The sequence below is a fragment of the Ignisphaera sp. genome, assembly GCA_038735125.1.
In the GTDB taxonomy this organism is placed as follows: domain Archaea; phylum Thermoproteota; class Thermoprotei_A; order Sulfolobales; family Ignisphaeraceae; genus Ignisphaera.
In genome coordinates, this window is sequence record JAVYNU010000010.1 from 1 (window position 1) to 57,671 (window position 57,671).

Here is a 57,671-nt window from a genome sequence, read left to right on the forward strand (position 1 = left end):
ACTTCACAAAGCTGGCTGAAGATCTTGGCCACGCAAGTATAAAGGGTCTCAACCCGTACGACGTCTTTAAGGTTGAGATTAAGCCTCCGATTGGTGCTGCTCTAACTGTTGAGAGGACTGTTCCAGCATCTCTAGCGTATGAAATAATAGATCTTGGCTAGTCTTAGGAAAGGCTGTTGATGTGATTAGCTTGAAATTTGAAAATAAAAATATTTTTTTATCCTTAAACACCTCTTCTGGTTTATCTTCTTCAGATTCTTCTCTAATTATCATATTTTTGAGTCTATAGGCTTCATTGTTGTGGGCATTGTCATGCTCTACCTCTCCACTTTTCAAAGCGATGTATTGTTTTATGTGTTTATTGGCTTGGCTGTTGCGTGTCTTGCCATAGGTTTTCACATACTCTTCGCCCTAATACTACACCTAGCTAGGTCTAGGCGTAGATAGGCTCTGTTCACAGATTCCAGACGCCTAGAAGCCCTAGTGCTAGGCCTGCTATTGCTGATGCGATGATGAGTATTATTGGATCTACATCGAATATTGTGATTAATGCAAATACTGCTATGGCTATCACTGTTGTTGCTACTGTTGAGATTGGTTGTAGCCCCTTGTATATGCCTCTAACAACTGTTAGCAGGGCTGCTGTGAAGAGGCCTATCACAGCTGCTCTAATCCCGTTCAAGACGCTTCTAACAATATAGTTTTGGTAAAACCTCTGTAGCGCCATGGCTATGGCGAGTATTGTTAGGAATGCTGGTAGTATCACAGCTATTGTTGCTATGAGAGAGCCTATCGGGCCACAAGTTTTGTAGCCTATATATGTAGCGGCGTTAACCGCTACTGGCCCTGGGGTCGACTCTGCTATTGCAACAAGGTCTAGGAACTCCTCTTCGGAGAGCCACTGGTTGCGTACAACAACCTCGTATCTGAGAATGGGGATCATCGCCTGCCCACCGCCAAACATAACAGCGCCGATTTTCAAAAATGTTATGAAGAGTGTCAATAGTGTTGCTTCGCCCAAGTCGATCCACCAGTCGATTGCAGTGGCTTGCCCAAAGCTTATCTGCTTTTATGCGGCAGTAGCTTGCTATTCGATCTGTCAACACTGTTTTTATAGTCTGGATAGCTAGTGTCTATTTATCGATCAGCGGTCTGTGGCATGGGTGTTTGCAGAGTCTGTGGAAAGTCTTCTAAGACTGTCAGCAGCGTTCTTGGTGTTTGCGTAGATTGTTTGAGGTCTAGAGCTGGGGAGGCACTGCCCATTGCAATGTCTGTTCACAAGTCGTATAGAATTGGTCTTGGGCTTCCCCTTGAGGCTCCGAAGAGCTATGAAGGTGCTAAATGCGGTTTTTGTGTAAACGAATGCATCGTACCCTTGAATGGGGCTGGCTTTTGCGGTGTTTGGACAAACAAAAGCGGTTTTCTACAGCCTGTCGAGGGTTTTGGCAAGGGGGTTCTGCACTACTATCTAGATCCTCTGCCAACAAACTGTGTTGCAACACCTGTTTGCCCTGCTTACACAGGTGCTGGCTACCCCAAGTACGCTGTTCGCAATGGTGTTGAGCACGGCTTTTACAACCTAGCTGTCTTCTTTGCTGGCTGCAACCTGGACTGCGTGTTTTGCCAGAATTGGGAGCATAAAAACATTGTTGTGGATGGTGCTCAGAGAGCGAGGTTTAGAGTGTCTGAGGAGGAGCTGTTCGAAGCGGCCATGGCGAGCAGGGTCACATGCATATGCTACTTTGGAGGGGATCCAGGACCCCACGCTGTATATGCTCTAAAGGTCTCTAGAAAGATTGTTGAAGAGGCTAGGAGAAGAGGTGCTGTAAAGAGGGTTTGCTGGGAGACGAACGGACTCGAAAACCCGCCTATAATGAGAGAAATGGCTAGGCTGAGTCTTGAGAGTGGGGGTATTGTCAAAATAGATTGGAAGGCTTGGACACCATCTGTCTACCAAGCCCTTACAGGTGTGGATGGCAAAAAAGCTGTTGATAGGATAAAAGAGAATGTGAAAATTGTCAGTGAAATGGCTAAGAAGAGGAGGGAGATACCGCTCTTGGTAATAAGCGTTCTCCTAGTCCCGGGATACATAGACGAGGTCGAGATAAGAGGAATAGCAGAGTATATAGCGTCTATAGACCCTGAAACCCCTGTGATATTCCTAGCCTTCCACCCAGACCACCTACTAAAAGACCTCCCACCAACAAGCATATCACATGCCAAAAAAGCAATCGAAATAGCCCATGAAGCAGGCTTGAAAAGAGTTTACATAGGAAATGAGTGGCTACTTGGAAACTACTACTAGTTCTCCACAAGAGAAGACCTAGCTTACCAAGCGTAGATCAAGTTGTATCCAAGTTCTTTGCAACTTACATTTGAAAAAGGTGTTTGGCTTAGAATATGCAACTATATTTGCTGGCGCCATCAAATTTTAAAATTTGTATTTTTGTGTGCTATGTTTGTATTTAGGTGCTTTGCATGAGCTATGCTGAGACAGATCTTGATATGGATTTGAGGTTTTCTAGGCTTGTTGTAAAAGTTGAAGAAGCTTCTGTAAGCGTTTGGCGTGGAGATAATCTTTTGCATAGGGTTGACGATGTTGCTAGACTCGATGTTGTTTGCGGCATTAGTATCTGCAGGCTTGTTGCTGTTACACGTGGTGGTGATAGGGTCGATGTTGTCTATTTTACTAGGAGAAAGGAGGAGGAGTTTAAGAGATTTGCAGACTCTTTCAACAAGGGGGCTAAGTTTGTTGTTGAGAGGGAGAGGGTTGAGAAGCCATCTGTAGGAACCTTGAAGTGGCTTTGGAGCATTCTAAGCAAATATAAAAAGGCTTTGGTGATAGGCGTAGCTACATCGATTCTCTTAACGGTCGTAGGGCTTTTACCGCCATATCTAATGAAGATCCTCATAGACAGTGTTTTACTGGCTTCAAACCCCTCTATAGCGCTGTTCATAGCGATTATACTAACGCTTATTGCAACCCATATTACTATAGCTATTACAACAACTTACCGCGGCCTCACACTCAGCAAACTAGGATACAAAGTTACTGTAGATCTTTCAGAGACCTTGTACCGCCACGTAATGAGCCTTGACTTGCCACAGATCGAGGCTATTGGTGTGGGTAGATTAACCTCAAGGATAGTTAATGATGTTAATAGCCTTAATTGGCTTCTTGTATGGGCTGTTCCAGCAGTCATTTCAAATAGCTTTAATATTGTTGCTGTTGGAAGCATCATGTTCTATATGGATGCTAGACTAGCTCTATTCATACTATTGCCAACACCAATAATAGCTCTGCTGGTTCTTCACTATAGGAAGAGATCTAGGTTTCTATGGCATGCAAATTGGCGTAGAAACTCAGAGCTCTACTCCAAAATCTATGAAACAATTCCTAATTATCTCATCGTAAAGTCTTTTGTGAAAGAAGAGAATGAAGCGCAAGAATTTAGATTTCTTCTTGACAGAGTCTATGAAAGCAATGTTTCAATAGCTAAGCTAAACAATCTGACATGGCCCCTCCTAGGCTTTGTCTTAAATATTGCCACTGTCGGGATATGGTGGTTCGGCGGACTACAAGTGCTTAGCAAAAGAATAGAGCTTGGAACAATAACAGCTTTCATATCATATGCATCTCAGTTCTATGGTATTGTAAACAACTTGAGCAACCTTATACCAGCTATGCAACAGTCTCTCGTCTCTGCAGAGAGAATAAGAGAGTTGCTATCACTATCACCTACACTAAGAAGTGGGAAAGGACTCTGCATAGACAGGATAGAGAGTATAACGTTTAAGGATGTAACTTTTGGCTACGACCCAAGAACGCCAGTTCTAAAGGACATCAACTTGGCTATTAGAAAGGACGAGAAAATAGCAATAGTTGGTAGAAGCGGGTCTGGAAAAACAACAATTGTAAAACTCTTGCTCAGATACTTCGACCCTGAAGAAGGGAGAATAACAGTAAACGACTATGATATTAGAGACATTGATCCAAAATGCCTAAGGAGTAAAGTGGCTTATGTTCCTCAAGAAGTTGTTCTCTTCGACACAACAGTTGGCTACAATGTTGCTTATGGTGCAAAAGAGTATAATCCAATAGAAATTGTGAGAGCATGCAAAATAGCAATGATACACGATGAAATAGTTAAAATGCCATTTGCGTACGATACTCAGCTAGGGGAAAGAGGCTCTCAGATATCAGGTGGGCAGAGGCAAAGACTTGCAATAGCTAGAGCAATACTGCTAAACCCAAGTCTATACTTATTCGACGAAGCTACATCGAATCTTGATGTTATAAACGAGAGAGAGATATTCATGGCCATAATGAATGTGACAAAGGATAAGACATCCATATTCATAACACACAACGTTTTTGAGGTTATATTAGCAGACAAGGTTATTGTGCTAGAAAATGGCTCTATAGTCGAAGAAGGAGATCCCATAACATTGCTACTAAACAAGAATTCCAAACTGTACAACATGTTTAAGGACCAGCTAATAGGAGGTGATGTGAAAGAGATTCTAACACTAGTCGATATGACTAAGAAGGAGATGGAGAAGAAATCGCTGGAGATGAACATAGTTAAAGCTGAAGAAGTTAAGATTCTCCCATCAAATAAGTCAAAGGCGAAGGTAGATGTGATTTATAAAGGTAATTTATATAGAGACTTGACGCCCAAGTTGCTATTCCCAATAACAGCAAGACACGTAGTAGGGCTCTATACAGATGATCAGAAAGAGATCCTTATAATCGATGATTATAGGAAACTTGATAAAGAATCTTTAGAAGTATTAGAAAAGGCCATCGAGTTTAATAACAAGATTTTCAAGGTTAGGAGGATTAGAAGAGTGGATTTCAAAGGAGATTATCTACTGTGGGAGCTGGAAACAAATAGTGGTCTAACAACTATTGAGACTTATGGGAGGAGAAGTATAATGATATTCAGAGATAAGATAATTATGAGGGATAGGCATGACAATCTCTTCGAGGCTTTACTAAGCGACTTAGATGAGAAGAGCTTAAAGATAGTTAGAGATATGTTGTAATGAATTGCAAATACATCATCAAAATAGGAATGCTATGACAAGAACACTTATTGCCATGAGTAGTTGGGCAAGAACAGTTTTTCTGCTGTATATTGGTTTGGGCATGTAGCTAAACTGTTTCAAGTATACCCCCTCTGTAAATTGGTCAACAATTTCATCGCCTCTCACAAAGAGCATTGCCAGGGTTTTCCAAGAACTCTCCCCTTTTAGCCCATGTACATAGAGCATTTCGCTAGATTCCTTTAGAATCTGTGACGATATTCTCCAGAAGTATCCGATGGCTAGCGAAAATGTTTTTGATATTCTGTATGATAGGTGACACAGCTCGGATATGTTGATATTCTGCATCAAAGAGAATACTATGATAGATCCTATCTCAGCTCTTATAAAAACATCTAAGAAGGGTGTTAGCGATATAATTCCTCTGTTGATCCATGTGTATAGAAGGTTTGTGAGCCCCATCCAAGTGGCAGGTATAGAAGATACTAGTGCAGAGTATAGTAGTGAGCTCCCTATGCCAAACACCATATAGAACGCTATCAGCATTGAGAATATGAATATCGATGCCGATGGGCTGTGCACAACAATGTATAGTGAGAGCACTGCAAACACAAGATGTAATATTGTTGATCCTCTCCTAGCGTCTGTAAAACCATAGAGGAAGAGGGATCTCAGCACCAAGAGAACTAGTTTCGAGAACGCTTTTGAGATGCTCATGGCTAGACCACCAAAGTTTTTGTTGCTATATACCCCAGCTCCTCACCATGGCTAGCAACAACAATTGCAGAGCCTCTTTGCTGTAGCATTGTCAAAAGCTTTATTACTGCAATAGAGTTCCAAGGGTCTAGACCAACAGTTGGCTCATCTATGAGAAGAGCCTTTGGCTGCCTGATGAATGCAGATGCTATTGCAAGTCTCCTTCTCTCCCCGCTGCTAAGAAATGCTATTGGCGTGTTTAAAGCATCTTCTAACCCAGCAATCCTTGCAATTTCCTTGTTCCACCCAATCTCATCGCCTGCTGTCGGATTGGATATGTAGTGCAGAGGATTTTCAGAAACTAGTTGAACACCTCTAACAAATCTTTTTACACTACCCCTACTCGGTTTTAAAATGCCTGCCAAGATTTTCAACAATGTTGATTTTCCTCTTCCAGAGCCTCCCCTAACCCAGATCAAGTCCCCTGAGAAAACATCGAATGAAATGCCCTTTAGTATATACTCTTTAGAGTCGGGATACTTAAACCATATGTTGTCGACCTCTATAACCTTTTCTGTGTCAGCATCAAATCTTTCAATATTTTTTATTGTGTATTCCAAAGCCTTGAAATCTTCATAGATTGGGGTCTCCATGGGATCGTCAAACATTGTTGCAATACCTTTCTCTATATATAGAATCTTGTTGGCGATTCCACGCCAAGAAAATATGTCATGATCGACAACAACTATTGTTTCGCCATACTCTGAAGCAAGTTTAACTGCCTCCACGACCTGGCGCCTAGATTCTCTATCTAGATAAGAGGTTATTTCGTCTATCAGAATTATCTTTGCTTTTGAAGCCAAAGCCTCTAAAAAAGCTATTCTCTGAGCCTCGCCAGCACTCAAATTTATTGATGAGTCAAAGAGCTTGTGGCTAACGCCAAGCCTCTTAGCCATTTCCTCAACAGCTTTAGCATCTATGTCTATGCTCTTAAAGAGTATATCCATAGCTGGATAAGGAAATGATATTGAGTACCAAGGCTCTTGAGGTACATAGTAAAAATATTTTGAAGCCTCATAAGTATTGGAGATCTTATTTCCGTAGACAGATACAGATCCGGATAAAGACAGTCCATACAGCTCTCTTGCAATGCCTATTAAGCTCCTCAAAAGAGTTGTTTTCCCAGATCCAGATCTACCGGTAACTAACAGTATTTCTCCACTGCTAAGAGAGAAATTTACATTTCTTAAAATTTCTTTTGTAGAGGAGTATACAGAGAGGTTTCTAACCTCTAGAGCCTTTAGCTCTCTCAATAAATTGCACCAATGGGTAGGACAATATTATGCCAGCTACAAACTGCCCTATGTTAACAGGTATCTCAAATATCGCGGCTTGGGCCTCTCTGTGAAGTATGATCGGATTTGAGACAAAGTACTCGTATAGAAAATACCCTGTGACCATTATTAATCCGCCAACAGCCATTGATATGACGTATGGTTTTCCCCATATGGCTATGGATAGTACTGCAACTATTATAAATACCACGGCTATAACTATCCATGCAATAGATGGTAAAACTATCCTAAGGTTTGGTATTGGTATAGAGAGTCCAAAGAGTGTTGTTGGAGTCCACGAGAACTCTACTCCAACACCACCACCAAAAGACAATTCTGTAACAATAACAATAATTGCTAGGGTAGCTGCAAGAACAATTGCAAGAACTCTAATGATGTTGAGAACAGCTTTTCCATGGGGCTTTGAGCGAAGCCAATTCAAAAGCTTTGAAACGATGAACCCCTCCGAGAACTTTATGACAAATGTTGCTGGTGCGAAGTACCAGTAGCCAAGAGCCAGATCTGCTAATGCAGGCCCTAGGCCAGAGGATATGGCTGTTACAAGTGGTGGTGCTATAAACGCAATTGTATATATGGCTGCTTCACCTAAGTTGAAGTAGCCGCCTGTTGCGGGAGTCTCTACAGTTAGCAGGACTGTGGCTACAAAGGTTATTATTGTATAGACAACTACTCTAATAACATCCTTTATTCCAACGCCTGCCAAATTTTGCGCACCTTCACCAGTTTTTAGCCATGTTGCTATACAGAATATAATAAGCTTTAATCGAAATATATAATCGAAGTATCTAGTAAGAGAATTTATGTGAGAGAGTGATTATAAGGTAATATACACGATTAGAAGTCGGCTGTGAAGCACTATGAAATCTATTCACAGACTAAAAGATTTTGTCGCATATTCATCGACCATCGCCTCCCCAATAATCACCATAGCAAAACTTGGTGCAGTAAAAGCCCCTGTATCTAGTGCTCTTATCGATTTTCTGAATTCAGAGCCTATGGAAAAAGCGCTAGCATATCTCATATTCAACTCCATAACAAGCACATTTTTTGTGTTGTTTATTGTGACAACAGCTCTAGTGAGAAGAGTGGGTAGAAACGCTGTTAAGGTTTAACTTGATAAAAGTTTAATAATCTTCTAAGAGGTGGCTAATTTGTGTTGAGTGATTTTTGTGCCAAAGGTCATTGCTATAGCAAATTACAAGGGTGGTGTTGGAAAAACCACACTTGCTAGTGTTGTTGCAGCAACGCTTTCTGAGAGGTTTAATAGAAAGGTTCTTGTTGTTGATGCCGATCCCCAGGCAAATATAACAGAGGTTTTTATCCCACCTACAAGCTTTGAGAAGCTTCTAGGGTATTCCAAGATGCAGCAAAAGGTGTTCTCAATCGAGTGGATTGCTGGGTCTGGAGAGCCTGTAGTCTATAGGGTTAGCGATAATCTAGCGATTATACCATCGAAGCCTGAGTACATAGGTCTAGTTAAATATGTTATAGTGCCTGCTGAAAGGGTCTACAGCCTTAGGAGCGATGTTGATCAGAGGCTTTCAGAATTTGATTACATAGTCTTGGATCTTCCGCCACAGATGTATGGTTTGATAGGGCCTCTGATAAAAATGGCTGATGCCCTGATATCCCCTGTGACAAAGACTAGCTTTGCTTTGACAGCTCTATACTATCTGATTAGAGATGTTAGGGGCTCTCCACCAAATGATAAACCACCTTTTGTTGGGGCTGTCTTGACTAGATTTAGAACTATTGAGAAGATAAATATCGATGTTTATAGAAGGAGGACTAAAAGGGTTGTGGAAGAGGCTTACTCCTCCTATGGAATGAAGTGGGAGCTTGATGGCAAGATACCTTCACCTGTATTCGAAAACGTGTTTTTTGCACATCCAAAATTGGCTGATATAAGGGCTCTGCCATTTGACCCTAGCGAGAATGTTAGGCTTTTAAGGGTTTTGAGGGGGAAGGTGAAGTACTCACCGAGTATACTATTATTTGTGGAGCCTCTTGTCAAGGAGGTTGAGGAGAGGGTTGAAATAGCCCTAAAAACGCTACTGTAGTGTATTTCCAAATGAGTTTAGATATGCAATCTCCTTGAGATCCTTCCTAGGCTTTGGAGATGGCGATTCTGCTGGATACCCAACTGCAAGCATTGAAACCGGTATATAGTTAGCTGGCAAGTTAAGTATTTTCTGAATATCTTCAACATTTCTAAGCGTTTGCAGCCACACAGTTCCAAGACCATATGCATGCGCAGCCAGCATTATGTACATTGTCGCATTTGCACAGTCAACATGATAAGAATCGGGCGAAACATCCCTATTACATGCTACTACTATACCCATTGGCGCCTCCTCTAATGGATACGTCCATCGATGGATCTTTGCGAGTTTACTCTTGATCTCAGAATCGGAAACGACAATGAATATCCATGGCTGTCTATTTCCAGCACTTGGAGCATACCTAGCAACATCTAGAATCCTCTTCACAACATCTAGAGGAACAGGATCCTTCTTAAACCTCCTTATACTTCTTCTCGTCAGCAAAAACTTTATAAGAGTTTCCGTCTCTGACATTATAACCACCAATACTATCTGCTAAAGCCTAGAAATAAAAGCTTATGTTTAGCCAAATATATTCAGAGAAGAATAGGTGTAGGTTGTTTTGAAAAAGAAAAGTGTTTTTGCATCTGCTGACGGTGTTAGAATAGCCACTGAAATAGATAGTGTTGAGAGAACAGCTTTCTATAACATTTACGGGTTGGATGTTTGCACGTCTAAGTACAGAATGATAAGACTTCTAGATCTTCTGAATAGTCTTAGAGCATATATAGCATTGTATAAAACGCCTAGTAGAAGATTCGATAGTGGCTGTGTCACGATCTTGAGCGAGGACTCTGTTGGCTGGGAAATTGTGAAAAAACTCTGCAAAGAGAAGGGGCTTGAGAGTGATGAGGAGTGTGTTCAACATGTTCTAGACATAGTAACACAGCTTATACGTGATATAGTATCTTTTCAGTGGATAGAAATTGGCTCAGATAAGTGAGGGCCTATGGATCCTCTGGTCTCGCTGGCCATACAGACAATTATAGTGACACCCTCTGGCGCTCTAAGCCCTGGCCCTCTAACAGTGGCAACAATGTCTATTGGTGCAAAAAGTGGTTGGAGAGGTGGTGCCTTAGTGGCTTTTGGGCATATGCTGTTTGAGCTTCCATACGTTGTTCTACTCACTGCAATGTTTAGCAAAGTGGAAGAGGTTCTCTCAAGCTCTGTAGGCGGAGTTATAGCGGTTAGCGGAACAATAATAATACTGTATTTTGCGTACATGCTACTAAGAGACTCCATAAAAGGCTTTAAGATGGGCAATAGCCAAAAGCGTGACTATGGCAACCCGATTGTCGTTGGCTTTCTCTTCACAGCTCTAAACATATTCTTCTTGATGTGGTGGATAAGCATAGGAATGTCGCTTATCTCATCCATAGCCTCTCTAGGACTCTCATCGATTCTCGTTATGTATCCTGCCCACGTCTGGATGGACTTCCTTTGGCTGGCTACAGTAGCTGAGGCCACTAGAAGAGGGTCTAGATTCCTTGGCGAAAAAGGCTATAGAGCTTTGCTGGGAGCCTTCGGCATTCTACTAATACTGTTCTCCTTCAACATCATTATGAAGAGGTTTCTTGGAATGGGAATAATGCCCTAAACACTTATAACCTCTCTCAAGACTCGCTAAATACTGACAACAGGTGATGAACGTTTGTGGAGCTTGAGGAAACACATGTAACACCATGGGAAGCAGAGGCCTTTGTAGATTATGACAAGCTTGTAAAGATATTTGGGGCAAAGCCTCTAACAGATAAAGAGGCTTCTATGCTAGCAGAGGTTGCTGGGGAAACCCATTCAATGGTGAGGAGAAGAGTCTTCTACTCTCATAGAGATTTTGACATCTTTCTAGAGGTCTTTAAATCTGGGAAAAGATGTGCTCTGTACACAGGTAGAGGACCTTCTGGGCACACCCACCTTGGGCATATACTGCCATGGATTTTCACAAAATGGCTACAGGATAGACTTGGTCTAGAGCTTTTCTTCCAGATGACTGACGATGAGAAATACTGGCATGGGGACTTGGGCTCTCTAGAGGAGTTCAACAGTCTTGCATATGAGAATATACTGGATCTAGCTGCTCTAGGGCTTGACCCGGCAAAGACTCATGTGATAATAGACTCGGAAGACATCGGGTTTCTCTACCCCATTGCAATAAGAGTTGCAAAGAAAATAACCTATTCAACGCAGAGAGCTACATTCGGATTTACAGACTCTACGAATATTGGAATGATATTCTATCCAGTTCTCCAAATGTCTGTAGCGTTTTTGCCAACGGAGCTTTACCAAGAGCATGTAATGGTCTTGATCCCTGCTGGGATAGACCAAGACCCCTACTGGAGAATTGCAAGAGATATTGCACCATCCCTAAACTATCCAAAGCCAACACAAATACACAACAAGCTTCTTCCAGGTCTTGGAATAGGCGGCAAGATGTCGTCTTCAAAGCCAGAGACAGCTGTATACACCACAGACCCACCTGAAATAGCGATGCAAAAAATTATGAGGTCCTATACAGGAGGTCAGCCAACAGCAGAGCTGCAGAGGAAATATGGTGGCAATCCAGATGCCTGTCCAGTCTACAAAATGTATGAAATGTTATTTGAAGATGATGACAAGAAACTCTTGGAGAGATACCATGCATGCAAAACTGGTGCACTACTCTGTGGAGAGTGTAAAAAAGAGCTGGCAGAGAGGGTGGCAAAGTTTCTTAGAGATCACCAAGAGAAGAGGAGAAGAGCTGTGGATCAAGTGGAGAAATATCTAATCAGACACAAATTTGATGTCCCAAAGATCAGAAGGTAGATTCAAGCAGAACTACTATTTCCACAGCGTCGTCGTCAGATAGCCCAAGCCTCTTTCTAATACATTCACTTGATATAAGCTCTACAACGCTAACATCATGCACAGTTTTCGCGGATCTCACTATATACGACTCCATCTTGTCTGAGTTACCACTCTTTGCTATGTAGCATTTCCACACATATACATCTGCTAGACCGTTGAACGGCGGTTTTATTATTGCGTAGGGCTTTGTGTTATAGATGAACACTATTTTGTGTATAGACTCTTTGTCAAGCAGTACATTTAGTGTTCCTGGGAATGGTTTAAAGCCAAGCGTCTTCTCTATCTCCATGCTATATATCTCAACATATTTCCTCCCCTCGCCAATACCTTTAACTACTTTTCCTCTAAGCTCTACCATCTCCATATCGCTTCATTGCATCATTTATATAAGCATAAAGCTTAAATCTTTGCATGGTCTAATTTTTCTTGGTGAGAAGATTGACCGGGCCTATACATATAAAGGCTAGGAGAGGGGATGTTGCAGAGAGGGTAATAATTGCTGGAGACCCTGCAAGAGTAGACCAGGTTGCTAAAATGCTTGAGAATCCTAGGATAGTTAATACGAATAGGGGTTTCACAATATATACTGGCTCATATAAAGGCGTTCCAATATCTGTTGCTGTCCATGGCGTTGGTCATCCATCCTCTATGCTGGTTGTTGAAGAGTTGGCAATGCTGGGAGCAAAGGTTGTTGTCAGATTTGGCACTTGTGGGGCGATGGTTAAGGGGCTTAGAATAGGCGATATAGTTATCCCAACAGCTGCTGCCTACTACCCTGGGGGTGCGTTCTACCAGTATCTAAAAGAGAATGTGTGCACAGCAACAGCGCCGAGCTTCGAGGTTCTGAAGATCCTTGTTGAAGAGACTCAGAAGGTTGGTGTAAACTATGTTCTAGGACCTGTCGTCAGTAGCGATGCTTTCTATGCTGAGGACCCCGAGTTCGTTAGGAAGTGGACGAGCAGAGGTGTTGTAGCTGTTGAGATGGAGTGTGCAGGTCTCTTCATGCTGGGCGCCATGAGAAATCTGAAGACAGGAGCACTACTAATGGTTAGCGACTCTCTCGTAGAGGAACTTGGCTTTGCATCAGCTGAGGAGCTGAAAGGCTATGTTGATAGGGCGGCTAGAATAGTTTTAGAGGCTCTTACAAGGGTTAGCGTATAACCTATGCAATTCTTAAAAGAATGTTGCAACTCTTCAAAGTCTTATAAACAATGTCGGCGATTTTAACAACATCCTCAGCTTTTTCACCCTCGACATGTATCTGAATAACAAATTTTATTGATACCCCGATAAGTGTATGTGAAAGCTGATGCGAGGCTTCAACTGGGATTACCTTCACCAAGACATTGTTAGATGCACATGCAAATGAAGTTTGAGATCCTGTACAACCCCCACCTAGCTCTATTCCCTCTCTAAGCTTTGCTATGCACATCTGCTCCTCAGGCAAACCTTGTAACGAGGCTTCTATAACAATCCTAAACATGGCTACAAAAACCTTCTGGCGTTTTAATTTCCGCTTTATTTAATATGCAATCCCCTTTATAACTCTTCTCTTCAGTTTTGCATGCTTAGATAATATGATAGTATATTTCCATATTAGGCATACAACCTTTTATCCTACAAACTTTCGCTTTGCTCTCAAAAATATTAGCACATTAATATCTCAAACCTCTTGGTTGATATGCTTGTGGAGTTGGAATCCTAGGGATATTGGTAGACTTGTCGGTGTCATAACATCTGGTGCTAGGGCTTCTCTGGCACCTGTTAGAATATCTAGAGATGCGATGGACTATGTGAAGGATGAGATGCTGGCAATAGTGGATGATTTCCTAGAGGGTAGGAGGTTTCTCGGAGTATTTAAGAGTGGCACTAAAAAGGATCTTGCTATAGATGCTAATGCACTTCCAACAGTTTTCGACCCTGGGAAAAGCCATAGCTTCTCAGCACCTCTCATGCATAGCTATGTCGAGATTATAGGGGAGATAAGCCCTGGTGGTGGAATATTTCTGAGTTTCGCTATTCCAAGACCTGGTAGCCATGTTTATACGGTTGAGGGGGGAGATATATTATCAGGTATACTAAAGCTTCCCCAGGGACTTTTCATAGGTTATCATAAGTTCGCTAATCTCGAGATAAATGTCAATCCAATTGCATTAGACTATCACATAGCTGTTTTAGGTGCAACAGGATCTGGAAAATCTAGATTAGTGAAAGCAATTATAGAAGAGGTTTTGAGGAAGACACCAAACTATAGAATAATAATATTTGATCACACAGGTGTTGACTACGCTGACTCGTCTAGGTGGATAGGCTTTGAAAGCTCAATATCAGTTATAGACTCTTCAAATATTGTTCTAGAGCCAGATGTTATAGCTGATATAATTGTTGATCAGATGGGTTTGAGGAGATCCGAGTACCAAGATTATGTCTATGGGGCTGTGATAGAGTATATTAGGGGTGTTGTTGAGGAGCTGGAAAATCCATTGCAACAGGCAAAGACAAGGAGTTTCGGGAGAAGAAATGGGGATATAGAGCTTGGGGAGTTGCTGAAAAAGTATAGAGAGTTCAGCTCAAAGGGGTTGTTCAAATGGGACTTTAAACAATTTGTCAAGGTTCTCGAAACATATCTGCAAGCTATGAATGCTAGACAACAAACAGTTGAAAAAATGAGGCTATTGCTATACACAAGGGTTGGCAAGGCATTTTTCGAGCAAAACCTGTCTAGAAGATCAACAGTTGTTGATGATGTTGTCGCAGATCTTTTCAACAGCACAAAGAAGGTTGTAATAATCGATTTATCGACAGAAGTAGAGTATGCTGCTAAGAATGCTATTGTATATCAATTTGTTAAGAAGATCTGGGACACTATTCTATATAGGAGGAGTAGAGCCAACATAATCGCTGTTGTTGATGAGGCTCACAACTATTGCTGTGCCTATGGATGTGAGCCTGCCAAAGACATTATTGCTAGGACTAGTAGAGAGGGTAGGAAATGGGGATTCGGACTAATCCTATCATCGCAGAGAGTCATAGATCTTGCACCAGAGATTAGAGGAAACATAAACACTGTTTTCTTCTCGCGTATGCAGACATCTGGAGACTATAATGAGTTGAGGAATTGGCTTGAGGGTGTGGAGTATATGGAGTATACACTTCCACTTCTATCGCCAAGAGAATTCTTCTTCACAGGGCTTGGCAATCCACTTAGAAGACCGTTGCTGGTGAGGGTCAGGGATGTTGCATGAAGATGAAGAGATTTCTGGAAAATCAATAGAGCTCACAGACGAAAACCCTGAGTTGACAACGGCTCTAGTTGAGGCTGCAAAGGATATTGTAAGCAAGGTCTATGCTAGTTATGCTAAGCCTGCTCTAGAGAATAGGGATAAAATTAGAAGATTTCTCGAGATTAGGAGGTTCCCTGGATCCGCAGAACAGGGTGGTAGAATAGTCGTAGCTGTTGATAGTACATGGAGCAAACCAACACTAGAGGTAGTGTCCGGAGTCTTCGGCGTTATAGTCTCTGGATATGTTGTTGTCGGCCCAAGTGGCACCTCATCATATGAGATATGCAGGGTATCATCGATCGTTGGAAACAGCGAGAAATATGTGAATACAGCCATAGAAGTTTATGCAAAGACTTTAGAGTATGACACAGCTTTAAAGGCCCTAGATAAACATAGTTATGCTGATATGGTTATGCTTGACGGCTCTCTCTACTTCTCTACCCGCCCTTCGTTCTTTAACCCAGCTAAACATGTCGATGAGAGTTGCCTAGAAAATATCAAAGAAATCGACGAGCTCATATCTATAGGGTCATCAAAGTTGTTGAGGTTATTTAAAAAGGCATCTGATCTTGGAATACCTGTAGTTGGAGTTGTTAAAAGGGTTTCAAGCAGGTTTATAGCATCCTATATCGAGGAGCTTGACAACGAGCTTGCTAGGCTATTGAGGAGACTAAATGACAAGGTTATACTTAGCTATGTTCTTGAGCCAGGAGAATTCACTGTTATAAGCAGCTATCTGGATATATTTAAGAAGCATCTCAACATAATGAAAAGATCGTCAAAAGCATCAAAACAGAAAAGGATACAAGCAATACTGGATGTGCTTGAAACGTGTTCGAGTGGAAAAGCTGTTGATGAATTAAAGAATCTCTGTGATGTTATGAGAGAAACTGCTATAGTCTTCTACAAACCGGTTAGCGATATGGTATATCCCCAGGCTATAAGACTAGATGTGTATCCAAGGTCAAGAATAGAAGAAGTCATAGAATATGTAACGCATAACACATCTCAAAATGCTGTACCAATACCAATAGACTATGCTGATAGATTCATAAGACTTGAAACAGCATCGTTGAAGAGACTGTATAGACTCATCATGGCATATGGTGCTGAGGCTGGAGGCGATGCACAAATAGCACTTGGTTTAACAAATCCTCAGAAAAGCTATTTATTTACCTAAATACCGATAAACATTATCTGCTCACAACTGCCTTGGGTATGCAATAACAAATCTAGTATCTGTTTATATAATTAGTATACTGGCTCTATGCCAAATCTTCATATTATATTATGCTCTAGGAAACATAGAGTTTTTATTTTTCCACAATAATATACTTTGAGGTGACATAATCATTGATCAGAGCACTACCCTCTTTGCTTCTTATAGCATTATTTGTGTTGTTCATAGCTGGCACAAGCACAAGTGTTACCGGTGTAGCTTCTTTAAAACCCCTTACACACATTTATATAGACTCTAACGGTATTGCCCATGTAAGAATAGAGATGAGTTTAAGCATTGGTGTAAACACTGTTGTCCTGCCTGTGGCGCCTGTTATTGAGACTATCACCGTCGTTTTAGGCGGCCAAGAGTTGCCGTTTCTCTATGACGATAAATCAAATACTCTCTATATAGTCTCAACAGTCAATGCAAGTTGTGTTGTTGACTATGTGGCGAATGTTAGTATTAAGGATAACGTCTTTTCCCTTTCTCTATCTAGGGAATATGTGTACAGATTGTATCTAGCCCCGAACATAATTTTGCTAACTGTGCCAAACAATATTTCCTATTATGGCTACGTCAACAACTCTATACTCTACATAGAATTCTCAGACGAGCCCACAATAAATTATATTGTTAAGGAGCCTACACAATCACAACAATTTACTACCCCAGCAACTGCGCCAAAAACCTTTCAACCATTGCCACACATCGTCTTCATAATCATTGGTGTGGCACTAGGAGCAGCCGCGCTCTTCATACTCTATCTGTATATGTCTAGAGCTAGAAGTAGAGGAGAAAGAGAGTTGGAACTTCTAAGCGATATCGATTTAGCTATTCTGAAAAGCCTTGAAAAAAGAGGTGGATCGGCACTTCAATCAGAGTTGCAGAAAGACGTTCCTGTTCCGAGAACCACGTTGTGGAGGCATGTGAAAAAACTTGAGAAGCTTGGCTATGTGAGGATAGAGAAGGTTGGGTTGCAAAACAAGGTGGTTTTAGTTAAGAAACCTCGCTCGAGCTCTTAACCCTCTTACCATCTCCAATTACATAGTATTCTCCATCCTCTCTCTTCTCAAGCTTGAATATAGGAACCTCATGCTTAACCCTCTCTAAAACCTTCGTCAAAGTCTCTAACGCCTCTTTTCTATTCCTCGAAGCAACTATTATACAAAGGGTTTTTTCACCAGGTTTAGCAACACCAACTCTATGCATAATCTCAATCGCTTTGATGTTCTCATTAACACTCTCCTCCATAGCTATCCTCTCCAAGGCCTTTGTGGCATAAGGTTCGTAAGCATCGTAAACAAGTTCTCTAACCCTATACCCATCTACAACATCCTTGACAACACCAACAAAAATTGCTATTGCTCCTATACCCTCACCACTAAGATTCGCCAAAATGTCTCTAATCTTAGACTCTATGTCCACATCCCGATCATCTACAAAGAGCTTGACACTAACATGTTTTGAGCCGCCTGATACAGGTGGTAGAAGGGCTATTTCGTCTCTCTCACTGATTTTGGTATTCATATCAGCAACAATTCCATTGACCATGATAATTGGATCGATGTAATTTAAAATTTCCCTCATCCTAGGATTAATTCTAATTAGAATATCCCTTAGCTCTTCGATAGTTATACTACTTTTTTCCACTTGTATCTCAATTTCATTTGAGTTGAAAATATCTCTAAAAAGGGAAAACAATTTTATTCTGATCTTCATCAGTCGAAACCTCCCCAATCACCTAATCATTTCACCTTACGAGCTCATCACCGGAACTCCTTAATATTTAAAGCTTAATAACTACCTATTTCCTAGGACTATAGGAGAGGCGTTTTTATAAGCTTATGCAATGTATCACCATATTTGGTGCTGTAAATGAACTTATCTAAGAGAATAGCCAAAGTAGCGGAGGCATTTTCTACAATACTCATCCTGGTTATGATCAGCATAGTAATTTTTCTATTTAGAAAAACGTTCATACGCTTCTTCTTTAGCATCAACTTCCTCCTTGCATCCTTTCTAATATCGTTTATAGCATCAGTTTCTATAGTGCCAATACCATACACATACATAATCTTCCTGATAGCTTCTCTCTATAAAATGAACTTGGGATACATAATGCTATTATCTATTTCAAGTGGCCTAGGTTCTGCGCTTGGAGAAGCTATTGCATGGGCTGTTGGAAGGGTTAGCAGAATTGCTTTGAGGAACACAGGATATTTTAATAGGTTAGAGAGTCTTCTGAAGCTTGTCGAGATATGGGGTTATAAAGCTGTTGCTCTGCTTGTTTTTCTATTCGCTTTCACCCATCTCCCGGACAAGGTTCTTTACATACCACTTGGCATGATGGGGTATAGCATTTGGAGGGTGATGCCAGTTACCTTTTTGGGGAAGTTTCTAATGATATTGGTTATCTTATTGGCTGGTAGGGCTGTTGGATTTATTGGAGAACATCTGGTGGAGAACGAGGTTATTGTTTTCGTTTTTTCAACGACATTACTTATTGGTATAATGGCTATCACCTTATTTGTTAGATGGGATGACATGTTATTGAAGTATCTACAGAAGAGATCTGTGATTAGAAAAATCTAGTGTTTGTTAATGGTTGGCATTAATTCAATGAAAAGTTTTTATTTTTGAAACCTTTATTAACTAATGCTGTGGGATAATGGACAAAATAGTGATTTTAGCATTTGACCTTGGCGCATCCAGCTGTAGAGCAATGATAGGTTTCGTAGATGAGAAGGAGAAGACTATTAGTGTTGAAGAGCTTTATAGATGGCCAAACTTTATGGTGAAAGTTGGTGACAGTCTCTACTGGGATGTTCTAAGGATATGGCATGAGATGAAGACTGCAATTAAACTTGCATATAGAAAGTATGGCAAGGATCTTGTTTCGATAGGTGTTGATACTTGGGGCATAGACTTTGCTTTACTAGATGAGAGAGGGATGCTTATAGAAAATCCACATACCTATAGAGATCCGAGGACCGAGGGTATGATGGAAGAGATTTTCAAGAGAGTCCCTAAGGAGAAAATATATGAGAGAACAGGTATACAATTCATAAGAATAAACACCTTGTATCAGATATTCTCCATGGTCTACTATAATGATCCAAAACTTAGAATAGCTAAGACATTCCTCATGATACCAGACCTCTTTAACTACTGGTTAACAGGCGAAAAATTTGCTGAATACACAGAAGCCACAACAACACAGTTCCTCGACCCAGGCGCAAAGAAATGGACATTCGACATTTTAGAGGTTTTGGGTGTTCCCACACACATATTCCCAGATGTTATAGAGCCTGGAACAAGGATTGGAAAGATAAATCCGAAGCTTGCCTCTGAACTCGACATACCAAAGGAAATAGATGTTGTTGCACCTGCTACACATGACACAGCTTCAGCCATTGCAGCAGGGCCCATGGTCTCCGAGGATGTTGGCTATGTAAGTTCTGGAACATGGTCTCTGGTTGGTGTTGAACTTCCCCACCCACTAATCAACAGAAAAGCTATGGAGTACAACTATACTAACGAGGGTGGGGCATTCAACACAATAACGTTTCTGAGAAATGTGCAGGGTATGTGGATAGTTGAGGAAATTAGAAGGGTTTTGGCTGACAAAGGCCAGCAACCATCATATGAAGAGATTTTGAAAATGGCTCAAGAGGCAAAGCCATTCACAGCCTTTATCGACCCAGACTACGAAGGGTTTATAGCACCAGAAAACATGATAGACGCGATAATGTCTTATCTTGAGAAAACCGGGCAGAAAAAGCCTCAGGGACTTGGAGAACTATTTAGAATTGTTTTCGAGAGCCTCGCCTTAAAGTATCGACTTGTCTTTGAACAAGCTGAGGATCTTCTTGGAAGAAGGCTCAGGGGGATAAACATATTTGGCGGGGGCTCTAGAAACTGGTTCTTGAACCAGCTAACAGCCGATTTCACAAACAAGGTTGTTTATGCCGGTCCTGAGGAGGCAACATCTATAGGAAATGTCCTTCTACAGGTTGCTGGACTTGGTATAATAAAGTCATTGAAAGAGCTTAGAGAATATGTTAGAAACTCCTACAAAGTTAGAGTTTTTGAACCTAGACATGGCGGAGAACATGAAGAGGCTTACGAAAGATTTTTGAATATAATAGGCTATGCGAGGTGATTCAAGTGAGTAAACAATTATTTATTGGAATAGACGTTGGTAGTAGTGGTGTTCGTGTAGAGGTATATGATGTAGAGGGGAACCTTATATCAGCTGGAAAAGCTGGTATATCAAAGCAAACTGTTGAGGAGTGGATCAAGGCAATAGACGAGGCCATGCCAACAGTTGTGAAGAACTGTACCGATTGCGAGAAGCATGTGTCGGTAGACAGCACATCAGGAACATTCATAGCAATTGACAAATTTGGTAATCCGCTCTACGGCCCTGTTATGTACTACGAAAAGAGAGGTGATGTCTTTGAAGAGATTAGGAATATCGAGGCTGTTAACGAGCTTTCAAAACGTGGTGTTAGCGTTGATGCCTCATCACCTTTCGTCAAAATGCTCTATATAAGAAAAACTCTTAGCAATATATATGATAATGTATACAAATTTGTCCCTGCAGCAACATGGCTACTCTACAAGCTTTGCTATGACGAGGGAGAGCAATGGGAAGATATTAAAGCTGATTATACAAATGCATTAAAATTTGGTCTAGACATACTCTCAACACCTCCAAAATGGTTTGAACCTCTATACAACTCTATAGGCATTGAAATAGACAAGCTCCCCGATTTAGCTCCATCAGGAGAGTTTATATGCAGAGCTAAGAGCCGTATCGCACAGAGAATGGGTCTACACAATGCAAGTGTGTACCAAGGTATGACAGATGGAAATGCAGCTGCATTAGCTGGGGGGGCCCTTAGAAAAGGAGATGTAAACATCTACACAGGATCGACAACAGTACCCAAAATATCTGTTGACAGAATAGTTATGCACCCAGCTATATACTACCACATACACCCCCTAGATGGGTACCTAGCAGGCTCAGCAACAGGATTCACGGGCGCCTACCTAACATGGATCTCAGAAAAAGTCTTTGGATTATCTATAGAAGAGGCTTTTAGATACATCGAAGCTGTTGAGGCTGGGACAGAATATCTCTTCTTCCCATATGGAGATAGAGGACCATTCTATGACCCAAACCTTGCCCCAGCACTCATAAACTTTGTTATGTATGACCAGTCAAGGGATATTGTTATTGGTAGAATATTGAGGAGTGTGGTACTTGGAATAACAATGCTTGAAAACTTCTACATAGATTTATTCCAAAAACTATTTAATGTTAGGATAAGCGAAGTTAATCTAACGGGTGGTGCTACTAAATCCAAGCTTTGGAATAGGATAAGAGCATCTGTATATGAACGAAGAATTTTTGTACACGGGGATCTGGTTGGTATTGGGACAATAATACCCATTCTATATAGAAACAAGATATACACCAGCATAAATGAGATTAAACAGAGATTTCTAAAACCAGTAGAGTTTGTTGAACCAGATGCTGAATTAACGAGAATTTACAGAGGGTTCAAAGAAAACTTTGAGAAAAAATGGATAAAGCTGCAAGAGCTCTACAAGGCATAGACCTAGTGTAGAAACTATCCAATTTTAAATATTTTTATGGCTATATCCTTGTCAAGATCCTTAATAACAATCTCAATTCTTCCACCAGACACATCGACCTTCTCTTCGTGTACCACAGCACCCTGGTATGTATCCCAAAACTCAATTTTGTAGACACCATCCTCTAGATTGCTTAGAGATATTGTAACATTCTCCATCTTATCTATGGTAACATTGTTTACCGCATTCCACCAGTTATAGTCTTTATTTCTAATCCAAAGCATGACAAAGGTTCTATTGCCTAGTGCTAATGCCTGGATCTTTGCCTTAGCATAGACAGCATTTTCGATTCTTATGTAGTCCCATGTAAACCAGTCAACACCATCATTATCTATTTTAATAATATGCTCACCAGGCCCTAAATCAACTTCAACATCTACCCCATATTCATTTGCCTCTCCATCACTTTTACCATCCTTATCAGGTAGAGCGAATTCTTTAACCTTCACTCCATCAACATGTATGCTGGCTATTGCCCCTCCCCTCCCAACAGAGTTTATATGTATGATAAGCCTTCCCTTTTGAAGTATGGTGACACTGAATACAGGGTTTAAGAAGTTTTGATAGTGACTCTTTCCATATATGAAGCTACTTAATAACGATAAATCGCCTTCTATAGACCCATTCGGATTGATAACATATTTATTCTGTTTTTGCTGACCACCCCCAGGCGTGATCCACCCAGCTACAGGATATATCGTTATGTTCGATACATAACCTTTATCTGTGGTTGCGTTCTCTACCACTACATTGACTTTATTTAATCCACTTTTTATAGGGTCTAAACCATTTAAAAAGTTGCTTAGGGCCTTAAAATGATAGAATAGATTATACTTCTCTATCTGGGTATCCCACCACCAGCTCATAGCAGAGATTGGCGAGCCTGCAAATATGGAGCTCCAGAGCCCCTCATGCAAACCGACACCACTCTTATCTAGAACCCAATAAGGCGTTCCGGTGAAGCCTGGGTATCCAATCCATCTGTAGTCGTCTCCGAACTCGGTTATAACAATGGGTTTGCCATATTTTACTCTCAGAGATTCTATGATCTCTGGAAATGCTGATGCGATATCTTTGAGTCCTGATGGACCATATCTATGAACAGTTATAATGTCTATTGTATCTAGTTGCCATACCCTCGGCTCAGAGTTGTAGTCTGCTAGGCTAATTGTAACAGCTCTTTTGTATGGATCCAAGGACTTTACATAGGAGCCTAGGTTGGCTACCCACGAGACAAAGCTATCTCTTGCTTGGTTAAAGTTTGTAGTTAGGTCCGCCTCGTTTGCAAGTTCCCACGCAATTATGTTTGGCAAGTACCCCCACCTGGCAACAGCGTATCTTATCCTGTCCTTGAAAACATCCATGGCTTTCTGATTGCCCCAAAACTGTTCTGGGGAATCCAGAAGACCACCGTTTTTAACATTATAGGGGTTGTCGCTCCATTTGCTTGCTAGCTCGTCATGCCACATGAAAACAAATATTATGTATATATCGTATTTTCTAGCAAACTTCAATATCTCATCTAGCCTAGCAGCAGATGCCAAGTCGTATGAGTGAAGCCTGTTCCACTCTAGGTTGAGGGACCATGGCACAAGACCTATTCTAACAACCTTCACACCACTGCTACTCAATCTCTCAAACCAGCTTCTGTAAAATGATATTGATGTGCTTGTCTTAGGTGCCCACGCTAAGTCTAGCCCAATAAGAATCTGTGAAGAGCCATTGTCGAATCTTATATACCCGCTATCCTTATCAAAATGTGCAAAACCCTTCAACGATTTATTGCAACTCTTCACATAGATCTCTAGGGTATTGCTTCTAATCTCAACATCCTTGCTCTTAGCAATTAAAGCAACTTTGTATACTCCCTCAGCCTGTGGTGTGAATCTTATGCTCCAGTGTGGCTTTCCCATAAACACGACAAGATCTTCATTTGGTGACACATTTTGAATTTCATAGTCTTTTGTATAGAATGCTGGAATCGCCAATAATTTGTTATCTGGTGTAAGAATGGTTGCATAGACATCTATTTCACTACTGTCAAAAGGATTAGAATATTTTATACCACTAACATTAAAGTTTATTTCGACGATATCATAACAAGAGGCGTTCTGGGTGTAACTACTCACCTCAATAGATGGTACAACACTAGTTGGTGATGTCGTGGACTGAGTTGTCTGAAATGGCGTAGGTGTACTGGTAGTCTCTCTTATTTCTGTACTTGTAGGAGTCATGATATAAGATGGGGCTATTGTGCTACTTAAAAATGTTGTGTTTAAGGGTTTTATTGTGATGCTGGACGAAGCTGTAGGTGTTTGTAACTGTGTTATTGAGGAGGTGGCTGTTTCTATTGTTGGTGTTGACATTGTTTGTATCGACTGTGTTGATGGTGTGGAGGTGGTTGTTACTGATATGCTGGGTCTATTTGTATAGAGAACTATGTAGTAGATTAGCACCCCAGTAACTATTAGAGCTATTACAGCTGTTGCCACGACAAGCTTCTTTATCACATTGATCACCCATGAGAGAAGATCTTTTTGAAAATTTTTATACTTTCATTCTATCTGGAAATTAAGAATATGAATTGGCGGCACAGTTTCTTTGTATTCTATTTTTATATTCTATTCACGAATTTGTGAAATACGTTTGAGTAGAATTGAAATCAAATATTTTGTTGATTGGGATGCCTTGAACGGTAGAACTATTTTTGCATCTCTCTTCGCTTCTTCATCTGCATCGCCGACGGCAACCCCTATCCCAACTGTTTTAATCATGTCCACATCTGTGACGCTATCACCAATTGCTATAGCTTTTTCTAGATCTAACCCCATTTTCTCTGCGACAATTCTTATTGCACTGCTTTTGCTGCAGTATCTTGGGTATATGTGTAGCACATAGCCTGTATATAAAGCGTATATACTTGGATATTTCTCCATAATATTCTTTTCTAGTTCTCTGGCCTTGCTAGGATTGGATTTTACATCATCTGGCACGTGAAAGGCTCTATCGCATAGCCTATATAAATTGCTTGCCGATCTCTTCAAATGGAACTCCTTTTCTATTTCATCTACAAGCGGATCGAGGTTTTCTCTACATATCTTTATGAGCTCTTTATGCAATTGTATCACACAGCCATTCTCAGCTATGAATATCGGTGAAAGACCTAGATACCTCTGCAACGTTAAAACAGTTGGGTAGGCATTTCCGGAAACAAGACACACTGGAATGTTATATTCCATAACCTTCCTGAGAAGCTCTATAAGCTCCAAATCTATTACATAAGAACCTCTCTCAATTGTCAGAACACCATCTATATCGATAAATATTGCTGATGGTCTGCCATCTTTTAGAGATTCAAGTAGCTTCTTCTCAACATTGTTATTCAATAGCGAAACACCCAAAAACTAGCTAAAGGGTTTTGTGATAAAAAAGAAAGTGGGTTTAGATTAAAAATTTTGTTTATATGGGTCTTACAGTTCCCCACTTCTCCAAGGCTCTTCTAAGCTCTTTGTGATCTCTTGCATAATCCTCTAGTGGAATGCCCTTTGAGATTGCTTCTAGAGCCTGTCTAACAGCAGCCGCTCCTGCTCTTGGCCCATCTGGATGCCCTATCGTACCGCCGCCAATCTGCATCACAAGATCCTTGCCTAGCACCCTAACAACCTCTGGCAACGTACCTGGGTGTAGACCACCAGATGATACTGGAACTGCAGGCTTTATTGATCCAAATTCCTGCTCTAGGTGGTATATGTCGTCTGGATCTGGCTTGAATGGATTTTCTCTCAACACCTTCGCATTTCTAATAACGTCTATGGTCTTAGCCTCTAGCTTTCCAACTTCTGGTGTTCCAATGTGCAGCTGGTCAACACCTATTATCCTGAACAACTTTGCTAGTGTGAACATCGATATTCCGTGGTATGGATTTCTAGTAATAGCTGCATGCATTGCTCTGTGGGCGTGTATTGCAAGTCCATACTCCTCGGCCTTGTCCCTTATGTATGTTAGGGCTGACCACCCAGTTATGACAACGTCTACCATGATGTATGGGTTTCCATAGTCTGCTACGAGCTTTAGCCTCTTCTCCATTTCTCTAACATCTGCTGTTATGTTTGCGAACCATACCTTCCTCTCTCCAGTCTCCTTCTCAACCTTGTCGATGATCTTCATAATCGACTTTGCCCTTGCCTCAAACCTGCAGTAACTGGGCGAGACAAGATTCTCATCATCTTTTATGTAGTCCATGCCGCCAGACAGTATCTCGTAGGCTAGCTTCTCAACCTCATCTGCTGTGTAGCCAACCTTAGGCTTTGGAACTGTACCAACAATAGGCCTGTCATAAACTTTGAAAATGTCTCTAACCCCGCGCAAACCCTTTACAGGCCCTTTGAAATACTTGACGAAGTCTAGAGGCATGTAGATGTCCTCAACCCTCAGCCACTTAGCCCTCCTCATACCGAATATGTTGCCAGCAACACTAGCGAGGAAACCTGGCATATTGCCCTCCTCAAATAATTCAGCTGGGTAGGCTATCCTCACAAGCCAGCTGCCATCACCAAGATCCTTGAAGAAGTATGCCCTGCCCTTCAGCTTCTCAAGCCTGTTCTGATCATACCAAACATATAGTGTTGTCCAGGTACCGGTGCTACTCTCAGCAGCAATACCCCCAGCAACATCCTCTATAGAGAAGCCCTCTGCAGGTGTAACTCTAAATGTTAGGATAACATCCTTCTTGGGGTCTGGAACATAGCTTTTGTCGACCCATGCATGATATGGCTCAAACTCTTCTTTAGGCATATCTTTTCCCACGACTCTTACAGCTTTTCTTATATATATTTCTTACTGAAAATAAAATTATGTTCAAGTATAACAATTCTGTAACAGTTCACACTCCAATAAAAAGCTTTATAAGATCTCCAAGACATTAATATTGTTACTGAACTTGGTATGCTTCTGCTGTTTTCGTTAGTCCAATACTGTTAGGGTCTATCAGTAGAACTGTGTCGATGTCTATAATAAGAATGTTGTTTCTATACATTCCTACCCTATTGCCATAACCTTGAATGTTTTGTATGACAAGCTGTATAGGTATGTTTGTATAGCTAGAAAAGCCTGTTTTCAGTGAGCCAACAAAAATCTTTACATATTGATATGTGTGACACTGTATTTTGGCATATTTCCAGACGCCGCTAAACACTATGTACAACCTTGAATTATTGTTATCTACTGCGACACCTGCTATAGAGTACATGGATGTTCTCCACAAGGATTTTACATAACCGGTTGTCGTATTGAACAGCAACACCATCACACCCCCACCATTATCCAAAGCTGTAAAAACTATGGAATCTCTATAAATAGCTGATGAGGTGTATTCATACAGTTTAAAACCATCCAAAGACACATTCACTATGTTATGAGTAGACAAATCAAATACACAGATGTGATTGCTATATCCACCTGGAAAAACAACTATCTTGCTACCTACAATATTAGTGGTGGCACCAATGCCAATTGTTTTGCAACCATGTGTGGCAGAGGACCATCCTAGGGGATCCCAAGAGAATATACCGCTTTTATTAACCATGTAAAGTCTGTAGTTTTGGGTGTCATAGGTTATGGTTGTGGAGCCGTCAAAGCGTGAAGATGCGTTAATAATGAAAACAGGTTTGAGAAATTCTAAGCTAATAGAGGAAAGATTGTAGAAAGCGATTTGCATCAAATCCCCCAGTCCAACTATAAGAGAGTCAAATAGAGAATCACTAAAATATCCGAGGATAGACGCTGAAATGTTATAGATTGTGTATATAAACATTTGTTGAGATTGAAGAACGAGAGTGATGTTAACTAAGTGTAGAGGTACGCCATCTTTGATGGGATAGTAACATGCGATGGTGAAAAATCCTTGTAATGATGTAGTTGTAGAGACATTACAATAGTTCGAAATGTTTGTGCCATTCATTAGGGTAGCTATATAGACAGGGGTATTTGTATTGAAAGTGATTGTAATGTTTATCTTGTATGCCTTCAGGGTGTTGTTAAAAAGAATCAGGTCAGTAAAATAGGTGTAGAAGCTTGTCAACGTATAGATGTTTTTGTTAGAATTACTATTAATGCTAGCATTGTTATGGAGAATGTTTATGGTAGCGTAAGTAGCTTCTGCTGAGATAGGATACAAATGCATAGCTTTACCTTTTCTTATTATTGGAATGGCTACTCTTCCTACCCATGTCTCTGTCCCATTACCTGTACGTGGCTCTAATTTCACAATAAATGTCTCGCTATAGCTTGTTTTCTTTGGTATTATAATGGTTGTTATTGGTGATGCTTCTATCGCTAAAGATAGTGTTGCTGGTTCTTGACCAGTCTTAACAGCTATCACTGCTTGAGTGGCAGGTGGTATTGCAAAAGGCAACTGTAGTTGCCTATACTGTGTATTGCCTATTGCTACAAGTATGTTTATGGATTTGTTTAATCTTGATACTATTGTATATGAGCCATCTCTATACACTATTGCAATAGATACTACAAGTATTGATTTAGATGCTTGATTATCTATAAAAATGGTTGTATGGGTACCATTGTAACTCCAACTAGCATCAACACTTCTTACTGTAGATGACGACTCTTGTAGACTACCTACCTTGCTTATTACCTCTTGACTCAGCGTCCCAAACCTCTCTATAGACGCTATGTAAAGAGCTATGAATAGAACCATTATGGCAATGAGAATTACAGCGCCTATAACGGCTGAAATACCGCTAACCAATCTTCTGGGCTTTTGCATATGCCGTACCCCCATCAAAAACGATCTTTACACTTGCATAACTCGCATTTCTGACATTGCATATAGCTACAAAAGCTGTGTAATATGGCACGATAATAGGGTTTGAATATGTTAAAGGTTTTACAGAATCATTGAATGCTATACTACAATTAGCCAAACTCTCGTTAACATAGATAGAGTAAATCTGTACAGGCATAGAACCTGTAGAAGCTAGCACAACAAGTTTTTGTCCTGAAATGTAAGAGGCTAAGATGGTCATAGACGAGCTTTTCAAAGATTCTTCAAATGCTTTTGAAAGCGCATTGTAATAGGAATTTGCAATATAGTAACTATGTATGAATATTAATACACCAGCTGCCATTGTTATTATAGCAACTATTACTGTAGCCACATACTCGCTGACACCACGCAAACTAGGATCCCAAGTTATAGAGTCTGCAAAAAGGTTAAAAAGAATGTGGATTTCAGTTTTAGAACATATTTTCAATTATTTGAAGAAGATGAATTCTCCGGATAATCGCTTACCAAAATTATGTTTATAAATCTGAGCAAACTATAGTATATAATTGTGAGAGAGATGGGCCTTATTAGATGTTGTTTGAAGGGTGTATCTCCAGTAATAGCAACTATAATACTCATACTAATAACCGTTTCGGCAGGTGTTTTACTCTGGCTATGGATATCTACTTTTGCGTCCTCATCACCAATAGGACAAAACCAAGCCCTTAGAGAGAGAATGAAAATAGAGGCTGTAAATGTAAATATGACTGGAAAGAAAATCATCGCGTTTGTTAGAAATGTTGGCGACGTACCTATTCAGATAGTCACTGCATATATATTAGACATAAACGGAAATGTGGTAGATGTGCAAGAAATAAATGGAACAAGCATTACACCAGGAAAGCTAGCTAAAATATCAATAGATATCTCAAGAGCAGACACAGTTATGGTTCCAGGCTTTAGCTATCGACTAAAGCTTATTACATCTAATGGTGTGGAGAACGAGTATATATTTGTCTATTCATCATAATAGTTAAAATATAAGGTAGTTATAAAGTAACTGAAGGTGATATTACGAAGCTGTAGTGATATTCATGCTTATTGATAAGAGCTACGAAGCTGTAGAGGGTTATAAAATTGGTTTTCGTGGAATAGTGGAAGTATCAATTGTCAAGGGATTAGATGGTAAACTAAGGTATTTTGTTAGAGAGCCTGACTTAACCTCTTTTCTCGAGGAACTTAGGAGGAGGGTTGTTGAGACTATTTTTAACGATGTTGAGATGTTGAAGAGACTTTCAAGCTTCAATGGCTTTGATGATGGCTATGAATATGCAAATGATGTGGTGTATAACCTCTGTAGAAAGTTTTTCGGTAGAAAGAGATGTGAAGATTCAAAGAGTTCACTTGATCGAGTTGTTTACTATGTTCTCAGAGATTTTGTTGGCTATGGAGAGATAGATCCATTCATTAGAGATCCTGAGATAGAGGATATAACATGTGATGGCGTTGGCAGACCTATTCATGTTTTTCATAGAAGATATGAGTGGCTAGAAACAAATGTTGCTCTATCTCCTGAAAGGCTCAACTCTATTGTGAAGAAACTTGCTTATAGAGCTGATAGAGAGGTTTCTATTGCTCAACCAATTGTAGAAGGTATTTTGAGGCCAGAGGGCTATAGGGTGCACATAGTTCTTGATATAGTCTCTACACACGGCCACAGCTTTACCGTTAGAAAGTATAGAGAGAGACCCTTCTCAATAGTTGAGCTAATAAATAGTGGTATGCTAGACCCCGGCGTGGCCTCGTTGGTATGGCTAGCAGCTGAAAATAAGCAGGGAATAGTGTTCTACGGTCCAACGGGATCGGGCAAGACAACACTATTAAATGCTGTTGCAATGCTATTGCCATCTGAACTAAAGATAGTTTCTGCAGAAGATACACAGGAAATTAGATTGCCATTCCATGAGAACTGGATGTCCATGGTATCTAGACTGAGTAGCGATCCAAACATCCAGAATGTTACTCTCCAGGCACAAGTTGAGGCTGCTATGAGGCAGAGACCAGATGTTCTAATACTTGGCGAGATAAGGTCTAGAGAAGCCTATAGCTTTTTCCAAGCTGTTTCAACAGGTCATGGAGGGCTAACAACGATTCATGCAGAAAACGTGGAGTCTCTAATTAGAAGACTCTCTTCACCGCCAATGAATGTGCCAGTATCTCTTATAGCATCTGCAAAGCTTTTTGTACAAATTCAGAGACTTTTGTATAGAACTAGCATTGTGAGGAAAGTCACATACGTGCATGAGATCTGGGACTATGATCCAGCAACAAATAGGATTACCATAAAGCTTTTATGTAAATGGGATAGAGAGTCTGATTCCTGGCTCTTTAACTTATCTGAAAGCAGGTTATTGAAAGACATTTCACAACTTCTTTTGACAAGTTATGAGGATATTTTAGAAGATCTAGTTAGGAGAGCAACTTTGCTTCTCTACGCAGTTAAGAAGGAAATGGACGTTATTCAAATACATAGTTTAGTGAGAAGATATAGGAGAGATCCAGTAACAACATATCTAGAGGCTGTAAAATTTGTTGAAAAGCCATATAGATTCAGAATTGTTGATGAAATTGAGAAGAAAGCTATATAGCATTTCACAGATTTCTAAATCCCCATTTGAAAAACTTATTATAATGGCTCTAAAATTCTTCAAAATTGATTTGGAGACAATGGTAATCGGATCTGGAATTGCAACAAGCTATAGGAAATATGTTGAAAGGTCCTCAAAGATCTTATTACTAGTATTCCTAGTCTCCTCCATCTCATCAGCGTTCTTTGCTTTGTATATGTTTGCCTCGCCTTTAGCTATAGTACTATTGACTCTTGCTATACCACTTCTAATAGTATTGCCTATTGCGATGGCGTTGACCATATTTATACCAATCATTCTTTATAGTAATAGAGGAGAGGTTGTAGAGTCTAAAACACTACAGCTACTACTAGCACTTTCTCTTCTAGGCGCCTCTGGACAGAGTATATATAGAATTCTAGAGTCTCTCCCAATTGTTTTGGGAAGAGACTTTAAGTTCTTCTCTGTTGAGATAGACCTAGCTACATCACTTATCAAAGCTGGTGTCCCAGCTGATGAAGCTCTGAAGAGAGTTGCTAGCATAACTCCGTCTCAGACACTAAGAGAGTTGTTTTCTTCACTGGCTTCGGCAATAGCCATTGGGGGTGGGGTTACAGACTTGTTATCAAGTCTTTTAGAGAGATATGTAAGCAGATATAGTATTAGGATTGAGAGAGCTGTAGAGACTTTGAATGTTTATATGGAGGTATATGTCGCAGTAGCATTGCTAATACCAGTACTCGTAGGGTCTATAGCAGCGCTTCTGTTAATATACCCAATTAGCTGGCTATCATTTGATGCTCTTATGATCCTAACAACACTTCTTCTAGTTCCTACAGCCTCTGCATCCATAGTGGTTTTATCAGATGTTATAGTGTCTAGGATGAGACCTTGAGAAAGGAGCCAAGGGTAATAGTGCTCTCTGTAATTGTTATGTTGCTGGGGCTCATATTACCGCTGATAGTGTTGCCTCTAATCACAAAGTTAATTGGTTTCAATTTTTTTAGGGGTATCAGAGGTCTGTATATAAAGGTAAGATTCTATTATATACCGATACCCGTTCTCCTCTCCCCAGACTCTTACACCACGATAGGGTGCATAATCTCATTCACTATGTTATCCATTTACCTGCTTTTCAAAGAGGATATAGAGACTAGGAGGAGGCTGGGCAGGCAGACACAGGATTTTATAACTGTATTATCTTCATATGTCAGGGCTGGTGTTCCCATGTCCAAGGCTGTGGAGCTTTCATCAAACGCTGTTGGCAAACCTCTCCAAGACTATCTAATTAGGTTCGCTAAGCTTATTCAGCTTGGTTTCGACCCATTTAAAGCATTTGAAACTGTTTTTGGCGATGTTCCCAGAGAGGTCAAAGCTGTTCTCTCTTGCTTACCTGTGGGATTTGTAAGTGGTGGTAGGGTTGCAGAGGTTCTGTCAATTGCTGAGAGGTTCTCTTTTCAGTTATCAAGATTGAATGAGTTGAGAAGAACAAGGCTAGAGGGTTACAAAGCACTTTTATACCTAACAATCTTCGCATATGTCATGGGAAGCATAATAACGATAGTGTTACTTTCATACATAGCTAAAGCGGCTTTTTCAACACCATTTGCTAGAGCTTCAATAGATATATACTATACACTCTCTCTTTACTACATCTCAACAATATTCATAGCGGTGATATCTTCTATAGCTATTAGCAGAATGATCTACGGCGAGATTGTGCCATTCTTAAAATACTCGGCTATAGCAATACTCGCATCATCACTAATATTCTCACTTGTATATGCATTTATATAGACTTGTTCTAAGTCCATAAACAAAAGCCTGTTCCCAGGCTTCAAAAATGGTTTCGGTGCGTGTACTATCATTTGATGTCTGGGACACTATACTGGATATAAATAAAATGTTTAGCTTTATTGCCTCGAGACTTGCCGTCCATATTCCAAAAGTAGATGTTGCGGAGGTTTTAGAGGTTATTAGAGTTGTTTATGATAAATGTAAATTGAGGAGAAGGTTAGGGGAGATAGACGGCTTTGACATAGTCATAGAGTCTCAGAATATGCTTGCAGAAAGACTTGGGATTGAAACAAACAAGGTTTTAGAGGCTATTTCAGATGCATTTGCATCTGCAGACCCCAAAGACATCATATTTGGAGATGTTATAGACACTCTCGAGCTTTTGCATAGACTTGGATTCAAGCTTGGGGTGATAGGCAACACAGTTTTCTGGAGTAGCATATACACAATAGACCTTCTCAAAAGACTTGGCATATACAATATATTCGAAGCCCTAGTCTTCTCTGACGAGACAAGGATAAACAAGCCTGATAGAAGAATATTCTTCATTTTCGCAAAGAAAATTGGGGAAGAGCCTAAAAGAATTGCACACGTTGGAGATAGTGTTATCGAGGATGTTGGGGGTGCATTATCTGCTGGTATGAAGGCTATTCACATAGACAGGAGGAGAGGGAGAAACAAACTGGTCTTAAAGGATCTTGGACTTGCATTGATAGGCGAATTTCCACAGATTATAGAGGTTTTAGAAGAGCTTTAGCTATGTAAACATCGCAGTCTTTTTCATATGCGAAAAAATCTTAAGTTTTAAGAGTGAGAAAAGTTTTCTACTGGTGGAAGCTTTGGATTACACAACGCTTGGAAAGACGAGAGAAAAGATCTCGAGAATAGGTTTGGGTGCATGGCAGTTTAGTGAAGCTTGGGGTTTGACAGAATATGAAAAAGCCAAGAGTGTTATTGCCAAGGCTGTTGAACTTGGTGTAAACTTCTTTGATACAGCTATGGCATATGGGCTTGGCCTAAGCGAAAGTGTTTTGGGGAGGGCGCTAAGAGAGATTGGTGTTAAGAGGGATGAGGTGATTGTTACAACAAAAATAATGCCAGAGTTTCTAAACCCTGAGGATGTATTTAAGGCGGTTGACCACTCAATAAAGATTCTGGGCCTTGGATACATAGATGGTCTATTAGTTCATTGGCCACCCATTTGGCATAACTACCCAACTAGAATGTACGCAAAGTATCTGGAGAAACTTGTCTACATGGGTAAAGTTAGATACCTAGGCCTAAGCAACTACCCCGTAGAGCTTATTGAAAGCTTTAGATCAAGTCTATCAAGAGCCGATGTAGAGATCTTTCAATATAGATACAACCTGGTTGAGAGATGGGCCGAGGAAGAGATAATACCATACGCAGAAAAACATAATATAACATTACAAGCGTGGAGTCCAATAGCAAAAGGTGCTTTAACAGGGAAGTATACGCCTGAGAATCTACCCAAGTTCACAGATGTTAGAGCGAGAGAAGCTGTGTTTCATCCACAGAACTTTGAAAAGATATGGACGCTGGTGCAACTAATCAAAAAGATTGGGGACAAATATGGCAAGACACCAACACAAGTAGCATTGAACTGGCTCATAATGTCAAGCCCTGTTGTAGTCCCAATACCAGGGGCAAAAAGCCCTGAACAGGTAGTGGATCTCGTTGGATCTGTTGGCTGGAGGCTAAGTTTCGAAGACTGGGTTGCAATAGATGAACTTAGCAAAGCAATCAGAATAAGCTATTCCCTAAACTACACATTGCACACAATAAATTAAAGCAGGATTTTTGTAAATACATATAAAATGTTAAGAAATTGTGCAGCAATTCTCTATTAAATTTTTGTTATCTTTTTAATAGAATTGTCCATAGCGATGTCAATGTTGTTTGCGTCTTTAGCTCCTTAACTTTGACGAAAATTATATTGATGTTTTTCTGCTATAAAATGAAATAATGTGCCATCATATTAATGTTGTCTTTAGCATGACATTATTGGTTAACTATAATGACTTTTTAAACATTATTGCATAAGATATTTTTGAGATTGCACATGGCCTTGAAGATTAGAGAGAATGTTATAAGACCTACTAGAACCCTTTCTGGAGTGACTATTGTAGCTGTGATGACAAAGCCATTTCCATGTCCACATGGAAAATGTATTTACTGTCCTGGTGGAGTAGAGTATGGAACTCCGCAGAGCTATATAGGCAATGAACCAGCTTTGATGAGGGCTATTCATGTTGGTTTCGACCCCTATGAGCAGGTTAGACTTAGGCTAAGACAATATCTTAGCATGGGCCATGTGCCAAGCAAAGTAGAGGTCATTGTCATGGGTGGCACATTCACTGCTCTGCCTAGGGACTACCAGCTGTGGTTCATTACAAACATTTTTGAGGCTGCCAACAGATTTCCAGAGCCGAAGCCAGAGAAGATGCCAAGTATTGAAGAGGCTCATGAGAGAAATGAGATAGCTTCTATCAGAGTTGTTGGCCTTACCCTCGAAACAAGGCCTGACTGGGCAAAGGAGAGAGAAGCTGATTGGATACTATACCTAGGGGCTACAAAGGTTGAGATAGGTGTTCAAAGCATCTATGACGACGTTCTTCAAAAGGTTAGCAGAGGCCACACTGTGAGAGATGTTGTAGATGCTACCAGAGTACTGAAGGACTCTGGATTCAAGGTTGTGTACCACATTATGCCAGGTCTTCCGGGTTCGGATAGAGATAGGGATATTGAAATGATTAGAGAGATTTTTGAGAATCCTGACTTTAGACCAGATATGCTTAAGATATATCCAACGCTGGTCATTGAAGGAACTAAGCTTTACGAGATGTGGAGAAATGGTCTCTACAAGGCGTTGACAGATGAAGAGGCTGTTGAGCTCATCTCAGAGTTCTACAGATTTATACCAAAGTGGGTAAGGGTTATGAGGATCCAGAGAGACATTCCAGCACCACTAATAGTGGCAGGACCCAAGAAGGCTAATCTGAGAGAGCTTGTCGAGAAGAGAGCACTTGAGAAGGATATAAAGATAAATGAGATTAGGTTTAGAGAGGTTGGGAGACAGGAGATATTCAGAGGTGTAAGACCATCAAGAATAGAGATGACCAAGGAGGTTTATGAGGCTAGCCAAGGAACAGAGATATTCTTGGCTGCGGAAGATGCTGAGAACAATGTGCTAGTTGGTTTACTCAGGCTTAGAATACCATCGGCCAAGTCGTACAGACCAGAGATAGACTCTTCAACAGCAATTGTAAGAGAATTGCATGTATATGGCCCTCAGATACCAATCGGAGATCACGATGAAGATGGTTGGCAACATCGTGGCTGGGGCTCGAAACTCCTTGTTGCAGCCGAGGATATTGCTAGATATGAGTTTAGCTGTAGAAAAATACTTGTACTTTCGGGTGTTGGTGCAAGAGAGTATTATAGAAAGCATGGGTATAGAAGACCTTCTGGCTCTCCATATATGGCTAAAGAACTTAGATGATGTGTCAAATCCTGCTCTTTAGCACCACTACATAGACATTTCTATTATCTTGTTTAATATACCATGTATACCCACTCGAAGCAACCACCATATACGAGCTTTTTATAGTCTCAACAAGCTCTTTTAAGTCATATAGGTAGTAAACCCTTTTGAAATATCCTCTTCTGCTTCTCCAAAAAATCACATATCTCCTCAAATACCCTAGCGTGCCAAAGAGTGTAGAAAAGGTGTTGAAAAGAGTTCTCAAAGCAAATCTTCTATGTCTCCAAGACCACACAGTCACAACAAATATGCCCAACACCTTTAGGATCCTCCTAGCCTCTGAAAATAGCATAGACAAAAAAGGCTTTGGAATATGGTGAACAACAGCAATAGCAAGGATAGCATCGAAGGAGTTGCTTCTGAAAGGTGTTTTCAAAGCATCTGCCACCACAGCATCACCAAGTACATTGAACTTATTGATGGTGTATCTAGCCATGTGAGCCATTGTCTTTGAGATGTCGAGACAAACAACATATCCACCATTTCTAAGAGCCGCTGCTACACCGTTTATGCAAGGACCTGAGCCAAGATCTAGAACAGCTTTCCCCTTAGCAATGGCTGCTATGATCCATGGCCTCTGCCTCCAAAAACTATAGCTAACGCCTATAGCGTTATACGAAACGATGTTGGTTATGAGATCTCTTATATCCCTCCTCAGTTGCTTATGAAAATTCATCAGATATCCCAGCACACATCATGTGGGGTTCAGTGCATGAAGGGATCATCATGTATTTGCCTTGGTCTGGAAGGAATTGTATGCTTGCAATACTTAAATTGCTTTATTATAATCACATCATTACATAGCTTATGTAAATACATTGCTTAAATTAGGATTTGCTAATATATTTTCATTGGTGCGATCTAGATTGACTTCAAGAATTGTTTGCCCTTTTTGCGGATATGGTTGCAGTATTTACATAAATAAAGAAAATGGTTCTACATATGGCTATGGATGCTTCAAAGGCTCATTAATAATGAATCTTATATCCCCATCTACCAGAGTTCTATATCCATATGTTAGAAGAGGCGATATCTTCTCAGAAGCCACATGGAGTAGCATCTTAAATGATATAGCTACAGAGCTGAGGAAGATTGTTAAGGTGTATGGAGGCTCTTCTATAGCTTTTATAGGATGCTCTCAATGTTCTAACGAAGAAAACTATTTGATTCAGAAGCTTGCTAGATTTCTTGGAAGCAATAATATAGATAATTGTGCAAGGCTATGCCATGCAATAAGCGTTGACGTCCTTGCTAAATCGCTTGGGTTTGGAGCTCAAACAAATCCTTTCTCAGATCTATTGTATTCAAAGGCTATTCTTATAATTGGCTATAATCCTGTTGCTACACATCCCCCTCTAGCAGCCTTGATTTTAGAGGCTAAAAAGAGGGGTGCCAAGATAATTGTAGTTGATGTTAGGAGGAGTGAAACAGCCGGATTGGCTGATATATTTATCCAGGTAAGTAGACCTGGGGAGGACTATAAGCTTCTTCTCTGCATGGCAAACATAATAATCTCTAGCGGATTATATGACAAGAGTTTCGTTCTTCGAATGACGGAGGGTTTCGAGGAATTCTATCAAATTGCAAAACTTTACAATGTATCAAAATGTGAGGAGCTTGGCGTTGAGAAGAGCTTGGTTGAGGAGGCAGCAAAAGAGTTTGCTTTGGCTGGTTGCGGCTCTATACTATGGGGAATGGGTGTAACACAACATGTGACAGCGTGGAACAATGTCTCGGCTATAGTTAATCTGGCTCTGCTTCTAGGCTATATTGGTAGAAGAGGCTGTGGATTGTATCCTGTGAGGGGTCAGAGCAATGTCCAGGGCGCTTGCGATATGGGTGCACTACCAAACTATCTTCCAGGCTATATAAGGGTTGAGGACGACCACAAGAGAAAGCTATTCCAAAATGTGTGGAACATCGATAACATTCCAAGTGAACCGGGGTACACAAGCATCGAGGTTTTTGAAAAGGCTTTAAAGGGGGATATAAGGGCTCTATTCATAATCGGTGAAAACCCTGTCATAAGCCACCCAAACTCGGCAATAGTTAGAAAGGCTCTTCAGAACATCGAGCTTGTGGTTGTTCATGAAATTAGATGGAGTGAAACCATACAGTACACAGACTATGTGCTGCCTGTAGCAGCTCGTATTGAAAAGGAGGGCTCTTACACAAGCTCGGAGAGGAGGGTTCAATGGTCATACAAGGTGCTGGATCCGCCGGAGAAGGCACTACCAGACTGGGTTATAATTGAGCGGCTAGGTAGAATGATCGGGTTAAGCAACTGGAGAGAATATGGATCAGTAGAGGACATAACCGTTGAAATAAGTAGTGTAGTGCCCATATACAGAGGTATTACACCACAGAAACTAAAAGAAAATGAAAATGGCGTTATATGGCCTTGCAAAAATGGTGAATGCATCTCCAGGTTATACCAAAACGGATTTGAAACACCTTCAGGCAAGGCAATGTTTTCAAAGATTGTAAACAAAGAAATGGACAACAAGAGAGGATACCTCACATTAACAACATACAGATCTGGTCTATGCTATAACACATCTCTATGTATAGACAACAATGCTGATGTTGCAATAATAAATAGGTTTGATGCAAAAACCATGGGGATAGATAATGGGGATTTAATAGAAATTGAGACAGAGTGTGGCAAAGAAATGTTCTATGCTAGAACTGATGATAAGGTTCCTAGAGGGGTTGTAGCTATTCCGTGGCATAGAAAAGCAAATATGGTTACATGTGTTAACACTGAAGGAGATTCTGGTTATACGCAGCCTTTAAAGAGTATTAGAATCATTAGTGTAAGGATTGTGCAAAAGAATCAAACTGATAGATAATTAGATGCAAAAAGCTATATATACCTTGTTTAAATCTATGAATGTTTTATACATATTCAATAATGTACTTATAGTGCTATACTTATATTCTATAAACATTCATTAGCAAGATTTATATACTTTTATCCTTAGACATAGACCCTGGGGTAAAAGATGAACAGAAAAGCTTTGGTAACAATCATAATAGCGATTATTGTTGTAGCTGTACTCTCATACCTATTCATAAAGACTGCACCTCCATCTGCCTCCCCCCAAACAACAATGACTCAAACAACAAGAACAACGATAACAACACAAACACCTCAGACCACATACAATGTTATAATCCAAGGAGCTGGTTCCTCACTTGTGTATCCACAGCTAAATGAGTGGATCCAATTGTTCTATTCTCAAAAAGGTATAAAGGTTAGTTACCAATCTGTGGGAAGTGGTGCGGGTCTAAGCATGTTCTTCCAGAATGTAACCGACTTTGCCTGTTCGGATCCGCCTCTATCGAGAGATATGTGGTTAAAGTATAATGGAAGTGTTTTACAGATTCCTTGGCTTGCTGGAGCAGTTGCAATAGTATACAATGTGCCTGAAATCCCTTCTAACTACATCTTGAAGCTTGATGGATCTGTTTTGGCAGATATTTACAAGGGATCTATAGTTTACTGGGATGATCCAAGGATAAAAAGCCTCAACACTGACATAGCAAATAAGCTTCCACATGAAGAGATAAGACCTGTCTATAGAACCGATGCGAGCGGGACAACAGAGGTATTCACAACATTTCTATACAAATCAACTAATGGTTCGTGGCCTAAAGACCTCGTAGGGAAAACCGTTAACTGGCCTGTTATATCATCTGGTAGGAGTGTGGGTAGCAAGGGCAGTGAGGGAGTAACCCAGATAGTTATGCAAACACAATATACCATTGGATATGTTGAGTGGAGCTATGCAATACTAAATAACCTTCCTGTTGCTGCAATAAAGAATGCTGCAGGGGTTTTCGTGACGCCATCCAATAGTTCGATAATAGCCTCTCTAGAAAAAGCCACTTTACCTCAATCGCCACTCAGCGACTTTAGCGAAGATGCGTATCAAATTGTTTATGCTCCTGGCGAAAATAGCTATCCCATAACAGCGCCAACACATATAATACTATGGAGGAAATATGGGGATTCGACAAAGGCTTTGGCGATAAAGGAGTTTCTGAAGTGGGTTGCTGAAGAAGGTTATAAACACATTATACAAGGATATGTTGCACCACCTGAGAATATCAGAAACCTTTTAATTGGGGCTGCAAACATAATATCGTCTTAGGGCAAGACATTATGAGGATTAGTAGAAAAGACATGCTATTTTTCCTAACACTCATACCCTTCTCGATTTCTCTCCTAGCCATACTTGCTATAGCTATTCTTGTCCTTATTTCAAGATCTTTTGATGCTTTAAACACCTTTGGTTATAGCCTCTTCACAACCAGTGTATGGGATCCTGAACACGGTAGATATGGTCTTTTAGCACCGATAATAGGCTCTATAACAACATCTATTCTGGCTACAGCAACGGCACTCATATTTTCAGTGCCACTAGCTATTCTATTAGCTGAGTATTTACATGATTTGGTTAGAGATGTTCTATCGTCTATTGTCGAGCTTATGAGTGGTGTGCCAACAATTATATATGCTATGTGGGCATCTATGTACCTAGCACCAATATTGAAAACCTATGTTATGGATCCTCTAAGCATGTACATATCCTTCATACCCATATTCTCTTGCAAACCAGTCACAGCTTTCACATTATTTTCTGCAGGAATATCCATAGGGATATCGATAACACCTTACGTTACTGCAATGATATTTGAATCTTATGAGAGTATCCCAATAACCTATAAGGAGGCTTGTCTAGGCATTGGGGCAACAAGATATGAAACGATAAAGGTGTTGCTATCGCTAGCAAAACCGGCTATAATAGCGTCGGTTATACTTGGATTTGCAAGAGCTTTGGGCGAAACAACAATTGCTGTGACAACAATTGGCAACTCAATGTATCTAGGCTCGTGCATATTTTCGCCAGGGTATACAGTCTCTGCTCTAATAGCTTCTCAGTTTAGCAATGCTTACCTTTATAGGTATGCAGAGTCGGTTCTATACACATCTGCATTGGTTGTCCTAGTTATTGCAATTATCCTTAGCTTTATTGGTCTGTCTTTAATGAGTAGGTGGAGGAGGAGGGTAGTTGTATAAGTGGAGAAAAGCAAAGGATAGAATATTCTTTGCTGTAATATTGATACTGTCTATCATAGCCATCACACCAATCATACACTTGATAGTTGTAACCCTAGCCAACGGACTGTCAGTTATTCTTAGAGCTGGCCCTAGCTTCTTCACAAGCATCCCACCAACCCCAACATCAAAAGAGGTTGGTGGTATAGCACCATCGCTGGTAGGCTCCCTAATGCTAACAGCACTAGCCCTCCCAATAACAATTGTGATAGCCTTGTTCTCTTCCATCATGGTTAACGAGTTTCCTAGAAACCCCCTGTCTATAGCTGTTGATGTTGTTGCAAAGTCTTTGGCCAGTATCCCAACAATAGCAGTCTCAATGGTTGTATACCTCCTCATTGTAGTTCCCATGAGAACCTTCTCAACACTTGCAGGTGCCGTAGCGTTAACAATAGTTTCTCTCCCATATGCATACACATACTTCTCAACATATCTGCGCTCAGTACCAGAGATATATAGGGAAGCTGCATACTCTATAGCTATGTCTAGGTGGGAAACAATCATAAGAATTTTTCTACCTATTATAAGAAGAGGTTTTTTGGTAGCAGTTCTTATGACCATGGCTAGAATACTCGGCGAAACAGCCGCGCTACTATTCACCGTTGGGAGGTATAGAATAGGTGTATCAACATCTATTCTGGGGCCAACAGATGCACTACCACTTCTAATATTCGACTATATACTCACCCCCTACAGAAACTTCCAGGAGATTGCGTGGGGTGCTGCTGCACTGTTGTTACTTGCATACCTAATTATTTTCATTGCTACTAAACTTGCTGTTAGAGAGGTGAAGTTGTAGTGTATGCTGTTGAGATGGAGAATGTCAATGTATATATAGGTGATAGACACATACTAAAGAACATAAGTTTGAGGATACCGTACAATTCCATCTATGTCATTATGGGTCCCTCAGGCTCTGGGAAAACAACCATCCTAAGAGTTATAAACAGGCTTATAGATGTAAATCATGATGCTAGAATCGAGGGTGTAATAAAAGTCCTAGGCTTTGATGCGCTGAATAAGGATCCATATGAACTTAGAAGATATATAGGGATGGTGTTCCAAACCCCTAACCCGTTTCCACATATGACCATATATGAGAATGTTGCAATAGCTGCGAAAATTAACGGTGTTGCTAAGAATAGGAAAGACCTCGATGCTATTGTCAAATGGGCTCTTGAAAAGGCTATGCTTTGGGATGAGGTTAAAGATAGACTCCATGACTATCCTCACCAGCTTAGCGGGGGACAGAAACAGAGGCTCTGCTTAGCAAGGGCGCTTGCCATGAAGCCAAAGCTTCTATTGTTAGACGAGCCAACAGCAAACATAGACCCTGTTAATGCTAGAAAACTTGAGGAGGCTATAGTATCTCTAAAAGATGAGATTACAGTCATTATGGTTACGCACTACCCACATCAGGCAGCAAGAGTTGCAGACTACGTAACAATAGTGTATGATGGTAGGGTTGTTGAACAGGGGCCAGCCAACCAAATATTTTTAAGGCCATCCACAGAACTTGCTCAAAAGCTTTTGAGAGGCGAGATATAGTTGTCTCTAACTGTTTCAGAACTTGAGAAACTCAAAGTGATATTGCTTCACATGGCTGAAAACACCAGGGCTATAGCCAGGCACACAATGAATCTGTTTTTAGCTAATAGTTTAGAGGATAGAAAGAGACTCTGGAAAGAGATAGATGATTTATCGATGATATTAGATAAAATTAGAAGAGAGTTTGTAACAGAGGTTCTGGTTTTCATAGCTAGGAGACAGCCCCTGGGAAAGGAGCTTCTATCAGCACATGCATTAATAAGCATAGCATATGATGTGTATAGAATATCTCGTTACTGTAGAGAAATAGCACGAATAGACTCTTTACTAATGCCAGTCTCCGCCATATCAACTATCCAAAACATTTCTAGCATATTTAAAGAAGCTCTAAAGGCATTGGATGCTGCACTAAGTGATCTTGTAGACTTTTCGCCGAAGAGAATTGAAATAGTTAATGAGGTTGATAACCATGTTGATAAAGAGTACCAGGATATACTAAGAGAGATAACAACTAGTGATGTTGTTTCAAGAGAGAAGGCAGTAAAGGCGCTGATAATGAGACATATAGAGAGAATAGTTGACCATGCGCAGTATATAGAGCAGCACTTATCAGAGGTTATATGAGTCCTAAGCAATTTCTTGTTATGTTCAATTAATTCTACCTTATCATTATATTTTTACAGTTCCTCATACTACTAATCAGCATTACATTTACAAAATGTTTATTACCTTTGTAGCATTCTCCTCTTTTAATGAGGTTAATGAGATTATGTGCGATGCTGAGGAATTGCTGATGAGGATTAGAGAGAGCGTTCACATTGATTCGAATAGAATTATCAGATTTGATAATGTTGATAGTATAAGTTTATTTGACAATTTTAGAAGCTGTGTTATAGAGTCTGTGGTAGGAAATGACATATCAACTATCTATCATTGGATTTCCCATACAAAGAAGATTCTTGATGAGTTAACCAAGCTTCTCAATATCCCTGGCTATACCTTCTCTAAAGAATTCTCATCATTTTTGTTAGACCCTTTTCAACATCTAAAGAAAAAGATATTTAACTATGCCTATGATCTTGTTAGGAAAGGTATGGGGCTAGAGGATTTCTATTCCAAGGTGCTCCAAGCAATCACAACATCTATTAGAACTAATTTGAGGAGCTGTTATCAGATATGGGCACTGGCCTCTATAATGAAAATCTTAGGCGGAATGGGCTACACCATTGCCTATCCAGAGAACAGATATCTAAACTTTGATCGGAGTGGAAAACAGAAGCTTGGGGTTATACCACCAAACTTTATTTTGTTCAATATTGGAAAGGGCTATTTGAGTTTTTTCCATGAAGCTCCAAGGCCTCTTAGCTGGGAGGATACAAGTGATTTGCAGAAGGTCTGGGGTTTGTATACTGCTTTGAGACTTGATGTCATGGTGTATAGTGGAAGGGTTCTAGACATAGTTAATTTATCTAATAATCCACCAATCGAGAGACCACAGGTGATATTAGAGTTCAAGGAGTTAGAGGATTGGTGGAAAAGAGCAAGGGATCTTAGAGGCTATTTCAGAAAACCTCTAACAGCCGAGGAGTGGAAGTCCAAATGGATTGAAGGTCTTTTCGAGGGGTTGGGAGAGGCGATGAGCATTAAGAAAACTGAGGTTAGGAGAAGGATTGAGGAGGGGTCGTCTCTGAGAGTAAAAGAGTATCAGCTTATTCTCCTCTACAAATCCACCTACAAGCCTAATAGGATTGTTCTTGTATCGAGGAAGGAGATTCCAGCTAATATAAAGAAATGGCTTTTGGATGCTGGGATAGATGTTATAGACTCTGTTGAATTTAATGAAATGAAACTTGAAGATGTGGCTCAGATTCTAGATGGATTCGTGTCATTTGGCTCTGTAAACAATGTTGTGATAGAGGTTTCTAGAGATGTTGCAAAAAAGCTTGAGGATATTAGGAGGTTGCTAGGGTTTAAAGACCTAAACGAGGTTCTTGATTATCTTTTTAAGGTCTTTAACGCTAAGAGTGGGGGTAATGACAATAACTTTCTCTATAAATGAGAAACTTAACAACGAGTTTTTCTCAGAATTGGATAAGATAGCAGATATTGTGAAATACGATGTGGAGTCACATACATGGATATATAGATTAAATCCTGCCAAGGTCTCTTTCTATGGATTTGAAAAAACTATAGAATTTATTGTAAATAAGCTTGGGATAAACATACCGTTAAGAGCATTGGAGCATCTTAAAAAGATTTCTTCTGAGCCTATCCATGTATTCGTTGATCTGAAAGATGATGCGCTACATCTATACCCATTGAATACAAGTGTTCTGGGTTCACTACTTGAGATGGGGATTGTAAGATATGATCTAATTTCCAAAGTGTTTAAAGCAAGGATAAGAGCTCTACACATGATTCTTGATCATCTTAATGAGGGTGGATATAGAGTTAAGCTGGGATTTCAGATAGATTACAGAGCATCTTTTAAATCATTTTTTAGCATCGCTCTTAAAACCTATCAGGAGGAGGCCTATAAAGCGTGGAAGGAGGCTGGATGCAGGGGTATTGTTGTTATGCCTGTTGGTGCTGGGAGAATGGCTATAGCTTTAAAGGCTATTGATGAACTGAAGGTCAGAACTGTTATCCTTGTTCCAAGCATAGATTCTTTATATAAGTGGGTTGGCTACCTAGTCAAGTATCTGAATGTCTCTCTCAAGGATATTGGCGTCTTTGGTGGTGGGAGAAGGGAGATTAAAGAGATAACAGTGATGACATATGACATGGCATCTTCCAACCTATGGAAAGTGCCAACTTATTTCGGTTTGCTGATAGCCGATGAGTGCCACTTTGCTGTTAGCGATACCTATAGAAATGCATTAAACAATGTTACAGCTCCATATAGACTAGGCTTGACCCAAACCCCGAATAGAGATGATGGGCTACACAGATACTATAAAGCTGTTCTTGGGCCAATAGTCTACAGCATAAGCTTGAATGAGTTTCGCGAAAAGAAATGTTTTAGGAGTCCAAAGGGGTTTATAGTTCATGTCGGGCTATCTAGAGAGGAGTATGAAGAATATAAAAGACTTATGAAGATGTATCTAAATTATTGTAGATCTGTTTACCCAAGTACTAGAGACATTGGAGAAAGGTTTAGAAGAGTTTTGGAGCTGAGTCCATTAGATCAAGGGGCCAGAGAGGCGCTGAGAGCTAGGCTAAAAGCAAGGAAAATAGTTTTGAACATTGATAGAAAGATCAGGGTTGTGGAACGTCTTTTGAAGAGGTTTGAAAACGAGAAGATTTTGATATTTTCTAAGTATCCAGGGGTTGTGAGGAGAATAGCTAGACAACTTCTTATTCCCAGGATATTGCCTGATACTCCAGAGGATGAGAAGAGGGTTTATCTCAAGATGTTCAGATATGGCGATATAAGGGTCTTGGCTACATCGATAATCTTTGATAAAACATTTGACAACTTTCCAGAGCCAAATGTGGCAATAGTTGTGAGTGGTGTGATACCTGGTAGAGACTACGTTAAGAGGATACTCGAAATACTTAAGCCTGGAGACAAACAGCCTCTACTAATAGAGATAGTCACTAAAATTGGTAAGATAGAACCATCAATAGAGATGAAAGAAGCTGAACAAAATATGCAGGTGGCCAGTCAATGACCCTAGGCCTGTTCGATATACCACTTAAAGAATTTGAGGAAGGACTCTACAAACCAAGATATTTGGACACACTTTCTGATCAAGACTTAGTCAACTCCATTATACAGTTTTACAGCTCTATTGTCGGTATGAGGTTTGGAGATGTTGATTGGAATGAGCTAAGAATAGCTATTGGAGATAGACAACTCTTTAAAGCTATAAGAAAGATTATGACAGGATTTTATACTCCTCTACGCGATATGAAAGTATGCGATACACCTGTATCCCCCAAGGTTCTGAGGATACAAGCTTTTCAGCAAATCAATAAGAGGTTTGGTGGCTTTGCATCTTCAGAGAATAGACGAAGGATTATAAAAAACGTTATACATGCTCTTCGCCTTCCAAAGTCAATAGAATTAGATGAGGTTTTGTGGTGTGATGAGATAGACAAAGCTGTCATCAAGAAAGTTGAGGAGCCTTCTGTAGATAAGGTGGTGAAGGAATACAATTTACAAGTTTTCAATACATTGTGCAGAAATAGTATCTATATTGTTATATACTTTGGAGAAGATTGCCCAGCCAAAGACATTATAAGATCCATCAATAGAAGCTCGAAGCTCTATGGAATTCTATGGGACGCTAAATACGCAAACAATGGCTATACAATCATGATTGAGGGTCCTAAGAGACTATTTGGCAAGGCATCGAGATATGGCTACAGAATAGCACAAACACTTTTAACAATCATCCCACTTTTGCGTGATTGCAAAGCTTATTGGTACATAGATGCAATTCTATATGCTAAATGGGCGGATATTAAGGTTCGTATGCTATCTAACGATATTGTTCCCCAGCTTTCGCTTGACCACTGGCTCTTAATAAAACCTGTGTTTGATAGTAACATTCTTGAGAGAATATATGAAGCGTTGAAGGTGCTGGGACTCAAAATATCTAAGTGTGAAGATCCTGTAATAATCAATGACACTATTTATATGCCTGACTTCGAGATTAGAGCCAATAACGATATTTTCTACGTAGAGGTTATAGGTTTCTGGAGAAGGGAGCTCGCTGAGAGAGTGGCAAAGAGACTTTCATTTATATCAAAAATAGTTAATAACATCATGGTTATAGCCGAAGAACCATTAAAAGAGTTTTTAGATGGTATAGAAATATTCACAATATACTATAGAATTATTGATGGAGTTCCTAGAGCTCCTTACAAAAAAATAGTTGATTATATAACGAAAGGAATGACCAAGAAAAAGTCTCACACTAAAATAGTATAGTGCACCTCAGTCTCAGTGTTCTTGACTATGATTTCTCCTAGCACTTTTACCCTATCTAAAAATAACATTTTTGTGCCAGCGACAAGGGTTACGCTTTATTCGCAGATCACGTACCATCTCTGCACCTTTTTGCTTAGCCAAGATAACATATCTCCTCATCACAACCATTAACATTATTGTTATTAGAATCGTTGTAACAAACAGTGAAATCAACCATCACGAACCACAATGAAACCAGAACCCCTCTTGGCGGAAGCAACCGTTTAGACATCAGCTATTCTCCGATATAAAAAGATATAATAATGAAATATTCAACTTTTTCCAGAGGCTATATGGTGTACTAGCAGAATTGCGGTTAATATTGCCATAAACTTGCGTATTAGTAGATTGCTATGGATCTTTAAACCCAGGGCTGAGGAAGGATCAGTTACATTAGATGTTATTCTGTGATTGACAGAGATTTTTGTGAAGCTATGAACACTTGGCTAAAAGCGGGTAAAGCATGTATCAGGCTCTGGATGCATACCAAGTACCCCAATAAGGATGCTAGACAAAGCAGAGGAATTAAAAATGGAGTGAAGCAAGCATCAAAAATATTTAAAAGTAATTAGATATATCGATCAGACTTGAAATCCCCGCCGAACGTGAGCCAATATTATGTTAACTAATAAGCGGCATCTAGATTGGTTGATAAGGTTTATCAGATTTAAGCTTTGGTGGCTTAGAGCAAGGCCTATAAATGATGAGTTGCTTGTTGAGCTCTCCAACAGAATAGCAATGAGAATAGGCACAAAGCCTTTTAAAAATATCAAAGAATCGGATGTACAATTCTATAATGCGCTTGTGTTTGGAATGTCATGCAGAACAGTTGTTGTGACTAGTGCTCTTCGCAGTCTCTCAATAGATTATATAGAGGCTGTATTGCTACATGAATATGCCCATTGTAAATTTAGACATAGCATAAAGATAGCATTCATTGCTATAGCATTACTCTCTATAGTTGTTGGTGCAACTATTTATATTCTGCAATTCATAGAATCAATAATAGATGTGGTATTGATAATAACAATGTTCATAGCTATGTATATCATTATTCAGATAATTCTAAGATATATAGCAAGAAGATACGAATTAGAGGCTGATCTCTTTGCAGTATCACATGCCTCTAATCCTTGCTCCTATCTAAAACTTCTCATGTTTCTTAGTCAAGGAGAGAAAAGTAAAAGAGGTGTTTCTTCAGAGCTTTTCTCCGCACACCCCCCAGCGATCACCAGGGTAGAAACTATTATAACAAGCTTCCCACAGCTAGTCAAATGCTTAGAGTAGTACGTGGTGGGCCCGGGGGGATTTGAACCCCCGACCTACGGGTCTCTCCTCAACGCTCCAGCCTCCTCTCATCCCATGCGGTCGACAGACCCATAGAGTCTAGCTGGAGCCCGCCGCTCTACCTAGCTGAGCTACGGGCCCTCCAAATTTCATCTAGGTAATAGTCGTTGCCTCCCAGCCTTTATATACTCTTCTGCTTATGCGTAAAGACCTCTCACCCAAATTTAGCATTGCATGCCAATAAATGAAAGCACATATGGACATGTCTACAACAATCAAATGCTTAGAAGCTCTAAAAGGATGAATACAATGAACTTTGGCGTACCTGTATCATTAACACTCTTATTGATCTCTTTATTTACATAGCACCACATTATCATTGTAGATTTGAAGAAAGGATTAAATAAAAACATTGATTATAGTACATTCATTTACCAAAGCTGTTGAAAATCAGGTAATTAGTCAATCAATTCGCGGTTCCAACACCTCCTTCGAAAACGTTATAAACTTATTGAAGGCTATATGTGCCAAGAATCCTGCGTCCAACTGTGGCTCACCACCTTTAAAAGCCTCTTCTTTATAGTGATATGCTAAAACTTCTCCCACAAAGAGTTCGTGATCTCCATATAGATGCTCACCAATTACCTTGCACTCAAGATTTGCTAAAGCATTTTCTATTATCGGGGTTCTTATCTTCGATGGATTGCCGAAAACTATCCTTGTTTTAGCGATTTTCGATGGGCCATGTTCGGATCCTGTTACCCAAACATCTTTTAGCATGTTCACATTTGGAACACTTACAACAAATTCTTTATACTTCTTCACAAGTTTGTAAGTGTATCTAGTTGGAGCAATAGAAACAGCGACTATAAAGGGTTTTGCTGATACTACTGTTACCCAATCTGCAGCCATAACATTTACCTCTTCGCCAAGCCTTCCCGAGACAATTAAATATGTTCTCAGTGGATACAATAATCTGTACATAGCCTCACCCCACAATAGTTAATCAGATGCAAATAAAAATGCTTATGAAGCATCTTTATCTTTTGCTGTAAAGCTAGAGCATGTTGCCCATGGAGGTTGTGAGACATCGCTTATCTGAGAAGCAGCTCAAGCTATCCAATGTTGAAAATTTTAGAATGTCACATATTTCATATTGTTACTATCCCTAGAGCTAAGCTAAGTAATAGCTTTCTTGAAGATGAAAGGATATGGTGTTGTTATGTGGACTTGAGATCTCATTTGCCAACATTTAGAAGTAAGCTTGTTGTTGCAGTACTTCTCACGGGTGTTTTCTTGCAAACATTTAGAAAAAGTTTAGAAAGCTGTGCCAGTTGGTAGAGGTATTAGCTGGTGCAATAAGATGCTTAAGGATGCTTTGAATAGAATTGATGGAATGCATGAATATGCTGTAAAGCTTCTAATGGATATCATATCGAAGAGGGGTGTAAATCCTGATTATGGTGGTGAAGGCGAATATGATAAAGCGATGTACATTCTCGAAGTTGTCAAGAGCTGGGGTCTTGGCGAGACCAAGACAATTTATGTGAATGATCCTAGAGCTAAAAATGGTGTTAGACCAAACATACTGGTCTTTATTAGGGGTGAAACTAGCGAAAAGCTTTGGATAGTATCACACTTGGATGTTGTGCCACCTGGGGATCTAAATGCATGGACCATTACAAAACCCTTTGAGCCCAAGTTTATTGATGGAAGGGTTTATGGAAGAGGTGCTGAAGACAATGGACAGGCAATAGTATCGTCTCTTCTAGCAGCAAAAGCTGTTGTTGATGCTGGGGCCAAGCCTAGGAGAACCATTGTACTTGCTTTTGTTAGTGATGAGGAGGCTGGCTCTAGATATGGAATGGAATACATTGTCAGTAACTATCCAGAGCTTTTCAGTAAAAATGATGTTGCTCTGGTTCCAGACTATGGGAAAAGTGATGGGAGATTCATAGAAGTTGCTGAGAAGAGTATCCTTTGGCTAAAAATCAGGTTCAAAGGCTTTCAGATACATGCTAGCACTCCACATAGAGGTGTTAATTCACATAGAATTGCTACAGAGTTTCTACATCTGATGAACATCCTTATAGCAAATAGATTTGGATCAGAAAACCCCTTATTCGACCCTCCATACACAACCTGCGAACCAACAATGGTTAGAAACACAGCCGAGTCACCAAACATTATTCCAGGAGAGCACGAAGTTGTTGTAGACTGTAGGATACTACCTGAGCACCCCGTTGATGAGCTTCTAAAGAGCTTCAAAAACATTGCTTCTACTGTAAAAGAGATGTTTTTAAAAGAGATTGAAAAGAATGTCTATCCAGATATCGAGATTGAAACAATAAACAAATTCAACGCTCCACAACCAACACTTGTAGACTCTCCAATAGTAAAAACATTAATTCAAGCACTAAAAGAGCTAAGAGGTGTAGAGCCCGTCATTGGTGGGATTGGAGGTGGAACATTAGCAGCAAGCTTCAGAAAATTGGGTATACCAGCAGTTGCATGGGCAACACTAGACAATACCGCCCATATGCCAAATGAGTACAGCAAGATAAACAACTTGATTGAGGATGCAAAAATAATAGCATACCTGATGCTAAAATCATGAAGTTTCATTGGGATTCAACCTCTTCAAATTTTTTGTTCCCTAGTTTAATCACTGATTCCAAACCGACTATTGTTTACAACTGAAAGCCTCGCCGTTTATGGCGGGGATGGCGAAAAGTTTTAAACTGTTTTTGGTTGTTAGGAGGATTGGCGTAGTTAGGCATAGAGTTGATTGGAGATGGTGGGCAATGAGGGTTTCCCAACCCTAATCATAATGATGGGGGTTGGCCCCGAGCCCAAGGCAGTGAGAGTACTGCTTGAGATGGAGGGATCTCTGACCACCCTCGACTGCCCCACAAATGACAGATGTAAACAGGAATAGATGCGGGGGAACCGATGAATCGCCTCAGGAACCCTCGCCCTTCAGGGCGGGAGGAGGTTAGACAATCACATATAGCTTAAGTTTCATTGGTCTGGTTCTGACCTTGGCAATTAGATCTTTGTCTACGGAGTTTGCATGCCTCTGAGAATCTCTAGATGATCCTCTACATTCTCTTCCCTAGCCCTTGCATCTAGATAGCTCTGGTCTATTCTATCTTTCCACATGGCATAGAGCCAATAGGCCTTGTCTCTATCCTCTGTAGACCCCCAATACTTCCATCCAACGAGATACATTATTATAAGCTCTTCTATAGGTTCTAGATAGGCATGCTGGTTATCTATTATAATTTTTGTTGGCTGGGCCCTTCTTCTGTAAACTGTTGAGACGATATCTATAGATTTTAGCTGGAGAATTTCATAGGTTGGTAGAAATCCTCTGCCAATCCTCTCTGAAAACCTCTCTAGAAATAGCTCCAATACCTTTCTTGCTTTCTCTCCCTCAACGATTACATCTACATCCATAGTTCTATAAACCCTCCCAGTATATATTTCCACAGCAAACCCCCCTGTAACAACAATTCTTCCAATCCCCATCTGCTCAAATGCGCTGTTTAGCCATGCTATGAAAAATAGATACCTTTTACCCTCATCATAGATCCCTTGAAGCCTTGGAAAAATCCTCTCTATAAAATCTCCATAGAGTTTTTCAACAATCTCTTCTACATCTTTATCTCCAACACTCTTTGAAACCCTCTCCACTCAACCACCTCAATATACAGACTTATAAGCTCCTTACCTGTTTTGGCTAGCCTTACTAGATCGTCTAGGTTTCTTCTCGAAACCCTGTATCTACCCCTGCTAGTGTAAGAAATCTTGAACACCTCTCTAAATTTATTGCTAGGATACATAGATTTGAGCCTCCAAAGAGGGGTTGTGCATCTTGGCTCTGACTCTTTTTACCGCCCTATATTCTTTTTATTGCTAGTCCTGGTATATACAGTTTCTTTTCTATTCTGTTTAGTATCTCGCTTAAAAATAGTGTTATGACTATATAGAATATTGCTATGATGGTGTATATCTCTATGTATGCAAATGTTTTTGAGGCTATCCACTTCCCTGTGTAGACAAGCTCGGGCAAGGCAACGAAATATGCTATAGAGCTGAATTTCAGTAGGTATATCAGCTCATTTGAAAGCAGTGGCATGGCTATTCTAAGGGCTTGGGGCATAACAACATTTGCCAGTACACCAAGAGTATTTAATCCAAGAGAGTATGCAGCTTCCCACTGCGTTCTTGGGATAGAGCTTATTGCTGTTCTCCAATACTCTGATTGGTAAATAGCCGAGTTTAAACCCATTGCCACAACACTTGCTGAGAATGGATCTAGTTTCACACCGATTTGTGGCAATGCATAGTATATGAAGAAGAGCTGTACAACCATGGGGGTTCCTCTCACAAGCTCTACTAGCAACATTATCAATGCTTTTATTGGCTTTGGCGAAGATGCTCTTAGAATTGCTATGAGAGCCCCTCCGCCGAGGCCAATAGCAAAAGAAATGAATGTCACTTCAAGTGTTAGAATTAGAGCAGATAGCAACTCTGAACCATAGTTTGTGAAAATCCTTAGCACTTCCTCAATCATCTATGCAACCTCTCCATCCTGTATAGCTCCATTAGCTTTGAAACAAAGGCTCTTGTCCTCTCCTTCTCAGGATTGAGCAAAATCTTTTCTGGAGGGCCACTCTCAACTATTGTACCATCCTCCATAAACACAACCTCATCTGCTACCCTCATAGCAAACCCGAGCTCGTGGGTAACAATAATCATTGTCATTCTCTTTTCAGATAACTTTTCAAGAACCTTCAAAACCTCTACAGTAAGCTCTGGATCTAGGGCAGAGGTTGGCTCGTCTAGGAGTAGAAGCCTCGGGTTCATTGCTATAGCCCTTGCTATTGCAACCCTCTGTTGCTGACCACCAGATAGCTGGGCTGGATACTTGCTCCAAAGATCCTCTGTTATCCCAACTGACAAGAGAGCCTCGGCCGCAACCTTCTTGGCCTCCTCTCTACCCATCTTCTTAACCTTTACAAGACCCAGCATAACATTTTCTATTGCAGTCAAATGCGCGAATAGATTGTAGCTCTGAAACACAAACCCTATCTCCTGCCTAATTCTGTGAATATCTATGTTCCCACTTGTTATATCTATTCCATCGAATATTATCCTCCCCCTATCAGGCTTTATCAAAAGGTTCAGACATCTTAGAAGAGTTGATTTTCCAGAACCCGAAGGCCCTATGATTACAATTGTCTCCCCCTCGGGTACAGATAGGCTAACACCCTTTAGAATGTGTTGTTTACCAAAGTATTTGTGGATATCTATAGCCTCTAACAATACCTTCATATCGACCCACCATAGCCCAGCAAAGCTATTTTCTTGTGTATTAGATTGGCGGTATATGATATGCTAAGACATATTATTATGTATAGAATTGATACAGATATTAAGGGGAGGGCATATTCCATTCTAGCGTTAGCCAAGTTTATTGCAACAGTGAATATCTCTACAACCCCTATAGCATAAGCTATTGACGAATCCTTTAGAATCGTTGTAAATTCGTTTAGCAAAGCCGGGATAGATAGCAATATCACTTGTGGGAAGATAACATTGCGAAATGCATCCCATCTGCTAAAACCTATTGAAAGAGCGGCCTCAAATTGTCTAGCAGCAACAGCTTCTATAACACCTCTAAAAATCTGTGACTGGTATGAGGAGCTTATAATCCCAAGTCCAACTATAGCGGCAACAACATTATCTATTCTAAAACCGTAGAACACTATAAAAAGCATTAGAACAGGTGGGATGCTACGGAAAATCCTTGTGACATAGTCTATCACCTTAGCTAAGAAACCACCAAGAACTTGTAGAAAGGCTAGCAACGAGCCAAGTGCAAGACCTAGTGAAAAAGCTCCAAAGGACAGTAGAAAGGTGTTTGCAATACCATTCAAAGCTATGAATGAAATTGTTTGAAAAAGTTGTGCAAGGCTCATCTGGACTCTAGCCCGTGTATTTAGAGACTATAGCATCCCACTCACTACTATTAAGAATCTCATTCAAAGCCTTGTTTATCTGATCCAAAAGCTCTTTGTTGCCTTTTCTAACAGCTATTCCATACTCTTCACCAGTTTGTATAGTTGCTGTCACCTCAACATTGTATTTCTTTGCAAGAGCCTTGGCCACGGGAGAGTCTACTAAAACGGCATCGACCCTGCCATTAATAAGGTCTTGAACTGCTAGTGTGTATGAGGAATACCTCTTAATATTTATGCTAAGCCCCTTATTGACATATTCGTCGAGAAGCTCCTCAGCCGTGGTACCACTTTGAACACCAACAACATGGTTGGCCAGGTCCTCTATAGACGACGGCCTATAGGAAGACCCCTTAACAACTATTATAGCCTGATCAGCTTTCCAATACGGTATACTAAAATCAACTCTCTTAGCCCTCTCCTCAGTTATGGTCATACCAGATATAACAACATCCACTTGACCCTGTTCAAGAGCTGGTATAAGCCCATCGAAATCCATGCTCACAATCTGAACCTTGTACCCAAGCTTATTGGCTATAGCCTTAATCAAGTCAATGTCTATGCCGACAACCTCATTATTACTCTCATTTATAAATTCAAAGGGCGGAAAATCAGGCGAGGTACCAACTCTTAAGACTTTTTCTGCAGGCTTTGAGAAAACCAAGTAATAGGCTGCAAAGGCAACTATCGCAACAAGTATGATAGCCACTATTACGTATAGCCATCTACTCATTGCTATATACCTGCAAAGATTTTTTGATTGGGTATAGGTATAAAAGTTTTGATAAAAACCAATCCTTTGACCGTTGTTTTAAGCTTCATATAGGTTTGTAATGGTTCAATACCTATACCTCTCTCCACAACACCTTAGCACTTTTTAGTGCCCATTCTGAAAAACATACCAATAAATTTCACCAAATTTTTATTGAAAACAAAAGTTGTATCATGTAGAGCAAGGGTATTGTAGACTGTGATCCCTTAGTTGCCATTCTAATGCAAAATCCTATTAGCAACTTTGATGTTGTTAACACCAATATATTTGCATTAATTGCTGTGATATGACCTACAATAATTTTTCCAACAAATATGGATACTGCAATAGCTAAGGTGTATCTAAAGAATGTGTACTGGTTACTGAAACATTTTAAACAAACCTTGAGACATTTTCTTTGTGTTCGAGATAGTCCGATATTTTGTTATATGCATCTTTGAAGTCATTGCATAGGGTTTTTATACCGTGTTTTTGCATCAATGAATTTGCGCCAAAAACCTAGCTAATGTTTCATGATCAAGCACATGCTATGTATTTAAGAGCCATACTATACTTTTTTCTTACCTCTGCTTTATAATATGATATTATGTTAGCGTTGTGGCGGGCCCGGGGGGATTCGAACCTCCGACCACCGACTTCAGTGGCTTTGCTTCTCTGCTTTTCGTATGTATTCGCTACATAGTTCTAGTATTCCCTTGTAGTCGTCTGATGAGATATCGTCTCCTACTCTAAGCTCTAGGAGGCTTCTACACTCTTCTTCGCCGAGCCTGAGCCTGGCCATGGGTTCACCACTTACTTGTTTACTGTTGCTCACATAATTATGCCTTGCCGGCTCTTGGTTAGTGGGGAGCGCAGTGTCTCTTGTTGTGGAGAGTGATAGGAGCGTTGAAGCAGGGGTGAAGCAGAGGTACACAGTGTACGTAAAGCCATCGAAGAAGGTAGTCGT

The 57,671-nt window shown here is 40.2% G+C and carries 55 protein-coding genes and 1 tRNA gene (1 of these 56 running past the window's edge); 33 read left to right on the forward strand and 23 right to left on the reverse strand.

What is annotated here, in order from left to right:
• Positions 1-454 precede the first annotated feature (454 nt).
• Entirely contained in the window at positions 455-1,021 is a 567-nt protein-coding gene (locus tag QW284_08980; protein MEM0339798.1) for a chromate transporter, read from the reverse strand.
• A gap of 138 nt (positions 1,022-1,159) precedes the next feature.
• On the opposite strand from QW284_08980, the gene QW284_08985 reads away from it, so the two are divergent.
• Both QW284_08985 and QW284_08990 read left to right on the forward strand, forming a co-directional pair.
• Entirely contained in the window at positions 1,160-2,305 is a 1,146-nt protein-coding gene (locus QW284_08985) for a radical SAM protein (protein ID MEM0339799.1), read from the forward strand.
• 173 nt (positions 2,306-2,478) lie between these two features.
• Positions 2,479-5,049, forward strand: a complete 2,571-nt coding sequence (locus tag QW284_08990) for a DUF1854 domain-containing protein (GenBank protein MEM0339800.1) — start codon at positions 2,479-2,481, stop codon at positions 5,047-5,049.
• An 18-nt stretch (positions 5,050-5,067) separates the two neighbouring features.
• Here QW284_08990 and QW284_08995 read toward each other — a convergent pair whose 3' ends face one another.
• From QW284_08995 to QW284_09005, 3 genes are read right to left on the reverse strand one after another with little or no spacing between them, the layout of a single operon-like run.
• A complete protein-coding gene (locus QW284_08995) occupies positions 5,068-5,766 on the reverse strand; it encodes a hypothetical protein (GenBank protein MEM0339801.1) in 699 nt (232 codons plus the stop codon).
• Positions 5,767-5,768: 2 nt separating this feature from the next.
• Positions 5,769-7,058 carry an ATP-binding cassette domain-containing protein gene (locus tag QW284_09000; protein MEM0339802.1) on the reverse strand — a complete coding sequence of 430 codons (1,290 nt, stop codon included), beginning with the start codon at positions 7,056-7,058 and terminating at the stop codon, positions 5,769-5,771.
• Entirely contained in the window at positions 7,030-7,803 is a 774-nt protein-coding gene (locus tag QW284_09005; GenBank protein MEM0339803.1) for an ECF transporter S component, read from the reverse strand. The genes QW284_09000 and QW284_09005 overlap by 29 nt, the downstream gene beginning before the upstream one ends.
• Positions 7,804-7,957: 154 nt before the next feature.
• Between QW284_09005 and QW284_09010 the strand changes: the two genes are divergently transcribed.
• Positions 7,958-8,212 carry a hypothetical protein gene (locus QW284_09010; protein ID MEM0339804.1) on the forward strand — a complete coding sequence of 85 codons (255 nt, stop codon included), beginning with the start codon at positions 7,958-7,960 and terminating at the stop codon, positions 8,210-8,212.
• A 57-nt stretch (positions 8,213-8,269) separates the two neighbouring features.
• Positions 8,270-9,160: a ParA family protein gene (locus QW284_09015; protein ID MEM0339805.1), complete on the forward strand. Its 891-nt coding sequence runs from the start codon at positions 8,270-8,272 to the stop codon at positions 9,158-9,160.
• On the opposite strand, the gene QW284_09020 is transcribed toward QW284_09015, so the two are convergent.
• Entirely contained in the window at positions 9,152-9,676 is a 525-nt protein-coding gene (locus tag QW284_09020; GenBank protein ID MEM0339806.1) for a nitroreductase family protein, read from the reverse strand. The two genes, QW284_09015 and QW284_09020, sit on opposite strands and share 9 nt — an antisense overlap.
• Positions 9,677-9,764: 88 nt before the next feature.
• Here QW284_09020 and QW284_09025 point away from each other — a divergent pair, with 88 nt between their 5' ends.
• From QW284_09025 to QW284_09035, 3 genes are read left to right on the forward strand one after another with little or no spacing between them, the layout of a single operon-like run.
• Positions 9,765-10,145, forward strand: coding sequence for a hypothetical protein (locus tag QW284_09025; GenBank protein MEM0339807.1), 381 nt, complete (start codon positions 9,765-9,767; stop codon positions 10,143-10,145).
• Positions 10,146-10,151: 6 nt separating this feature from the next.
• Entirely contained in the window at positions 10,152-10,799 is a 648-nt protein-coding gene (locus tag QW284_09030) for a LysE family transporter (GenBank protein ID MEM0339808.1), read from the forward strand.
• A 56-nt stretch (positions 10,800-10,855) separates the two neighbouring features.
• Positions 10,856-12,004 carry a tryptophan--tRNA ligase gene (locus QW284_09035; GenBank protein MEM0339809.1) on the forward strand — a complete coding sequence of 383 codons (1,149 nt, stop codon included), beginning with the start codon at positions 10,856-10,858 and terminating at the stop codon, positions 12,002-12,004.
• On the opposite strand, the gene QW284_09040 is transcribed toward QW284_09035, so the two are convergent.
• Positions 11,994-12,410, reverse strand: a complete 417-nt coding sequence (locus tag QW284_09040) for a DUF120 domain-containing protein (GenBank protein MEM0339810.1) — start codon at positions 12,408-12,410, stop codon at positions 11,994-11,996. The genes QW284_09035 and QW284_09040 overlap by 11 nt on opposite strands.
• Before the next feature lie 65 nt (positions 12,411-12,475).
• Between QW284_09040 and QW284_09045 the strand changes: the two genes are divergently transcribed.
• Complete coding sequence (locus QW284_09045; protein ID MEM0339811.1) at positions 12,476-13,207, forward strand: purine-nucleoside phosphorylase; 732 nt, start codon at positions 12,476-12,478, stop codon at positions 13,205-13,207.
• Position 13,208: 1 nt separating this feature from the next.
• Here QW284_09045 and QW284_09050 read toward each other — a convergent pair whose 3' ends face one another.
• Entirely contained in the window at positions 13,209-13,529 is a 321-nt protein-coding gene (locus QW284_09050) for a hypothetical protein (protein ID MEM0339812.1), read from the reverse strand.
• A gap of 202 nt (positions 13,530-13,731) precedes the next feature.
• On the opposite strand from QW284_09050, the gene QW284_09055 reads away from it, so the two are divergent.
• The 3 genes from QW284_09055 to QW284_09065 all read left to right on the forward strand — a co-directional run bounded on the left by QW284_09055 (position 13,732) and on the right by QW284_09065 (position 17,574).
• The gene (locus QW284_09055; GenBank protein MEM0339813.1) at positions 13,732-15,291 is read left to right on the forward strand and encodes an ATP-binding protein; all 1,560 of its coding nucleotides are present in this window, start codon (positions 13,732-13,734) and stop codon (positions 15,289-15,291) included.
• Positions 15,281-16,510 (forward strand): DNA double-strand break repair nuclease NurA, encoded by a 1,230-nt coding sequence (locus tag QW284_09060; GenBank protein ID MEM0339814.1) that lies wholly within the window; start codon positions 15,281-15,283, stop codon positions 16,508-16,510. Before QW284_09055 ends, QW284_09060 begins: the two co-directional genes overlap by 11 nt.
• A gap of 173 nt (positions 16,511-16,683) precedes the next feature.
• Complete coding sequence (locus tag QW284_09065) at positions 16,684-17,574, forward strand: winged helix-turn-helix transcriptional regulator (protein MEM0339815.1); 891 nt, start codon at positions 16,684-16,686, stop codon at positions 17,572-17,574.
• Here QW284_09065 and QW284_09070 read toward each other — a convergent pair.
• The gene (locus QW284_09070) at positions 17,549-18,271 is read right to left on the reverse strand and encodes a molybdenum cofactor biosynthesis protein MoaE (protein MEM0339816.1); all 723 of its coding nucleotides are present in this window, start codon (positions 18,269-18,271) and stop codon (positions 17,549-17,551) included. The two genes, QW284_09065 and QW284_09070, sit on opposite strands and share 26 nt — an antisense overlap.
• Positions 18,272-18,427: 156 nt before the next feature.
• On the opposite strand from QW284_09070, the gene QW284_09075 reads away from it, so the two are divergent.
• The 3 genes from QW284_09075 to QW284_09085 all read left to right on the forward strand — a co-directional run bounded on the left by QW284_09075 (position 18,428) and on the right by QW284_09085 (position 22,177).
• Positions 18,428-19,144 (forward strand): hypothetical protein, encoded by a 717-nt coding sequence (locus QW284_09075; GenBank protein ID MEM0339817.1) that lies wholly within the window; start codon positions 18,428-18,430, stop codon positions 19,142-19,144.
• 76 nt (positions 19,145-19,220) lie between these two features.
• On the forward strand, positions 19,221-20,714 hold the full coding sequence (locus tag QW284_09080) for a rhamnulokinase family protein (GenBank protein ID MEM0339818.1): 1,494 nt from the start codon (positions 19,221-19,223) through the stop codon (positions 20,712-20,714).
• 5 nt (positions 20,715-20,719) lie between these two features.
• Complete coding sequence (locus QW284_09085) at positions 20,720-22,177, forward strand: FGGY family carbohydrate kinase (protein ID MEM0339819.1); 1,458 nt, start codon at positions 20,720-20,722, stop codon at positions 22,175-22,177.
• 14 nt (positions 22,178-22,191) lie between these two features.
• Here the strand turns inward: QW284_09085 and QW284_09090 are convergent, their stop codons facing one another.
• From QW284_09090 to QW284_09110, 5 genes are all read right to left on the reverse strand, one after another.
• The gene (locus tag QW284_09090; GenBank protein MEM0339820.1) at positions 22,192-24,726 is read right to left on the reverse strand and encodes a hypothetical protein; all 2,535 of its coding nucleotides are present in this window, start codon (positions 24,724-24,726) and stop codon (positions 22,192-22,194) included.
• 111 nt (positions 24,727-24,837) lie between these two features.
• On the reverse strand, positions 24,838-25,602 hold the full coding sequence (locus QW284_09095) for a phosphoglycolate phosphatase (protein ID MEM0339821.1): 765 nt from the start codon (positions 25,600-25,602) through the stop codon (positions 24,838-24,840).
• A 73-nt stretch (positions 25,603-25,675) separates the two neighbouring features.
• On the reverse strand, positions 25,676-27,010 hold the full coding sequence (gene rbcL, locus QW284_09100; protein MEM0339822.1) for a type III ribulose-bisphosphate carboxylase: 1,335 nt from the start codon (positions 27,008-27,010) through the stop codon (positions 25,676-25,678).
• Between the two features lie 136 nt (positions 27,011-27,146).
• Positions 27,147-29,000: a hypothetical protein gene (locus QW284_09105; GenBank protein ID MEM0339823.1), complete on the reverse strand. Its 1,854-nt coding sequence runs from the start codon at positions 28,998-29,000 to the stop codon at positions 27,147-27,149.
• The gene (locus tag QW284_09110) at positions 28,975-29,412 is read right to left on the reverse strand and encodes a hypothetical protein (GenBank protein ID MEM0339824.1); all 438 of its coding nucleotides are present in this window, start codon (positions 29,410-29,412) and stop codon (positions 28,975-28,977) included. The genes QW284_09105 and QW284_09110 overlap by 26 nt, the downstream gene beginning before the upstream one ends.
• A 165-nt stretch (positions 29,413-29,577) precedes the next feature.
• On the opposite strand from QW284_09110, the gene QW284_09115 reads away from it, so the two are divergent.
• From QW284_09115 to QW284_09145, 7 genes are all read left to right on the forward strand, one after another.
• On the forward strand, positions 29,578-30,030 hold the full coding sequence (locus QW284_09115) for an archaellin/type IV pilin N-terminal domain-containing protein (GenBank protein MEM0339825.1): 453 nt from the start codon (positions 29,578-29,580) through the stop codon (positions 30,028-30,030).
• 64 nt (positions 30,031-30,094) lie between these two features.
• Positions 30,095-31,648: a type II/IV secretion system ATPase subunit gene (locus QW284_09120; GenBank protein MEM0339826.1), complete on the forward strand. Its 1,554-nt coding sequence runs from the start codon at positions 30,095-30,097 to the stop codon at positions 31,646-31,648.
• A complete protein-coding gene (locus QW284_09125) occupies positions 31,629-32,522 on the forward strand; it encodes a type II secretion system F family protein (GenBank protein ID MEM0339827.1) in 894 nt (297 codons plus the stop codon). The genes QW284_09120 and QW284_09125 overlap by 20 nt, the downstream gene beginning before the upstream one ends.
• Positions 32,519-33,424 (forward strand): type II secretion system F family protein, encoded by a 906-nt coding sequence (locus QW284_09130; GenBank protein ID MEM0339828.1) that lies wholly within the window; start codon positions 32,519-32,521, stop codon positions 33,422-33,424. The genes QW284_09125 and QW284_09130 overlap by 4 nt, the downstream gene beginning before the upstream one ends.
• 46 nt (positions 33,425-33,470) lie before the next feature.
• A complete protein-coding gene (locus tag QW284_09135) occupies positions 33,471-34,181 on the forward strand; it encodes an HAD family hydrolase (GenBank protein ID MEM0339829.1) in 711 nt (236 codons plus the stop codon).
• Between the two features lie 82 nt (positions 34,182-34,263).
• Positions 34,264-35,235 carry an aldo/keto reductase gene (locus tag QW284_09140; GenBank protein MEM0339830.1) on the forward strand — a complete coding sequence of 324 codons (972 nt, stop codon included), beginning with the start codon at positions 34,264-34,266 and terminating at the stop codon, positions 35,233-35,235.
• Between the two features lie 272 nt (positions 35,236-35,507).
• Entirely contained in the window at positions 35,508-36,947 is a 1,440-nt protein-coding gene (locus QW284_09145) for a tRNA uridine(34) 5-carboxymethylaminomethyl modification radical SAM/GNAT enzyme Elp3 (protein ID MEM0339831.1), read from the forward strand.
• 4 nt (positions 36,948-36,951) lie between these two features.
• Here QW284_09145 and QW284_09150 read toward each other — a convergent pair whose 3' ends face one another.
• Positions 36,952-37,665: a class I SAM-dependent methyltransferase gene (locus QW284_09150; protein MEM0339832.1), complete on the reverse strand. Its 714-nt coding sequence runs from the start codon at positions 37,663-37,665 to the stop codon at positions 36,952-36,954.
• 190 nt (positions 37,666-37,855) lie between these two features.
• Between QW284_09150 and QW284_09155 the strand changes: the two genes are divergently transcribed.
• The 10 genes from QW284_09155 (at position 37,856) to QW284_09200 (ending at position 49,927) form a co-directional block, all read left to right on the forward strand.
• Positions 37,856-39,841: a molybdopterin-dependent oxidoreductase gene (locus QW284_09155; protein ID MEM0339833.1), complete on the forward strand. Its 1,986-nt coding sequence runs from the start codon at positions 37,856-37,858 to the stop codon at positions 39,839-39,841.
• A 153-nt stretch (positions 39,842-39,994) separates the two neighbouring features.
• Positions 39,995-41,146 (forward strand): phosphate ABC transporter substrate-binding protein PstS, encoded by a 1,152-nt coding sequence (gene pstS, locus QW284_09160; protein ID MEM0339834.1) that lies wholly within the window; start codon positions 39,995-39,997, stop codon positions 41,144-41,146.
• A gap of 11 nt (positions 41,147-41,157) precedes the next feature.
• Positions 41,158-42,075, forward strand: coding sequence for a phosphate ABC transporter permease subunit PstC (gene pstC / locus QW284_09165; protein ID MEM0339835.1), 918 nt, complete (start codon positions 41,158-41,160; stop codon positions 42,073-42,075).
• Entirely contained in the window at positions 42,068-42,913 is an 846-nt protein-coding gene (locus tag QW284_09170; GenBank protein ID MEM0339836.1) for an ABC transporter permease subunit, read from the forward strand. The genes pstC and QW284_09170 overlap by 8 nt, the downstream gene beginning before the upstream one ends.
• The gene (locus tag QW284_09175; GenBank protein ID MEM0339837.1) at positions 42,913-43,662 is read left to right on the forward strand and encodes a phosphate ABC transporter ATP-binding protein; all 750 of its coding nucleotides are present in this window, start codon (positions 42,913-42,915) and stop codon (positions 43,660-43,662) included. The genes QW284_09170 and QW284_09175 overlap by 1 nt, the downstream gene beginning before the upstream one ends.
• Positions 43,663-44,286, forward strand: coding sequence for a PhoU domain-containing protein (locus tag QW284_09180; protein ID MEM0339838.1), 624 nt, complete (start codon positions 43,663-43,665; stop codon positions 44,284-44,286). It begins immediately after the preceding gene.
• 145 nt (positions 44,287-44,431) lie between these two features.
• Entirely contained in the window at positions 44,432-45,721 is a 1,290-nt protein-coding gene (locus tag QW284_09185) for a hypothetical protein (GenBank protein MEM0339839.1), read from the forward strand.
• Positions 45,696-47,336, forward strand: a complete 1,641-nt coding sequence (locus QW284_09190) for a DEAD/DEAH box helicase (GenBank protein MEM0339840.1) — start codon at positions 45,696-45,698, stop codon at positions 47,334-47,336. The genes QW284_09185 and QW284_09190 overlap by 26 nt, the downstream gene beginning before the upstream one ends.
• Entirely contained in the window at positions 47,333-48,601 is a 1,269-nt protein-coding gene (locus QW284_09195; protein ID MEM0339841.1) for a DUF790 family protein, read from the forward strand. Before QW284_09190 ends, QW284_09195 begins: the two co-directional genes overlap by 4 nt.
• A gap of 687 nt (positions 48,602-49,288) precedes the next feature.
• Complete coding sequence (locus QW284_09200; GenBank protein ID MEM0339842.1) at positions 49,289-49,927, forward strand: M48 family metalloprotease; 639 nt, start codon at positions 49,289-49,291, stop codon at positions 49,925-49,927.
• Between the two features lie 4 nt (positions 49,928-49,931).
• On the opposite strand, the gene QW284_09205 is transcribed toward QW284_09200, so the two are convergent.
• Both QW284_09205 and QW284_09210 read right to left on the reverse strand, forming a co-directional pair.
• Positions 49,932-50,068: transfer RNA gene (locus QW284_09205), tRNA-Trp, on the reverse strand.
• Positions 50,069-50,389: 321 nt separating this feature from the next.
• Positions 50,390-50,911: a flavin reductase family protein gene (locus tag QW284_09210; GenBank protein ID MEM0339843.1), complete on the reverse strand. Its 522-nt coding sequence runs from the start codon at positions 50,909-50,911 to the stop codon at positions 50,390-50,392.
• Positions 50,912-51,290: 379 nt separating this feature from the next.
• Here QW284_09210 and QW284_09215 point away from each other — a divergent pair, with 379 nt between their 5' ends.
• The gene (locus QW284_09215; GenBank protein MEM0339844.1) at positions 51,291-52,544 is read left to right on the forward strand and encodes a M20 family metallo-hydrolase; all 1,254 of its coding nucleotides are present in this window, start codon (positions 51,291-51,293) and stop codon (positions 52,542-52,544) included.
• Positions 52,545-52,987: 443 nt separating this feature from the next.
• On the opposite strand, the gene QW284_09220 is transcribed toward QW284_09215, so the two are convergent.
• From QW284_09220 to QW284_09250, 7 genes are all read right to left on the reverse strand, one after another.
• Entirely contained in the window at positions 52,988-53,623 is a 636-nt protein-coding gene (locus QW284_09220; protein MEM0339845.1) for a hypothetical protein, read from the reverse strand.
• Positions 53,584-53,772: a hypothetical protein gene (locus QW284_09225; protein ID MEM0339846.1), complete on the reverse strand. Its 189-nt coding sequence runs from the start codon at positions 53,770-53,772 to the stop codon at positions 53,584-53,586. Before QW284_09225 ends, QW284_09220 begins: the two co-directional genes overlap by 40 nt.
• A 56-nt stretch (positions 53,773-53,828) precedes the next feature.
• The gene (locus QW284_09230) at positions 53,829-54,506 is read right to left on the reverse strand and encodes an amino acid ABC transporter permease (GenBank protein ID MEM0339847.1); all 678 of its coding nucleotides are present in this window, start codon (positions 54,504-54,506) and stop codon (positions 53,829-53,831) included.
• Positions 54,503-55,267, reverse strand: coding sequence for an amino acid ABC transporter ATP-binding protein (locus QW284_09235; GenBank protein MEM0339848.1), 765 nt, complete (start codon positions 55,265-55,267; stop codon positions 54,503-54,505). Before QW284_09235 ends, QW284_09230 begins: the two co-directional genes overlap by 4 nt.
• The gene (locus QW284_09240) at positions 55,264-55,914 is read right to left on the reverse strand and encodes an ABC transporter permease subunit (protein ID MEM0339849.1); all 651 of its coding nucleotides are present in this window, start codon (positions 55,912-55,914) and stop codon (positions 55,264-55,266) included. The genes QW284_09235 and QW284_09240 overlap by 4 nt, the downstream gene beginning before the upstream one ends.
• 7 nt (positions 55,915-55,921) lie before the next feature.
• A complete protein-coding gene (locus tag QW284_09245) occupies positions 55,922-56,686 on the reverse strand; it encodes a basic amino acid ABC transporter substrate-binding protein (protein MEM0339850.1) in 765 nt (254 codons plus the stop codon).
• A 676-nt stretch (positions 56,687-57,362) separates the two neighbouring features.
• Positions 57,363-57,506, reverse strand: coding sequence for a hypothetical protein (locus tag QW284_09250; protein MEM0339851.1), 144 nt, complete (start codon positions 57,504-57,506; stop codon positions 57,363-57,365).
• Between the two features lie 73 nt (positions 57,507-57,579).
• Between QW284_09250 and QW284_09255 the strand changes: the two genes are divergently transcribed.
• Positions 57,580-57,671 carry the beginning of a hypothetical protein gene (locus QW284_09255; protein MEM0339852.1) on the forward strand. 187 nt of this gene lie beyond the right edge of the window, so only the first 92 of its 279 coding nucleotides appear in the window; it begins with the start codon at positions 57,580-57,582; the stop codon falls past the right edge of the window.

What these genes read in the sequence shown, in the direction of transcription:
- QW284_09210 (MEM0339843.1), bottom strand. Translation starts at nt 50,911, where the DNA reads ATGTACAGATTATTGTATCCACTGAGAACATATTTAATTGTCTCGGGA.
- QW284_09060 (MEM0339814.1), top strand. Translation starts at nt 15,281, where the DNA reads ATGTTGCATGAAGATGAAGAGATTTCTGGAAAATCAATAGAGCTCACA.
- QW284_09050 (MEM0339812.1), bottom strand. Translation starts at nt 13,529, where the DNA reads ATGTTTAGGATTGTTATAGAAGCCTCGTTACAAGGTTTGCCTGAGGAG.
- QW284_09150 (MEM0339832.1), bottom strand. Translation starts at nt 37,665, where the DNA reads ATGAATTTTCATAAGCAACTGAGGAGGGATATAAGAGATCTCATAACC.
- QW284_09185 (MEM0339839.1), top strand. Translation starts at nt 44,432, where the DNA reads ATGTGCGATGCTGAGGAATTGCTGATGAGGATTAGAGAGAGCGTTCAC.
- rbcL (MEM0339822.1), bottom strand. Translation starts at nt 27,010, where the DNA reads ATGCCTAAAGAAGAGTTTGAGCCATATCATGCATGGGTCGACAAAAGC.
- QW284_09135 (MEM0339829.1), top strand. Translation starts at nt 33,471, where the DNA reads ATGGTTTCGGTGCGTGTACTATCATTTGATGTCTGGGACACTATACTG.
- QW284_09250 (MEM0339851.1), bottom strand. Translation starts at nt 57,506, where the DNA reads ATGGCCAGGCTCAGGCTCGGCGAAGAAGAGTGTAGAAGCCTCCTAGAG.
- QW284_09105 (MEM0339823.1), bottom strand. Translation starts at nt 29,000, where the DNA reads ATGCAAAAGCCCAGAAGATTGGTTAGCGGTATTTCAGCCGTTATAGGC.
- QW284_08995 (MEM0339801.1), bottom strand. Translation starts at nt 5,766, where the DNA reads ATGAGCATCTCAAAAGCGTTCTCGAAACTAGTTCTCTTGGTGCTGAGA.
- QW284_09235 (MEM0339848.1), bottom strand. Translation starts at nt 55,267, where the DNA reads ATGAAGGTATTGTTAGAGGCTATAGATATCCACAAATACTTTGGTAAA.
- QW284_09010 (MEM0339804.1), top strand. Translation starts at nt 7,958, where the DNA reads ATGAAATCTATTCACAGACTAAAAGATTTTGTCGCATATTCATCGACC.
- pstS (MEM0339834.1), top strand. Translation starts at nt 39,995, where the DNA reads ATGAACAGAAAAGCTTTGGTAACAATCATAATAGCGATTATTGTTGTA.
- QW284_09075 (MEM0339817.1), top strand. Translation starts at nt 18,428, where the DNA reads ATGAACTTATCTAAGAGAATAGCCAAAGTAGCGGAGGCATTTTCTACA.
- QW284_09215 (MEM0339844.1), top strand. Translation starts at nt 51,291, where the DNA reads ATGCTTAAGGATGCTTTGAATAGAATTGATGGAATGCATGAATATGCT.
- QW284_09070 (MEM0339816.1), bottom strand. Translation starts at nt 18,271, where the DNA reads ATGAAGATCAGAATAAAATTGTTTTCCCTTTTTAGAGATATTTTCAAC.
- QW284_09190 (MEM0339840.1), top strand. Translation starts at nt 45,696, where the DNA reads ATGACAATAACTTTCTCTATAAATGAGAAACTTAACAACGAGTTTTTC.
- QW284_09030 (MEM0339808.1), top strand. Translation starts at nt 10,152, where the DNA reads ATGGATCCTCTGGTCTCGCTGGCCATACAGACAATTATAGTGACACCC.
- QW284_09195 (MEM0339841.1), top strand. Translation starts at nt 47,333, where the DNA reads ATGACCCTAGGCCTGTTCGATATACCACTTAAAGAATTTGAGGAAGGA.
- QW284_09145 (MEM0339831.1), top strand. Translation starts at nt 35,508, where the DNA reads ATGGCCTTGAAGATTAGAGAGAATGTTATAAGACCTACTAGAACCCTT.
- QW284_09245 (MEM0339850.1), bottom strand. Translation starts at nt 56,686, where the DNA reads ATGAGTAGATGGCTATACGTAATAGTGGCTATCATACTTGTTGCGATA.
- QW284_09020 (MEM0339806.1), bottom strand. Translation starts at nt 9,676, where the DNA reads ATGTCAGAGACGGAAACTCTTATAAAGTTTTTGCTGACGAGAAGAAGT.
- QW284_09120 (MEM0339826.1), top strand. Translation starts at nt 30,095, where the DNA reads ATGCTTATTGATAAGAGCTACGAAGCTGTAGAGGGTTATAAAATTGGT.
- QW284_09115 (MEM0339825.1), top strand. Translation starts at nt 29,578, where the DNA reads ATGGGCCTTATTAGATGTTGTTTGAAGGGTGTATCTCCAGTAATAGCA.
- QW284_08990 (MEM0339800.1), top strand. Translation starts at nt 2,479, where the DNA reads ATGAGCTATGCTGAGACAGATCTTGATATGGATTTGAGGTTTTCTAGG.
- pstC (MEM0339835.1), top strand. Translation starts at nt 41,158, where the DNA reads ATGAGGATTAGTAGAAAAGACATGCTATTTTTCCTAACACTCATACCC.
- QW284_09080 (MEM0339818.1), top strand. Translation starts at nt 19,221, where the DNA reads ATGGACAAAATAGTGATTTTAGCATTTGACCTTGGCGCATCCAGCTGT.
- QW284_09040 (MEM0339810.1), bottom strand. Translation starts at nt 12,410, where the DNA reads ATGGAGATGGTAGAGCTTAGAGGAAAAGTAGTTAAAGGTATTGGCGAG.
- QW284_08985 (MEM0339799.1), top strand. Translation starts at nt 1,160, where the DNA reads ATGGGTGTTTGCAGAGTCTGTGGAAAGTCTTCTAAGACTGTCAGCAGC.
- QW284_09240 (MEM0339849.1), bottom strand. Translation starts at nt 55,914, where the DNA reads ATGAGCCTTGCACAACTTTTTCAAACAATTTCATTCATAGCTTTGAAT.
- QW284_09225 (MEM0339846.1), bottom strand. Translation starts at nt 53,772, where the DNA reads ATGTATCCTAGCAATAAATTTAGAGAGGTGTTCAAGATTTCTTACACT.
- QW284_09230 (MEM0339847.1), bottom strand. Translation starts at nt 54,506, where the DNA reads ATGATTGAGGAAGTGCTAAGGATTTTCACAAACTATGGTTCAGAGTTG.